This window comes from Candidatus Contendobacter odensis Run_B_J11 (genome assembly GCF_000531125.1).
In the GTDB taxonomy this organism is placed as follows: Bacteria; Pseudomonadota; Gammaproteobacteria; order Competibacterales; family Competibacteraceae; genus Contendibacter; species Contendibacter odensensis.
Genome location: NZ_CBTK010000068.1, coordinates 1 through 57,671, shown reverse-complemented (window position 1 = coordinate 57,671; position 57,671 = coordinate 1). Strand labels below are relative to the sequence as shown.

The 57,671-nt window shown below is 56.2% G+C and carries 54 protein-coding genes, 1 other RNA gene and 1 pseudogene (1 of these 56 running past the window's edge); 46 read left to right on the top strand and 10 right to left on the bottom strand.

Going from position 1 to position 57,671, the window contains the following annotated elements; genetic code table 11:
• A protein-coding gene (locus BN874_RS05840) for a DUF2505 domain-containing protein (RefSeq protein WP_034431462.1) crosses the window boundary here: on the bottom strand, window positions 1–272 show its 5' portion. It extends 220 nt beyond the left edge of the window; only the first 272 of its 492 coding nucleotides appear in the window; it begins with the start codon at window positions 270–272; its stop codon lies beyond the left edge, outside the window.
• Window positions 273–485: 213 nt separating this feature from the next.
• Here BN874_RS05840 and BN874_RS05835 point away from each other — a divergent pair, with 213 nt between their 5' ends.
• The 7 genes from BN874_RS05835 to purD all read left to right on the top strand — a co-directional run bounded on the left by BN874_RS05835 (window position 486) and on the right by purD (window position 7,665).
• Window positions 486–1,460 (top strand): SPFH domain-containing protein, encoded by a 975-nt coding sequence (locus BN874_RS05835; protein ID WP_034431461.1) that lies wholly within the window; start codon window positions 486–488, stop codon window positions 1,458–1,460.
• A gap of 62 nt (window positions 1,461–1,522) precedes the next feature.
• Window positions 1,523–2,140, top strand: a complete 618-nt coding sequence (gene trhA / locus BN874_RS05830; RefSeq protein WP_034431460.1) for a PAQR family membrane homeostasis protein TrhA — start codon at window positions 1,523–1,525, stop codon at window positions 2,138–2,140.
• Between the two features lie 120 nt (window positions 2,141–2,260).
• Window positions 2,261–2,923, top strand: coding sequence for a carbonic anhydrase (locus tag BN874_RS05825; RefSeq protein WP_051497474.1), 663 nt, complete (start codon window positions 2,261–2,263; stop codon window positions 2,921–2,923).
• A gap of 71 nt (window positions 2,924–2,994) precedes the next feature.
• Window positions 2,995–4,575, top strand: coding sequence for a bifunctional phosphoribosylaminoimidazolecarboxamide formyltransferase/IMP cyclohydrolase (purH, locus tag BN874_RS05820; protein WP_034431459.1), 1,581 nt, complete (start codon window positions 2,995–2,997; stop codon window positions 4,573–4,575).
• Between the two features lie 10 nt (window positions 4,576–4,585).
• Complete coding sequence (locus tag BN874_RS05815) at window positions 4,586–5,725, top strand: AAA family ATPase (RefSeq protein WP_034431458.1); 1,140 nt, start codon at window positions 4,586–4,588, stop codon at window positions 5,723–5,725.
• Window positions 5,726–6,370 carry a DUF3226 domain-containing protein gene (locus BN874_RS05810; protein WP_051497473.1) on the top strand — a complete coding sequence of 215 codons (645 nt, stop codon included), beginning with the start codon at window positions 5,726–5,728 and terminating at the stop codon, window positions 6,368–6,370. It begins immediately after the preceding gene.
• Window positions 6,367–7,665 (top strand): phosphoribosylamine--glycine ligase, encoded by a 1,299-nt coding sequence (purD, locus tag BN874_RS05805; RefSeq protein WP_034431457.1) that lies wholly within the window; start codon window positions 6,367–6,369, stop codon window positions 7,663–7,665. Before BN874_RS05810 ends, purD begins: the two co-directional genes overlap by 4 nt.
• A gap of 253 nt (window positions 7,666–7,918) precedes the next feature.
• On the opposite strand, the gene BN874_RS05800 is transcribed toward purD, so the two are convergent.
• Together BN874_RS05800 and BN874_RS05795 are read right to left on the bottom strand one after the other, a co-directional pair.
• Window positions 7,919–8,113 carry a hypothetical protein gene (locus BN874_RS05800; RefSeq protein ID WP_034431456.1) on the bottom strand — a complete coding sequence of 65 codons (195 nt, stop codon included), beginning with the start codon at window positions 8,111–8,113 and terminating at the stop codon, window positions 7,919–7,921.
• Window positions 8,114–8,193: 80 nt separating this feature from the next.
• Window positions 8,194–10,080, bottom strand: coding sequence for a PhoX family protein (locus BN874_RS05795; RefSeq protein WP_154724761.1), 1,887 nt, complete (start codon window positions 10,078–10,080; stop codon window positions 8,194–8,196).
• 284 nt (window positions 10,081–10,364) lie between these two features.
• Between BN874_RS05795 and pilB the strand changes: the two genes are divergently transcribed.
• From pilB to zapD, 5 genes are all read left to right on the top strand, one after another.
• A complete protein-coding gene (pilB, locus tag BN874_RS05790; protein ID WP_195912117.1) occupies window positions 10,365–12,095 on the top strand; it encodes a type IV-A pilus assembly ATPase PilB in 1,731 nt (576 codons plus the stop codon).
• 6 nt (window positions 12,096–12,101) lie between these two features.
• Complete coding sequence (locus BN874_RS05785; RefSeq protein ID WP_051497472.1) at window positions 12,102–13,343, top strand: type II secretion system F family protein; 1,242 nt, start codon at window positions 12,102–12,104, stop codon at window positions 13,341–13,343.
• Between the two features lie 15 nt (window positions 13,344–13,358).
• On the top strand, window positions 13,359–14,231 hold the full coding sequence (locus BN874_RS05780) for a prepilin peptidase (RefSeq protein ID WP_034431455.1): 873 nt from the start codon (window positions 13,359–13,361) through the stop codon (window positions 14,229–14,231).
• The gene (gene coaE, locus BN874_RS05775; protein ID WP_081756174.1) at window positions 14,228–14,839 is read left to right on the top strand and encodes a dephospho-CoA kinase; all 612 of its coding nucleotides are present in this window, start codon (window positions 14,228–14,230) and stop codon (window positions 14,837–14,839) included. Before BN874_RS05780 ends, coaE begins: the two co-directional genes overlap by 4 nt.
• 71 nt (window positions 14,840–14,910) lie before the next feature.
• On the top strand, window positions 14,911–15,687 hold the full coding sequence (zapD, locus tag BN874_RS05770) for a cell division protein ZapD (protein WP_034431454.1): 777 nt from the start codon (window positions 14,911–14,913) through the stop codon (window positions 15,685–15,687).
• An 8-nt stretch (window positions 15,688–15,695) separates the two neighbouring features.
• Here zapD and BN874_RS05765 read toward each other — a convergent pair whose 3' ends face one another.
• Both BN874_RS05765 and BN874_RS05760 read right to left on the bottom strand, forming a co-directional pair.
• The gene (locus tag BN874_RS05765) at window positions 15,696–16,031 is read right to left on the bottom strand and encodes a hypothetical protein (RefSeq protein WP_034431453.1); all 336 of its coding nucleotides are present in this window, start codon (window positions 16,029–16,031) and stop codon (window positions 15,696–15,698) included.
• Window positions 16,032–16,226: 195 nt separating this feature from the next.
• The gene (locus BN874_RS05760; protein ID WP_034431451.1) at window positions 16,227–16,454 is read right to left on the bottom strand and encodes a hypothetical protein; all 228 of its coding nucleotides are present in this window, start codon (window positions 16,452–16,454) and stop codon (window positions 16,227–16,229) included.
• A gap of 159 nt (window positions 16,455–16,613) precedes the next feature.
• Between BN874_RS05760 and BN874_RS05755 the strand changes: the two genes are divergently transcribed.
• Window positions 16,614–17,681, top strand: coding sequence for an IS4 family transposase (locus BN874_RS05755; RefSeq protein WP_051497471.1), 1,068 nt, complete (start codon window positions 16,614–16,616; stop codon window positions 17,679–17,681).
• 187 nt (window positions 17,682–17,868) lie between these two features.
• Window positions 17,869–18,238 (top strand): annotated as a pseudogene (locus BN874_RS23345) (alcohol dehydrogenase catalytic domain-containing protein); the annotation flags it as partial.
• A 147-nt stretch (window positions 18,239–18,385) separates the two neighbouring features.
• Here the strand turns inward: BN874_RS23345 and rquA are convergent.
• The 5 genes from rquA to frdA form a co-directional block, all read right to left on the bottom strand.
• Window positions 18,386–19,135, bottom strand: coding sequence for a rhodoquinone biosynthesis methyltransferase RquA (gene rquA / locus BN874_RS05745; protein WP_230314344.1), 750 nt, complete (start codon window positions 19,133–19,135; stop codon window positions 18,386–18,388).
• A gap of 104 nt (window positions 19,136–19,239) precedes the next feature.
• Window positions 19,240–19,584 carry a fumarate reductase subunit FrdD gene (gene frdD, locus BN874_RS05740; RefSeq protein WP_034431449.1) on the bottom strand — a complete coding sequence of 115 codons (345 nt, stop codon included), beginning with the start codon at window positions 19,582–19,584 and terminating at the stop codon, window positions 19,240–19,242.
• 2 nt (window positions 19,585–19,586) lie between these two features.
• Window positions 19,587–19,973 carry a succinate dehydrogenase/fumarate reductase transmembrane subunit gene (locus tag BN874_RS05735; protein WP_034431448.1) on the bottom strand — a complete coding sequence of 129 codons (387 nt, stop codon included), beginning with the start codon at window positions 19,971–19,973 and terminating at the stop codon, window positions 19,587–19,589.
• Window positions 19,970–20,713, bottom strand: coding sequence for a succinate dehydrogenase/fumarate reductase iron-sulfur subunit (locus BN874_RS05730; RefSeq protein WP_034431447.1), 744 nt, complete (start codon window positions 20,711–20,713; stop codon window positions 19,970–19,972). Before BN874_RS05730 ends, BN874_RS05735 begins: the two co-directional genes overlap by 4 nt.
• Window positions 20,710–22,470, bottom strand: coding sequence for a fumarate reductase (quinol) flavoprotein subunit (frdA, locus tag BN874_RS05725; protein WP_034431446.1), 1,761 nt, complete (start codon window positions 22,468–22,470; stop codon window positions 20,710–20,712). The genes BN874_RS05730 and frdA overlap by 4 nt, the downstream gene beginning before the upstream one ends.
• 381 nt (window positions 22,471–22,851) lie before the next feature.
• Between frdA and BN874_RS05720 the strand changes: the two genes are divergently transcribed.
• The 32 genes from BN874_RS05720 (at window position 22,852) to mutT (ending at window position 57,435) form a co-directional block, all read left to right on the top strand.
• Window positions 22,852–23,535: a Bax inhibitor-1/YccA family protein gene (locus BN874_RS05720; RefSeq protein WP_034431445.1), complete on the top strand. Its 684-nt coding sequence runs from the start codon at window positions 22,852–22,854 to the stop codon at window positions 23,533–23,535.
• A gap of 118 nt (window positions 23,536–23,653) precedes the next feature.
• Window positions 23,654–24,008: RNase P RNA component class A (gene rnpB / locus BN874_RS22240), an RNA gene on the top strand.
• A 280-nt stretch (window positions 24,009–24,288) separates the two neighbouring features.
• Window positions 24,289–24,747 carry a division/cell wall cluster transcriptional repressor MraZ gene (mraZ, locus tag BN874_RS05715; protein WP_230314343.1) on the top strand — a complete coding sequence of 153 codons (459 nt, stop codon included), beginning with the start codon at window positions 24,289–24,291 and terminating at the stop codon, window positions 24,745–24,747.
• A gap of 3 nt (window positions 24,748–24,750) precedes the next feature.
• On the top strand, window positions 24,751–25,692 hold the full coding sequence (gene rsmH / locus BN874_RS05710) for a 16S rRNA (cytosine(1402)-N(4))-methyltransferase RsmH (protein WP_034431444.1): 942 nt from the start codon (window positions 24,751–24,753) through the stop codon (window positions 25,690–25,692).
• Entirely contained in the window at window positions 25,689–25,961 is a 273-nt protein-coding gene (gene ftsL / locus BN874_RS05705; protein ID WP_034431443.1) for a cell division protein FtsL, read from the top strand. The genes rsmH and ftsL overlap by 4 nt, the downstream gene beginning before the upstream one ends.
• The gene (locus BN874_RS05700; protein ID WP_195912116.1) at window positions 25,958–27,712 is read left to right on the top strand and encodes a peptidoglycan D,D-transpeptidase FtsI family protein; all 1,755 of its coding nucleotides are present in this window, start codon (window positions 25,958–25,960) and stop codon (window positions 27,710–27,712) included. Before ftsL ends, BN874_RS05700 begins: the two co-directional genes overlap by 4 nt.
• Window positions 27,709–29,238 carry a UDP-N-acetylmuramoyl-L-alanyl-D-glutamate--2,6-diaminopimelate ligase gene (locus BN874_RS05695; RefSeq protein WP_034431442.1) on the top strand — a complete coding sequence of 510 codons (1,530 nt, stop codon included), beginning with the start codon at window positions 27,709–27,711 and terminating at the stop codon, window positions 29,236–29,238. The genes BN874_RS05700 and BN874_RS05695 overlap by 4 nt, the downstream gene beginning before the upstream one ends.
• Window positions 29,239–30,627 carry a UDP-N-acetylmuramoyl-tripeptide--D-alanyl-D-alanine ligase gene (locus BN874_RS05690; RefSeq protein ID WP_034431441.1) on the top strand — a complete coding sequence of 463 codons (1,389 nt, stop codon included), beginning with the start codon at window positions 29,239–29,241 and terminating at the stop codon, window positions 30,625–30,627.
• Window positions 30,627–31,712 carry a phospho-N-acetylmuramoyl-pentapeptide-transferase gene (mraY, locus tag BN874_RS05685; protein WP_034431440.1) on the top strand — a complete coding sequence of 362 codons (1,086 nt, stop codon included), beginning with the start codon at window positions 30,627–30,629 and terminating at the stop codon, window positions 31,710–31,712. Before BN874_RS05690 ends, mraY begins: the two co-directional genes overlap by 1 nt.
• Before the next feature lie 14 nt (window positions 31,713–31,726).
• Entirely contained in the window at window positions 31,727–33,082 is a 1,356-nt protein-coding gene (gene murD / locus BN874_RS05680; protein WP_154724759.1) for a UDP-N-acetylmuramoyl-L-alanine--D-glutamate ligase, read from the top strand.
• Entirely contained in the window at window positions 33,076–34,284 is a 1,209-nt protein-coding gene (ftsW, locus tag BN874_RS05675; RefSeq protein WP_081756172.1) for a putative lipid II flippase FtsW, read from the top strand. The genes murD and ftsW overlap by 7 nt, the downstream gene beginning before the upstream one ends.
• Window positions 34,281–35,366 carry an undecaprenyldiphospho-muramoylpentapeptide beta-N-acetylglucosaminyltransferase gene (gene murG, locus BN874_RS05670; RefSeq protein ID WP_034431439.1) on the top strand — a complete coding sequence of 362 codons (1,086 nt, stop codon included), beginning with the start codon at window positions 34,281–34,283 and terminating at the stop codon, window positions 35,364–35,366. The genes ftsW and murG overlap by 4 nt, the downstream gene beginning before the upstream one ends.
• An 83-nt stretch (window positions 35,367–35,449) precedes the next feature.
• Complete coding sequence (gene murC, locus BN874_RS05665) at window positions 35,450–36,850, top strand: UDP-N-acetylmuramate--L-alanine ligase (RefSeq protein ID WP_051497478.1); 1,401 nt, start codon at window positions 35,450–35,452, stop codon at window positions 36,848–36,850.
• Between the two features lie 27 nt (window positions 36,851–36,877).
• Entirely contained in the window at window positions 36,878–37,831 is a 954-nt protein-coding gene (locus tag BN874_RS05660) for a D-alanine--D-alanine ligase (RefSeq protein ID WP_051497470.1), read from the top strand.
• A 9-nt stretch (window positions 37,832–37,840) separates the two neighbouring features.
• Window positions 37,841–38,650, top strand: a complete 810-nt coding sequence (locus BN874_RS05655; RefSeq protein WP_081756171.1) for a cell division protein FtsQ/DivIB — start codon at window positions 37,841–37,843, stop codon at window positions 38,648–38,650.
• Between the two features lie 24 nt (window positions 38,651–38,674).
• Window positions 38,675–39,907, top strand: a complete 1,233-nt coding sequence (gene ftsA, locus BN874_RS05650; RefSeq protein WP_034431437.1) for a cell division protein FtsA — start codon at window positions 38,675–38,677, stop codon at window positions 39,905–39,907.
• A gap of 70 nt (window positions 39,908–39,977) precedes the next feature.
• Window positions 39,978–41,150 (top strand): cell division protein FtsZ, encoded by a 1,173-nt coding sequence (gene ftsZ, locus BN874_RS05645; RefSeq protein ID WP_034431436.1) that lies wholly within the window; start codon window positions 39,978–39,980, stop codon window positions 41,148–41,150.
• A 270-nt stretch (window positions 41,151–41,420) separates the two neighbouring features.
• Window positions 41,421–42,335, top strand: coding sequence for a UDP-3-O-acyl-N-acetylglucosamine deacetylase (lpxC, locus tag BN874_RS05640; RefSeq protein ID WP_034431435.1), 915 nt, complete (start codon window positions 41,421–41,423; stop codon window positions 42,333–42,335).
• Window positions 42,336–42,542: 207 nt separating this feature from the next.
• Complete coding sequence (locus tag BN874_RS05635; RefSeq protein WP_034431434.1) at window positions 42,543–45,824, top strand: helicase-related protein; 3,282 nt, start codon at window positions 42,543–42,545, stop codon at window positions 45,822–45,824.
• Window positions 45,825–45,826: 2 nt separating this feature from the next.
• On the top strand, window positions 45,827–49,813 hold the full coding sequence (locus BN874_RS22230; RefSeq protein ID WP_051497469.1) for an Eco57I restriction-modification methylase domain-containing protein: 3,987 nt from the start codon (window positions 45,827–45,829) through the stop codon (window positions 49,811–49,813).
• A gap of 32 nt (window positions 49,814–49,845) precedes the next feature.
• The gene (locus tag BN874_RS23340; protein ID WP_081756170.1) at window positions 49,846–50,124 is read left to right on the top strand and encodes a DUF4258 domain-containing protein; all 279 of its coding nucleotides are present in this window, start codon (window positions 49,846–49,848) and stop codon (window positions 50,122–50,124) included.
• Window positions 50,121–50,351 (top strand): type II toxin-antitoxin system MqsA family antitoxin, encoded by a 231-nt coding sequence (locus tag BN874_RS05620; RefSeq protein WP_034431433.1) that lies wholly within the window; start codon window positions 50,121–50,123, stop codon window positions 50,349–50,351. Before BN874_RS23340 ends, BN874_RS05620 begins: the two co-directional genes overlap by 4 nt.
• A 46-nt stretch (window positions 50,352–50,397) precedes the next feature.
• Window positions 50,398–50,646 carry a UPF0175 family protein gene (locus tag BN874_RS05615; protein ID WP_320411451.1) on the top strand — a complete coding sequence of 83 codons (249 nt, stop codon included), beginning with the start codon at window positions 50,398–50,400 and terminating at the stop codon, window positions 50,644–50,646.
• Window positions 50,639–50,866 carry a hypothetical protein gene (locus BN874_RS05610; protein WP_034431431.1) on the top strand — a complete coding sequence of 76 codons (228 nt, stop codon included), beginning with the start codon at window positions 50,639–50,641 and terminating at the stop codon, window positions 50,864–50,866. The genes BN874_RS05615 and BN874_RS05610 overlap by 8 nt, the downstream gene beginning before the upstream one ends.
• 46 nt (window positions 50,867–50,912) lie before the next feature.
• Window positions 50,913–51,572 (top strand): DUF433 domain-containing protein, encoded by a 660-nt coding sequence (locus BN874_RS05605; protein WP_034431430.1) that lies wholly within the window; start codon window positions 50,913–50,915, stop codon window positions 51,570–51,572.
• Window positions 51,573–51,577: 5 nt separating this feature from the next.
• The gene (locus tag BN874_RS05600) at window positions 51,578–52,027 is read left to right on the top strand and encodes a PIN-like domain-containing protein (RefSeq protein ID WP_230314345.1); all 450 of its coding nucleotides are present in this window, start codon (window positions 51,578–51,580) and stop codon (window positions 52,025–52,027) included.
• Window positions 52,028–52,062: 35 nt separating this feature from the next.
• Window positions 52,063–52,398, top strand: a complete 336-nt coding sequence (locus BN874_RS23335) for a DUF2281 domain-containing protein (protein ID WP_081756169.1) — start codon at window positions 52,063–52,065, stop codon at window positions 52,396–52,398.
• Window positions 52,385–52,669 carry a hypothetical protein gene (locus BN874_RS05590; RefSeq protein WP_154724758.1) on the top strand — a complete coding sequence of 95 codons (285 nt, stop codon included), beginning with the start codon at window positions 52,385–52,387 and terminating at the stop codon, window positions 52,667–52,669. Before BN874_RS23335 ends, BN874_RS05590 begins: the two co-directional genes overlap by 14 nt.
• Window positions 52,666–53,091: a type II toxin-antitoxin system VapC family toxin gene (locus BN874_RS05585; RefSeq protein WP_034431427.1), complete on the top strand. Its 426-nt coding sequence runs from the start codon at window positions 52,666–52,668 to the stop codon at window positions 53,089–53,091. The genes BN874_RS05590 and BN874_RS05585 overlap by 4 nt, the downstream gene beginning before the upstream one ends.
• Window positions 53,091–55,820, top strand: coding sequence for a preprotein translocase subunit SecA (gene secA, locus BN874_RS05580; protein ID WP_034431426.1), 2,730 nt, complete (start codon window positions 53,091–53,093; stop codon window positions 55,818–55,820). Before BN874_RS05585 ends, secA begins: the two co-directional genes overlap by 1 nt.
• A gap of 14 nt (window positions 55,821–55,834) precedes the next feature.
• Window positions 55,835–57,025 carry a bifunctional glutamate N-acetyltransferase/amino-acid acetyltransferase ArgJ gene (argJ, locus tag BN874_RS05575; RefSeq protein WP_034431425.1) on the top strand — a complete coding sequence of 397 codons (1,191 nt, stop codon included), beginning with the start codon at window positions 55,835–55,837 and terminating at the stop codon, window positions 57,023–57,025.
• Window positions 57,022–57,435, top strand: a complete 414-nt coding sequence (gene mutT, locus BN874_RS05570; RefSeq protein WP_034431424.1) for an 8-oxo-dGTP diphosphatase MutT — start codon at window positions 57,022–57,024, stop codon at window positions 57,433–57,435. The genes argJ and mutT overlap by 4 nt, the downstream gene beginning before the upstream one ends.
• Window positions 57,436–57,671 lie beyond the last annotated feature (236 nt).

Below are 57,671 nucleotides of genomic sequence, written 5' to 3'. Positions count from 1 at the left end.
CGATAGGGACCGCCGGCTTTGCCCTCCCAGGTTTCGCTCTGGACCAGGGTGTTCCAGGGACTGAGGAACTTCTTCAGCAGCGACGGCACATCAGCGGGCACTTCCCGCTTGACCTTGACAGTGTAGCGACCCTCGCTCCCGGCGCACTCCAGCACTTCAATGTTGCGAGCACCGATGCCGGCATACTTGGCCTTCATGAATGCGGGATCGTGAAACAGTCCGAAAACGGTCTCCACGGCTTGAGCATACTGATGCAATACTTTAATTTTCATTTGTTTCTCCTGGTTATCCGCTGACAGTGGCTGCGTCATGGCTTTCTGGCGGGGGATGCTACCGATAGTCTTATGGGTACGCTGGCACGTTTTAGCACTCTATACACCATAGTTGATCAAGGTAGTATCGATCCCGCCAACTCTGCGGCTCAGGCCGCCGGACTCGATATGGACCCGGATTTTGAGAATAATTACCTTAGAGAGAATAGCACCATGCCCATGCTGACTTTGCCGCGCCCTCAAGCGCCTACTTGGCTGAAGAAGCCGCTGTTCTTTGTAATCATTCTAGCCGGGCTGTTGCTCTGGCTCAGCCTGTTTGTGGTTGAACCTACCGAAATGGCCGGAGTGCGCCGCTTCGGCGAGGTGACGACCCATGAACCGTTTGGGCCGGGCCTGCATTTAAAGCTGCCGCTGATTGACCAGGTGGACCACTTGCAGGTTTCGCTCGACATCCTGCAAGTACAGAATTTGACCATGTACACCGTGGATAATCAGTGGGTGAAAATCTCGGTCGGAATGACCTACCGCATTCCCCCGGCAGCGGTGTTCCGCCTGCTCTACCAGGTCGGGCGGTCGGGCAACTTCAGCGTCCGTGAGAACGTGGAGCCAATCATCGCCGACCGAGCCATGCGGGTATTCGCCCGCCGCAACACCATCAAGATTTCCGAGGAACGCGAGGTTATCGCCAATGAAATCCGCCAGTCGGTCAGCACCCGGCTGGCGGAATTGTTCAGCCTGGAGGTCGTAGACCTGCAAATTGCCAAAATCGAATACAGCCCGACCTTTGCCGCCAGCGTAGAAGCGGCAGTGAAGGCCAAGAACGATGCGGTGGCGGCGGAGAATACGGTGAACCGCATTCGCTTCGAGGCGGAGCAGGTGCGGGTGCGCGCCCAAGGTGAAGCTGATGCAGCGGCGATTCAGGCGGAAGGGCAGAAGCGGGCGGCGGTCACTCGTGCCCAAGGCGAGGCCGACGCTGTGCGGCTGATCGGCGAGGCCCAGGCGACCAGTCTGCATGCACGGGGTGAAGCGGTTGCGACACATCCCCGGATCGTAGAATTGGTGACGGCGGATCGCTGGAATGGAGTATTGCCGTTGACAGTGCTGGGTGAGCATGGTGCTTTGCCTTTTCTCAACCTCAATCCATCATTACCGGCAGTAATAGCGCCAATAGTGGATAAAGCTCAATAATAGACACCCTGATTATTGCCGATTCAAACCGTTAATCTCAGCCCTATTCCAGCGTGGTGCGAATGTATAAAGGCGAGCTTTTTAACAGTATCAGCCATCTTATTGGTGCGGTGGCGGCACTGATTGGTCTGGTGATTATCGTAGTGGTGGCTGTGCGGCAGGGCGATCCATGGAAAATAGTGAGCTTCAGTATCTATGGATCCAGCCTGTTTTTACTTTATACCTTCTCGACGCTTTATCACAGTTTTCGGGGTAAGGCGAAGCGGATTTTCCGTAAGCTGGACCACCTGTCTATTTACTTTCTGATCGCTGGTACCTATACCCCGTTTACCTTAGTCACTCTGCGCGGCGCTTGGGGGTGGACGATTTTTGGTATTATCTGGGGACTGGTGATTGTCGGTATTGTACTGGAGTCCTTACCCCAAAAAAGAAGTCGTATCTGGTCAATTGTGGTTTATATCCTGATGGGTTGGCTGATTCTGATAGCACTCAAACCGTTGCTACAAGCCTTACCAATAGGTGGCTTTATCGGACTTCTTTTAGGAGGAATTTTTTACACCGGCGGCTTGGTTTTTTATGCGCTGGATACCAGAGTCCAGCATTTTCATGGCATCTGGCATCTGTTCGTATTAGCCGGTAGCATTAGTCATTATCTGACTATAATTTTTTATGTAGCTTGATTAACAAATCAAGGGGTTAGAGTTCACAGCCTGGATTAAATCCAGATCAACAACGGATCGAGCAGGCGCGCCGGTTCCTTATATAATGGCGTGTCAATCCAAAGCACCGAGGTTTACACCATGCCCGAAATCCGAAAATTACTGCAAGGTTTTCAACGCTTTCGCGTCAAAAGTTTCGAGCCGAACCGGGAACTGTTCAACCGGCTGGCGATGCAGGGGCAAACGCCGCGCACCCTGCTGATTGGATGCAGCGATTCCCGCGTAGACCCGGCCATCCTCACCGATTCCGATCCGGGCGAAATCTTTGTGGTGCGCAACGTCGCTAACCTGGTGCCGCCGTTCGAGACCGGTGGGCGCTATCACGGCACCAGCGCCGCTCTGGAATTCGCGGTCTGCAATCTGAAAGTGCATAGCGTCGTCATTCTCGGTCATTCCCACTGCGGCGGCATCAGCGCACTGCTGGACGGCTATGGCGAAAACGACGAAGGCGAAGGCTACATCGCGCCCTGGGTACGGATCGCGGCGGAAGCTCGCAACGAAGTGCTGGAACGCTGGCCGGACGCCAGCCGCGAGTTCAAACAGCGGGCCTGCGAGCGGGCCGGGGTTCGAGTCTCGCTCAGAAATCTGCTGACCTTCCCGTTCGTTCGCCAGCGGGTGGATGCCGGTGAACTGAACGTGTACGGCTGGTATTACGATCTCGAAAACGGCGAGCTGTTGCAGTACGACCCTGAAAAAGACCGATTCTATGATCTCTATTTTGGCCCTGCGCCAGCGGGTACCTGAGCATCCTCCAAACGGTTGCTATTGCGTTTGCACTTCTTGCCACTTCCTCTACCCGATCCACGGACTCTTGCATGAATTCGATCTCCGCTATTCCCATTCGCCGCGCTCTGCTCAGCGTTTCCGACAAAACCGGCATCGTGGATTTTGCCCGCGCCCTGGCTGATCTGGGCGTCGAAATTCTGTCCACCGGCGGCACCGCCAACCTGTTAAGCGCCAACGGCATCTCCGTGATCGAAGTCGCTGATTACACTGGCTTCCCCGAAATGATGGACGGGAGGCTCAAAACCCTGCATCCCCGGATTCACGGTGGCCTGCTCGGGCGGCGCGGCGAGGATGATACGGCCATGGTCGCGCACGACATTCCACCAATTGACCTGCTGGCAGTGAATCTCTATCCGTTCGCGGCCACCATCGCCAAGCCGAATTGCGCACTGGCCGACGCGATTGAAAATATCGACATCGGCGGACCGGCGATGCTGCGCGCAGCGGCCAAGAATCACGCAGCGGTCACAGTAGTGACTGACGCGGGCGACTATGACCGGGTACTGGCCGAAATGCGTGCGGGCAATGGCGCGGTGTGTCAGGCTACCCGCTTCGATCTGGCGATCAAGGTATTCGAGCATACCGCTCAGTACGACGGCGCGATTGCCAACTATCTCGGTTCGATCCGCGCTGAAGGCGAGCGCGATCCGTTTCCCCGTTCCTACAGCGCCCAGTTCCGCAAGGTCCAGGATATGCGCTACGGCGAGAATCCACATCAGGGCGCAGCGTTCTACGTCGAACCGAAACCAGCGGAAGCCTGCATCGCCACCGCCCGCCAGTTACAGGGCAAGGAACTGTCCTATAACAACGTCGCCGACACTGACGCCGCGCTGGAATGCGTCAAGGGTTTTGCGACGCCGGCCTGCGTCATTGTGAAACACGCAAATCCCTGCGGCGTGGCGGTCGGCACCACGATTCTGGAAGCGTACAACCGCGCTTATCAAACTGACCCGACTTCGGCTTTCGGCGGCATCATCGCTTTTAACCGGCCATTGAACGCCGCAACCGCCAAGGCGATTGTAGACCGACAGTTCGTCGAGGTGATCATCGCCCCAGAAGTGATGCCCGATGCTTTAGCCGTGACCGCCAGTAAGCAAAACGTGCGGGTGCTGGCCTGCGGTCAATGGGGTGCCGAGCGGATTGCCGGCTGGGATTACAAGCGGGTGACCGGCGGCTTGCTGGTGCAGGATCGCGATCTGGGCCAGGTGGCGCGCTCCGATTTGAAGATCGTCACCCAGCGCCAGCCGAGCGAGGCGGAACTGGCTGATTTGCTGTTTATGTGGCAGGTGGTGAAGTTCGTCAAATCGAATGCGATTGTGTTTGGCCGCGACGGCATGACCCTTGGCATCGGTGCGGGACAAATGAGCCGGGTTTATTCGGCGCGCATCGCCGCGATCAAGGCTGCTGACGAAAAGCTGGACTTGAAAGGTTCGGTTATGGCTTCCGACGCTTTTTTCCCATTCCGCGACGGCGTGGACATTGCCGCCGAATATGGCGTCATGGCCGTCATTCAACCGGGCGGCTCCATGCGTGATAGCGAAGTCATCGCCGCCGCTGACGAACACGGCATGACCATGGTGTTCACCGGCATGCGCCATTTCCGGCACTAAAGAAAAAGCTATGCTCGATTCATTGTTTGTCCACAACTTCCGGCTTTTCAAAAAGCTTGAGATCGAACAACTGAGTCGAGTAAATTTGATTGTTGGCAAGAACAACTCAGGGAAGAGTTGTTTTTTGGAAGCCGTTCGCATCTACCTAAGTGATGCTTCACCGCGTATCTTGTTGGAGTTGATCTCCCAGCGTAATGAGCTATGGGAATTTGAGCTTCAAGGCGACGGACAAAGCTTCCATGAATATGAAAACCCCTTTAGATATCTATTTTATGGCTATCACTTACCTAATGTGGGTGGTGAAGAAATACAAATAGGCTTATCAAATAACACTCAATCTCGCTTGCATGTAAAGACCCAATTTTATAAGAAAATAATTTCTTCTCAAGGTGAGTATTTTGACCAAGAGCTATCACAAAATGAAATCGACATCAATCTTGTGAACAAAATAGCTTTTGAAATGAGAAAGGGGGAGTTAAGTCGGTTAGTGCCACTGGATGATTTGCTGAATGATTTAAGTAAACAATCTCCGACAGGAATTGGTATTAGTCGTTTCTTATCCTATCCAATTTCAATCAGAAGAAATATTCAATTTATTCCTGCTGGTGGTATGGAAGAATCCCGCGCATCTTTTTTATGGGACAATATTAACTTGACTGATCTTCATGATGAAGTAATAGAGGGCCTTAGGCTAATAAACCAGAATATAAAAGGGGTCGTATTAGTAGGTGGTGAGCAAGTTGGCTCTAAATCCAGAATTCCTATTGTAAGGTTAGAACAATCTCCCGAACGCTTTCCACTTAAAAGCATGGGCGATGGCATGATTCGCCTTTTTCATCTGATACTCGCGCTTGCCAATGCCAAGGATGGTACTCTTCTGGTCGATGAATTCGAGAATGGATTACACTGGTCGGTGCTGCCAAAGGTGTGGGATGCCGTCTTTAAGTTGGCGGAAAGATTGAATGTTCAAGTATTTGCCACTACCCACAGTCGAGATTGCATACTGGGATTTAAGCAAGCCTGGGAACAGAATGAATCTTTAGGCAGTTTTCATCGTTTGGATGCAGACTCGGAAAATGGCGCAAAGTCCACTGCTTATTCTCTTGAAACTCTTTCCGACGCTTTGGATATGGATGTCGAGGTGCGTTGAGTGGAGAGGGAAAATCCTTGCAAACATGAAGGCAAACAGGTTTTGCTGGTCGAAGGGATTAATGATTGCCATGTTGTTATGGCCTTATGTAAAACTTGCCATGTGCCGGAAAATTTCGGAATTTATCAATGCGGAGGTTATGTTGAAGCTTTGAGGCGGTTGAACGCACTCATTCTTCAAGCCGATAAACCGGAAATTATTGGTGTTGTCGTTGATGCCGACTTACCGGATGTTACGGTGCGTTGGCAACAGATTAAAAATAAGCCTGAATTAAAAGCATATCCTTTTCCTGAAAATCCCATTGCTGATGGCGTTATTTTTCCCAAGCAGAAAGATCGGCCCAGACTAGGCATCTGGCTAATGCCTGATAATAAAAATCCGGGGATGCTCGAAGATTTCCTGCTTGAATTAGTGCCATCGAATGGAATAGAAACAGCTAAGAATTGTGTCGCCAACGCACAAATTCAGCAAGTGGCCTCATTCAAAGAGGTACATTTCAGCAAAGCGGTGATTCACACCTACTTGGCATGGCAAGACGAACCGGGAAAGCCATTAGGCCAAGCGGTAACCGCTCAAGCCTTGCGGCCTGACACGCAAACCGCCAATGCTTTTATTGACTGGCTAACGAGGCTATTTAATCCATGAATATTTTAATCGTCGGCGGCGGTGGCCGTGAACACGCGCTGGCCTGGAAAGTGGCTCAATCCAGCCGAATTCAGAACGTCTACGTCGCGCCGGGCAATGCCGGGACTGCCCGTGAAGCCAAGGTCACTAACATCGCCATCACTGCGGATGATCCACCGGATTTGCTCAAATTCGCCCAAGGTCATCATGTGGACTTGACGATCATCGGCCCGGAAGTGCCGCTGGTGCTGGGGATTACTGATTTGTTCGCCGCTGCCGGTCTGCGCTGTTTTGGGCCGAGCCAGGCAGCGGCGCAACTGGAAGGCTCCAAGGCGTTCGCCAAGGATTTTCTGGCCCGCCACCACATTCCGACCGCTCGCTATCAGAGCTTCACTGATGCCGATGTGGCGGAAGCCTACATCCGCGAAACGGGCGCACCAATCGTGGTCAAGGCCGATGGTTTGGCGGCGGGCAAGGGCGTCATTCTGGCGCAAAGCGCAGATGAAGCGATTGCCGCTGTGCGCGGCATGTTGAGCGGCGCGGATTTCGGGGCGGCGGGGCGGCAAGTCGTCATCGAAGAATTTTTGCATGGCGAGGAAGCCAGCTTCATCGTCATGACCGACGGCGCCCACATTCTGCCCTTCGCATCCTCGCAAGATCACAAGGCTCGCGATAACGGCGATCAGGGGCCCAACACTGGCGGTATGGGCGCCTATTCCCCTGCGCCGGTGGTGACGCCAGCACTGCATGTGCGGATTATGACTGAGATCATCGAGCCGACGGTTCGCGGCATGGCGGCGGAAGGCTGCCGTTATATCGGGTTCCTTTACGCCGGAGTGATGATTACCGCTGACGGTCCTAAAGTGCTGGAATACAACTGCCGGCTGGGCGATCCCGAAACTCAGCCACTGATCATGCGATTGCGCTCCGATCTGGTGGAATTGTGTGAGGCGGCGCTGGACGGGCGGTTGGATGCAGTTGAGGTGGATTGGGATCCGCGACCGGCACTGGGAGTGGTGATGACCGCCGCTGGTTATCCAGGCCGCTACCGCCAGGGCGATGTCATCGAAGTAGGATCCGCATCCGATGAGGTATTGGGCGATGAGGTGAAGCTGTTCCATGCCGGCACCCTGAGGACAAAGAATGGCGATGTCGTTACCCATGGTGGGCGGGTCATGTGTGCTACCGCTTTGGGAACCACGGTCGCCGAAGCGCAAAGTCGCGCTTACAACCTGGTCAAACGGGTGCGCTGGGAGGGGGCTTATTACCGCACCGACATCGGCTATCGGGCCATCGCACGGGAGCTGCGGGAATAAACCGTTGCATCGACTCCGAGCGGCAAGACCTGTTCGGCCTGTGGCGGTTATTGCGAGTCCATGCTGCTGTCCGTCCGTGAATGAACCTGCGCCCACTGTGGCGCGGAACACGACCGCGACGTGAACGCGGCTTTGAATCTCCAGCGTGTGGCGCTGGCTACCGTCAGTTGGACGGGAAGTGACGCCTGTGGAGAGGAAGGCGCTGGCGGCGGTCGCAAGACCGTCGTGAAACCGGCCTCGGTGAAGCAGGAAATCACTCATGGCATAGAATGTCATGGTTGGTGCAACGGTTGGAAAAGGTGAGCGGGCTGCGGAAATCGCCCTGGGGATAGCTGACGCTGACAGCGGCGGCAAGATTGCGGTTCGCGGCAGCGCTGGCGACCGGCGCGGTGTCTGGGTGGATCGCGGCTGCCGCACGGAATTTGCGCTCGACTGAGCCAAAGCGCATCAACGAATCGCCAACCCGCGCTTCTGCCGGTCTCTCCGGGAGCAGGGCGCGAATTGGGAATGAGAAGAGGGGAAAACCGCTTACCGCAACTGTGGAATGCCGCTGATGTAGCCCACCGATCCCTTCAGCGGATCAATCAGCGGCGTCAACCGCGCCTTCAGCGCCGGATCGATATTCGGGGAAAAATCGCCGGGGTGCTGATGGTTGCTCATGATGTAGGCAAAGCCATTCAGGTTATCTATCGCCTGCAAGCCGGTAGATTCAGCGCCAGCGGGGATGGACAGGATACGCGCCAGTTTGCCGGTATCCACGTTATACGCCCACAGGAAGTTGTTGATGTGCGCGGTGCTGCTGTCCTCGCCAATAAACAGGGTGCGCATGATCTCCGAGTATTTGAGATTGTCGGGATTGGCAATTTTGTCCACGTTGGCGGTATTGCCGACTGCATCCTTGGCGATGTCTTCGCCGACGACCAGCGCCTTCATGCTGACCGCCACATAATCGCTGTTGATCGCATTGCCCGCGCTGTCTTTCACGCTCTGGGCAGTGGTTAGTTCATACACCGCCCCGGACAGACTCTTGGGCAACTGGATGTGATCCGGCACCGTGGCGTCCTTGGCCTTTTCCATGCCGCTGGACATGCGGGTCATGGCGATATAGACCTTGCGGTCGGCGGCGTTGACAGTAACGCCTTCCATCTTCTCAAACTCGGTGGTGGCGCCCAGATAAGCCGCGTAGCGGCGGGTTTCGAGAAAGGCGGCGGGTTTCTCCATCCCCGGCTTCAGCCGCAGCCATTCGGTTTTGACTTTTTCATGGCCGGCAACCACTTTAACGAAGCCGGCTACTTCCTTATCGGATGATTCAAAAAGGTCGCTGAATTTGATGTTGTCGGTGTTGACCATCTTGTCCAGTTCAGCATCAGTGGCGCTGCCCAGTTTGATCCAGGTCAGATTGGCCGCGCCGCCGTTCTGGTCGCTGATCTGATTCCACTTGGCGGCGTACAGGGTGCCAGATGACAGGTCGTCGGCCTTGTCGGCCACAAACATCGTCAACACGGTATAAGTGCCGTCATCGCCCTGATAACCGGTACGACGGTCTGGCATCACCTGCACCAGCTCGCGAGAGATGCGGCCAGCGATGCGGTGTTTAGCCACGGTGGTAGATCCATCGGCCTTGACGGTTACCTCCGGCAACAGCCCGTAGTTATAAGGCTTGGCGGTGGTGGTGTCGCCGAAATAGGTGTTCATCGCGATCAGCGCTGCCAGGTGGCTATCTTTGCCATACACATTGGCGCAAGTATCGGTTTCCAGACAGCGCGCATCCGGTTCGTACTCCTCACTGCCCAGATGGGTGTTCCACGGCGACAGCGAACCGGCGCAGGGAATCCACAAACCGCGCACCCCGGCCATGCTGATGTTGCGCAGCTTTACTACTGACAGATCACCATTGGACTTGCTCTGATCCACAGTGGACAGTTTCATAACCATCGGGGCCTTGCCGTACAGGTCTTTAGGCGGCACTGAACTATCGCGCCAGACGTACTCGAAGTGGGTGACCAAATAGAGCGGGTTGCCGCCCTTGCCGGTGGCCGCCGCGCCGCTGACTTGCAGCAGACTGTTGGAATCCGGCGTTTCCGCGATGAAAGGATTGCCGTTGACATCCTTCAGTACATTGCCCTTCACGTCATAGACATGGCCGCCGGTTTCGCCGGTGATACTGTCAGTGCTGTAGTAAAGCGACTGATGACGTAGCGGCGAAGCCTGGGTGCTGCCATCGTCATAGGTCACTTTCACGGCGGCGGTGGTGTAGGCGCTGGCGCGTTCCTGGTCAGTGCTGGGTGCCGGCATCCCGATGAACTCCACCGACTTGACCCTGGGCAGGACGCTATCATTGCTGTCATTACTGCTATTGCAGCCGACCAGCCCCAGCGCAGCCAGCACTGCAACCGTCAATAATTTCATTGGCATCAGAATGCTCTCTATGGTGATAAAAGTAGTGCAGTATAGTTACATACTCAGATTGCTGTTCTATGACTCATTTATGACCTTGCGATGACAAAGCTACTGACAGCGATTGAAAAAACAACAGATTCCCAACGAACCTGCTGCCGGCGAACCGGTCGCAAAACGATGGCGCTGGCTCGACTCTGCCGATGCATCGCCGCCTCTTTCCAAGGTTCCCGGCATGGTCTACAGTTGGAACCATTACGCGATCAGCCACATTGACCCGCGATCCAGAGTAACTCCACGCTATGGCTACCAATCCCAGCAATGTTGTTTCCCAGCCTGTCGGCCAACTGATTGGGCTGGCTCGCCAGTTGGTCATGAATCATCTGCTCGACGAAGCCGCTGCAATCAAGGCTCTTGAGCAATCGCGCAAGGAAAATACTCCGTTCGTTGCCTACCTGGTCGAAAACAAGCTGGCGCGTGACAAGGATATCGCCCGGATCGCCTCGCGCAGTTTTAATCTGCCCTTGTTCGACCTTACCGCTTTGGAGATTGATGCTGTCGTTGTTCAGCTCGTTGATGAAAAACTGATCCGCCAGCACCATACCCTGCCGCTGTACAAACGGGCGCGGCGGTTGTTCGTGGGCGTGATTGACCCTACTAATCAGCGGGCGCTGGAAGACATCAAGTTCCAGACCCGACTTGATATCGAACCGGTCATCATCAGCGAACTCCAGATGGTCAAGGCGCTGGAAACCGCGCTGGAAAGGCCGGCGTCGAGCATGGGCGATGGCGATGTCGGCGATCTCGACTTCAGTAATGAGGTTGATGCTGCGTCGAAGGTCGAAACCCTGTCGGGGTCAGACGCCGACGACGCGCCGGTGGTGCGTTTCATCAATCAGGTCATTTTACAAGCCGTCAATCGCGGTGCGTCCGATATTCACTTTGAACCCTACGAAAAAACCTACCGGGTTCGCCTGCGTCAGGACGGGATGCTGGACGAACTCTACAAACCGCCGGTTTCCATGGCCCCGCGCTTGGCGGCTCGCCTCAAGATCATGGCACAAATGGACATTGCCGAGCGCCGGGTACCCCAGGATGGCCGCCTCAAGCTCTATCTGACCAAACAGCGAGCCATTGATTTTCGTGTCAACACCCTGCCGACCATGTGGGGTGAAAAAGTAGTGATGCGTTTGCTCGATCCGACCAGCGCCCAAATGGGCATCGAGGCGCTGGGCTACGAGGACCATCAGAAAGAGCAGTTTCTCCACGCCATTCACAAACCACAGGGCATGGTGCTGGTGACCGGCCCCACCGGTAGCGGCAAGACCGTTTCGCTGTACACGGCGCTCAATATCCTGAATACCGCTGAAGTCAATATCTCCACCGCCGAGGATCCGGTGGAAATCAATCTGGCCGGCATCAATCAGGTGAATGTCAATCCCAAGGTCGGGATGACCTTTGCCAACGCGCTGCGCGCCTTCCTGCGGCAGGACCCGGACATCATCATGGTTGGTGAGATCCGCGACCTGGAAACCGCCGAGATCGCGATCAAGGCGGCGCAAACCGGCCATATGGTACTCTCCACCTTGCATACCAACAGTGCATCGCAGACCCTCAGCCGACTGATGAATATGGGCGTAGCGCCCTACAATATCGCCTCCAGCGTGACCTTGATCATCGCGCAGCGGTTGGGGCGGCGGTTATGTCCGCATTGCAAGGAAGAGATCAAGATTCCGCCGGAGGGACTGGTTAACCTGGGCTTCCGCGAAAATGAGCTAAAAGATCTGACGATTTATAAGGCCGTCGGTTGCGACCAATGCAATAACCGCGGCTATAAGGGCCGGGTCGGCATTTATGAGGTCATGCCGATCACCGAGGAGATCGGTCGCATCATCATGGCGAGTGGCAACGCGATTCAGATCGCCGACCAGGCACGCAAGGAAGGCGTGAATGATCTGCGGCAGTCGGGCTTGAACAAGGTCCGCATGGGCCTGACCAGCCTGGAAGAAGTCAACCGAGTCACCACGGAATAAAGGGCTATGGCGAAACAACCCACGCTGGCGAAAGCCAAAAAGAGAGAAGAGGAACCCACATTCAAGTGGGAAGGCACCGATAAACGGGGTAATCGGATCAAGGGCGAATTGCGCGGCGCTAATCAGGCACTGATCAAAGCCGAGCTGCGCCGGCAAGGCATCCTGCCGCTGCGGGTCAACAAGAAATCCAAGCCGCTGTTCACCTTCGGCGACTCTATTGTCCCCAAGGATATTATGTTTTTTACCCGCCAACTCTGCACCATGCTGTCGTCCGGCATCGCCGTGGTGCAGGCGCTGGACATGGTGGGGAACAGCAACAAGAAGCCCAAGGTCAAGGAACTCATTCTTGATGTAAAAGCCGAGGTGGAAAGCGGCACGTCGTTTTCCCAAGCGCTGGCCAAGCACCATCTGTACTTCAACGATCTGTATTGCAGTCTGGTTCATGCCGGCGAGGAAGCCGGTGTACTCGAAGTGCTGCTCGACAAGATCGCAACCTATCTGGAAAAATCCGAAGCGCTGAAGGCCAAGGTCAAGAAGGCGCTGACTTACCCGGCTATCGTGCTGGTGTTCGCTTTCGTCGTGACCGCCATTTTGTTGATCTTCGTCATCCCGACCTTCGAGGATCTGTTCAAGGGCTTCGGCGCAGAGTTGCCGGCGCTCACCAAGTTTGTGATTGAGCTATCGAAAGTGTTCCAGGAGTACTGGTACCTGATCCTGGGCTTGCCGGTTGCATTGGTGGTCGGCTTTCTGGAAGCGCGCAAACGCTCGCGTGCTTTCTATCAGCTTCTGGATCGCTGGGTACTGCAAATTCCGCTGATCGGCGATCTGGTCGCCACCTCAGCCAACGCCCGCTTTGCCCGCACCCTGTCTACTTTGTTCAATGGGGGGGTGCCGCTCGTCGACGCCTTGGTCAGTGTCTCTGGGGCCACTGGCAACTACGTCTACGAAAAAGCAGTGCTGGACATGCGCGACGCGGTGTCCATTGGTCAACAACTGAATTTTGCGATGCGCCAAAGCAGCCTGTTCCCGGACATGGTAGTGCAGATGGTAGCTATCGGTGAGGAGGCCGGTTCGCTCGGCGACATGCTGGCCAAGGTGGCCGATTTCTACGAGGCGGAAGTGGATGACAAGGTGGACCGGCTAACAACCATGATCGAGCCACTGCTGATGGCGTTCCTGGCTGGCGTGGTCGGTACCTTGGTGATCGCCATGTACCTGCCGATCTTCAAGCTGGCGTCTGCAGTCTGACGGCGGCCACCCCCGATGGCCTTGCTGGAATTGCTGGCCGGCTCGCCGGTGCTGTTTATCATCCTGACGGTGCTGCTGGGCCTGATGGTCGGCAGCTTTCTGAATGTGGTCATCTACCGCTTGCCGCTGATGATGGAGCGGGAATGGCGGACGCAATGCGCGGAACTGATCAACCAGCCGGATCCGGAGGGAGACCGCCCGCCGCTGACCCTGTGGGGACCGCGCTCGCAATGCCCAAGCTGCGGTCACCTGATTCAGGCAGTGGAAAACATCCCGCTGCTGAGTTATGCCTTGCAGCGGGGGCGCTGTGCCCATTGTCGCGCCGCTATCGGGATTCAATACCCGCTGATGGAAGCCCTCAGCGGGATTCTGGCCGGCATCGTCGCCTGGAAATTGGGTTTTGGCTGGCCGGCTTTAGCCGCGCTGGTATTCACCTGGACTTTGCTGGCCGCCAGCGCCATTGATTTTCGCCATCAACTGCTGCCCGATAATCTGACCTTGCCGCTGCTGTGGCTGGGATTGGGGGTGGCACTGTTCGGGCTGTTTACCGATCTGCCTGACGCAGTGATTGGCGCCATGGCTGGTTATCTGGCGCTGTGGTCGGTGTACCAGCTGTTCCGCCTGCTGACCGGCAAGGAAGGCATGGGCCATGGTGACTTCAAACTGCTGGCGGCGCTCGGCGCCTGGACCGGCTGGCCCTACCTGGTCACGATCATCCTGCTGTCGTCGCTGGTGGGCGCGATCTTCGGACTGGTGCTGATCCTGTTTCGAGGCCGGGATCGGCAGATACCGATGCCGTTCGGGCCATTTCTGGCGGCGGCCGGCTGGATCGTGCTACTGTGGGGCGAGGCTATCAATCACGCCTATCTGAACTGGCTGGGGTTTTGACCGTGCTGATCATCGGGCTAACCGGCGGTATCGGTAGCGGCAAAACCAGGGTCAGCGACTGCTTTATCCGGTACGGAGTGCCGGTGGTGGATACCGATCAACTCGCCCGCGAACTGGTCGAGCCTGGGCAATTGGCACTGGCGGAAATCGTGGCTCATTTCGGCTTGGACTGTCTCGATGATGCCGGACGACTCCATCGCGCCCGGCTGCGGGAGCGGGTGTTCGCTGATGCGGAGGGCCGGCGGCGGCTGGAAGCGATCCTGCACCCCTGCATTCGGGCGCAGGTACGGGAGCGGGTCGCTACCCTGACCGCGCCTTATTGCGTGGTGGTGATTCCGTTGCTGGCTGAAACCGGGATGACGGATCTGGTAGAACGGGTGCTGGTAGTGGACGCGCCGGAAGCCGAGCAAATCCGCCGGGTCGTAGTGCGCGACCAGGTGGATGAAACGCAGGCCCATCGCATCCTGGCTGCGCAAGCCAGTCGCGCCCAGCGGCTCGCGCTAGCGGACGATGTTCTGGAAAATATCGGCGATCTGGAGGCGCTGGATCGCCAAGTGGCCTTGTTGCACCAACGCTATTTGACTTTAGCTGCTGCTCGGTCCGCATAACCATTGCTGGACCGGAAACCCCCGGTTTTCCCCGTTTTCTCCCCTGGTCCTCGGCCTCTGCAAGGTACTTTGTGTCCCAAACCGTTTGCTATGAACAACCGCTCAACGAACGCATCCGCGCTCTGTTGCGTCTGGAATTTCTGTTCCAGCAGATCGAACACGCCACCACCTGCGCTTCAAGCTGGAATAGCCGAATGGCGCTGCAAGGATTGTTCGATATGCTCGATCTGACGGGACGCAACGAATTCAAAGGCGAACTGCTCAAGGAACTGGAACGTCATGCGGTAACCTTGAGTCGGTTGCGGCTGACGCCCGGCGTTCATGCAGCGACTCTGGATCGCATCCTGGAGGAAATCTCGCGGGTCAGCGACCGCATCCATCACCATCTGGATACTCTGACCGTAGACGCGGTACGGCAAACCGATTTCCTCAGCGCCATTCATAAGCGCCACCATGTGCCCGGTGGCGCGTGCCAATTTGACGTACCCGCGCTACATCATTGGTTGCAGCAGGATGGGGCTATCCGCAACCGTCACTTGCAGGAATGGCTGGAGCCTTTTGCGCCGATGCGGGAGGCGGTCATACTTATCCTTCAATTAATCCGCGACAGCGCCACGCCCCAGCCGGAAATAGCCCGGCGGGGCTTCTTTCAGCGGGGACTCGATAGCACCGTATCCAACCAGTTGATCCGGGTGGTGCTATCAGCCGGCGACAGCCTCTTTTTTCCAGAAATCAGCGCGGGTCGGCATCGCTTCGCCATTCGTTTTTTGGAACAGCCCGATCCCAGCCGCCGGGCCACTCAGAGCATGGCGGATATTGACTTCGATTTGGCCTGCTGCGCTATCTGATTCTCCGTTTACCACTGGCCCGCCACCGGTAAATCACCTTGCTGCCCGAAACTGCCGACGTAGCAGCGATCCACCTCGCACCCATCCCACTTCCCATTGCCGTTGTAGTCCAGATACCAGGTGCCGTTACGGAACACCCCGACCTTGGCTTTACCGTCACCGTTCCAGTCACCCGCAGCGGGTAAATCGCCCGCTTGGCCGAAACTGCCGTAGAGGCAGAGATCCTGCCCACCGTCCTGCTGACAACCGTCCCATTTCCCGTTGCCGTTGTAATCGAGATACCAGGTACCGGCGCGGAATACGCCGACCCCGGCTTGCTGCCCTCCGTTCCAGTTTCCCGCCACCGGTAAATCACCAGTCTGGCCGAAACTCAGGCAGAAATCCGTGCCGCAGCCGTCCCATTTCCCGTTGCCGTTGGCATCCAGAAACCAGCCCTTTCAAGGTGTAAAAATACAACATTGAAAATCAATAAGTTGAATTTAACCTCGAACCCTCTTCTTAGCCAAACCCGATGTTAGGCCGAGTTGGGTAACAGAGAATCAGACGGTTACGTCAACCATCAACTGAGCACCTTGAAAGGGCTGATCCAGAAACCACTGCCCGTTACGGAACACCCCGATTTTGGCGACGCCGGTTCCGTTCCAGTCACCGGCCACCGGCAAATCACCCGCTTGGCCGAAGCCGTCATAACAGCCGTCGGCGACGCAATCGTCCCACTGGTGATTGCCGTTACGGTCGATGAACCATTGGCCGGTGCCGGAACGCAATACACCGATGGAACGCTTCTCGCCGCCGTCCCAATTTCCCGCCGCCGGGAGATCGTCGGGTTGCCCAAAGCTGTTATACCATTTCTCCTCAGTACAGGACGAAACTGGTAAGCCTATGAATAAAAATGGTTAAGCTAGGCGTTTTTTGCAGGAACTCCAATGAAGGCTACCGTCAACGACCCCGTCCGTGAACTCAAGGCTGTGCTGGCCGAGCACTTGCCTTGGCAGGGTGCCCGGATCACTTTTCTCGCGCAATTTCTACTGGCCCTGTTCAAAGTGCGCAGCGTCAACTTGGCTGAACTCGCCACCGGTTTCGGCAGCCAGGCCCAAGTGGACTCGCACTACAAGCGTTTGCAACGCTTTTTCCGCTCGTTTGAGATTGACCTAGACCACTTGGCGCGACTGTTGGTGCGCCTGGTCCCGGTCGGTGATGGCCCTTGGCGACTCACGCTGGATCGCACCCACTGGAAGTTCGGCCAAGTGGACATCCACTTCCTGGTGTTGGGTATTGCCTATCGCGGCATCGCCGTGCCGGTGTTCTGGAGCGTCTTGGGCAAAACGGGCCACTCCAACACCGCCGAGCGGATCGCCCTGATGGAACGCTTTCTGGCCGTCTTCGGCCTAGATCAGATCGCTGTCCTACTCGCTGACCGCGAATTTATTGGCGAAGCGGGGTTCCATGGGCTGCAAACGCAACGAATTCCCTTCCACCAACGGATCAAATGCGACACCCTCGTCCCCAACCCTTGGAACCGGATGATGCGTATTGACACGCTCTTGGGTTCGCTTAAACCCGGTCAAGCGCACCTGCTGCCGGGACGGCGTCCGGTCTGGGGTTGCTTCGTTCATCTCTCGGTGCTGCGCCTAGATGACGGTGAGTTCCTCGCGATAGCCACCTCTGGTGCACCCCAAGCCGAGGCTATCGACGCCTACGCTGACCGCTGGCAGATCGAAACTCTGTTTGGTTGCCTGAAGACGCGGGGTTTTAATTTCGAGGACACCCACCTCAGAGACGCGGCTCGCCTGTCCAAAATGATGGGGCTACTCGCCTTAGCCTTTGCTTGGACCCACCGCATCGGCGAACCGCTTCATGACCAAGACCGACCGATCCCCTTAAAAAAACCCTTCAGCGACCGCTCCAGTCCCTCTTCCGCCACGGCCTCGATTTCCTGCGTAACGTCGCCCTCAACCTCGCCGAGAAATTCCAGGATTTCCTGTGGGCTTTGAAAATTTTGTCCTGTACTTAGAGAGAAATGGTATTACGTCTGCTCTTCGGCCAACCCAGTCCGGCTACCACATAGCGCGATTGCCCTGACGGATGGGCACAGACAGGGAAGAATCTTGTAAAAACCGCCCCCATCGTCCGAAAATGCCGCTATCTGAAAAACACCCAACCCTCGCAGGAAACGAACCTATGAAAGCCCGTGCAGCCGTGGCCTGGGAGCCGCAAAAGCCCTTGGTGATCGAAGAAATCGACGTGGACGGAACCAAGGAAGGCGAAGTGCTGCTGAAAGTAGTCGTCACCGGCGTCTGTCATACCGACGCCTTCACCTGTCCGGCACGACCCGGAAGGCGCGTTCCCCTGTGTACCGGGTCACGAGGGCGGCTGTGAAGTGGTCGAATGCGGGTCAGGTGTCAAGAGTCTGGAGCCGGGCGATCACGTCATCCCGCGCTACATCCCCGAATGCGGCGAATGCGAATACTGCCGTTCCACCAAAAGCAACCTTTGTCGGTCCATTGCCGCTACGGTCTGGACTGGCTATATCGTTCACTTGCTGCGCAGGGAGTTGAATTACGAGGTGTTGAGCATAACAGAGAGGTCTATGATCGATATCCCCACCGAAAAAACTACCGGCGGCGATAATCAATCGACACCGGCTTGGAAATCAGTCATGAGCTGTACAAGTCCTCAGCGGTACACAGCCCCACTTTTACAATGTGACCACGACCTTCTGATAAAGCCCACCGAAAAATATTTGCTTCTCAACCTGAGCAGGACATAGATTTGTCGGCATCCAATCCGTTATTTCCTGACGCCACATATCCATGGCAAACGGTTCCAGTGTAGTCAGGATCGGTACCATGACGTAGCGAAAAGGATTGGTCAAATCTGGACGGTGGTAATCAACAAAGATCGTTTTACCGCCGGGCTTGGTGATCCGTAATGCCTCGGCGATGGTTTGCCGGCGCACAGATTCAGGCTGTTCATGCAGCAGAAAGAACACCACAACGCAATCCCGGCTGGCATCCTCAAACAACATACGAGACGAATCCTGCCGATGCAGGGCGATATTCTGCTTATCCTTGAGTTTTGCTTCAAGGTTACTCAATTGGATCGGGGCTACATCAACCACGTCAAGATAGCCATTCGGACCTAAGCGCTTGACCAGGTTCTCGGTGAAATCGCCGTAAACACAAGCCACCTGTAATACTTTACCGTCAATCACCGATCCCATTTCCTGTAGCGCCGCATCACGCAAGCGAGTGAAATTACCCCACAGGATCAAGTTAACTAACCATTGCCGCTCGAACAGACGTACCCCCATTGGATGCAGGTAAGCCCACCAATAGGTTTGCTGCAAGTAATCAGGGATGGGAGCTGGCGCCGAAAGTTCATGTTCCGCACCGGGCGTCAGTTGCTGGACATTTTCGATGACTGCCGTTGACTCTTTCAAACTCACTGGCTCACCTTACGCTGAAGACGGGAAAGAATATCCACCACTTGTACGGCCATGTATCACGGCTGCCGTACAGTGGTGGACAAGGTTGGAAATCTTCGGACGATCTAATGAATACGCAGCAGATAAACCAGCGTCATCAGCGTACCCAAGCCCGCAATTGCATAGAGAATCACGGCGGCCAGACCGTCGGCGCGGATACCGAAGTCGTACAAGGTGACTCGCATCCGATGGGCGGCGTGCCACAGCGACAGCAGGATGAAGCCGAAAATGATCAGCTTGCTGAACCAGTGGGCGGCGAAGGCATGCATACTCTCGTAGGTGAACATATCCGGCGAGAATCGCATTGCCGCGAACAGTGTCACCAGCACCAGTGCCGGGGTTACGAATGCCGTGACCGTGCCACCGGCGGCGAATAGCCCCCAAAAAATTGGCTTGTTGGATTTGGCCATGGTTACACCCCCAGGATCAGGATGATCAGCGAGACCACCGCCCAGACCGCATAGTGGGCGCCCACTATGAGGTTGCCCGGCACGAACTCTTCGCCCCGCTGGATCGGCATGGCCTGCGGCGTTACGTTGAACCATGAGGTGCTGTGATACACCGCCGCCACCAGTGCCGCCAAGTTAAACAACACGCCCAGTGGACTACCGAGCGCTTGTACGAAGGCATCAAAGGCTTCCTTGCCTTGACCCAGGCGGGCGAGAGCCACAATCAGCAGGAAGGTGTAGGCTCCAATGAAAATACAGGTCACTTCACGCCCCATGTAGCGCATGTAGCGGGGCTGTTGAAGAAACCAGGTGGTTGTGGACACTTCCCGGACGTAAGGTTTGTTGCTCATTTCTTCACCCACGGCATCAAGTGTTCTTTGTACCAGTCGATGGTGCTGGCCACCTTGACCTGCTGCAACGCGCCAGCGGGGTCGACATGCTTGGGGCAGACTTCAGAACATGCCCCGACAAACGAACATTCCCATACCCCCTCATCGGTCGCAATCACTTCCTGGCGCTGATCGCGACCACCATCGCGCGAGTCCTGGTTATAGCGATGCGCCAAGGCAATAGCCGCCGGGCCGATAAATTCGGGCACCAGCGCATATTGAGGACACGCCGCATAACACAGCATGCAGTTAATGCAGAGCGTGTATTGCTTGTACTTCATCAGTTCCGCCGGAGTTTGCTTGAACTCGCCGGCGCTAATTGGCTTATCTTCCTTGGGAATGAGATAGGGCTTGACCCGAGTCAACTTGGCGATGAAGTCTTCGACCACCGTGACCAAATCCCGCTCAATCGGGAAATTAGCCAACGGCTCAACCCGAATGTTATCGGCGTATTCACGAATGAACGCCTTACAGGATAGCTTTGGCTCGCCGTTAATCATCATGCCACAGCTTCCACAGACCGCCATGTGACACGACCACCGATAGCTTAAAGTCGTATCGAGATTCTCTTTGACATAGTTCAGAGCATCCAGCACCACCCATTCGTTCTTACAAGGAACTGTGTAAGACTGAAACCGTGGCTCGCTGTCGGTTTCCGGGTTATAGCGCAGCACCTCCAACTGAATTTGGCGTTCGCTCATTTCTTGCCTCCTGAGTAATCACGGACGCCCGGTGGTGATTTGGTGATAACCACGTCGAGATAGTCCAAGCGCGGTGGCTCCTTGGGGTGATAATAGGCCAACGAATGCTTGAGAAAGCGCTGGTCGTCGCGTTCAGTGAAATCAAGCCGCTGGTGTGCGCCACGCGATTCGGTGCGCGCCAATGCACCAACCGTAACTGCCTCTGCGCAGTCGAGCATGGATCCGAGTTCCAACGCCTGCAACAAATCGGTGTTGTAGACGCTGCTCTTATCGTGAATTTCGATCCCGGCATAACGCTGGCGGAGATCAGAAATTTTCTTGCAGGCTGTCTCCAGCTCCTCACCGAGGCGATAAATACCAACATTCTCCTCCATCGTATCCATCATCTGCTTACGCAGCCCGGCAATGGATTCGGTACCCCCCGTCTTCTCGAAGAGCGCACGGATACGGGACTCAGAGGCTTTGGCTTGGGTTGCCAGCGCTGTACTACTGCCTGCACTCGCCCCGGACTGAATATAGGTGATCGCACTCAGCGCCGCTTTCCGCCCGAATACCAGAAGCTCGGTCAACGAATTTGATCCCAGCCGATTTGCGCCATTGATGCTGACGCAAGCACATTCACCCGCCGCAAACAGACCAGGCATCGGAGTTGCCGCATTAATGTCGGTATGTATACCACCCATCATGTAATGCACCACCGGACGGATCGGAACGGGATCCTTGACTGGATCAACGCCAAGATAGCTACTGGATAGATCACGCACGAACGGCAAACGTTCGTTAATCTTCTTTTCGCCCAAATGACGCATATCCAACAGGACGCAGTCGCCCCACTGCGTCGAAATCGTATTACCTTTCTTTTGCTCATGCCAGAAGGCTTGGCTGAGACGGTCGCGTGGACCGAGTTCCATGGTTTTCAGCACCGGTTGCCCGACCGGCGTTTCTGGCCCCATGCCATAATCTTGCAGATAGCGACGACCATCCTTATTGAGAAGTATTCCACCTTCGCCTCGGCACCCCTCAGTCAGCAAAATCCCGGTATTGGGCAGACCGGTTGGATGGTACTGAACAAACTCCATGTCCTTCAACGGTGCGCCGGCGCGGTAGGCCAAAGCCATGCCGTCACCGGTCTTGATGGCACCATTGGTCGTAAATGGGAACATGCGGCTGGCGCCACCAGCAGCGATGATCACCGCCTTAGCCTGAAAGTGCCGCATCTGTCCGCTGCGGATCTCGATGGCGGTCAGTCCTTGGCAGCGGCCATCCTCAACCAGCAAGTCGGTGGTGTAGTACTCATCAAAGCGCTGGATACTCGGATACTTAAGCGAGGTTTGAAACAGAGTGTGCAGAATGTGGAAGCCGGATTTATCGGCAGCGAACCAGGTACGCTTGATTTTCATGCCGCCGAACGGGCGCACTGCAATCGAGCCGTCCGGCTCCCGACTCCACGGGCACCCCCAATGCTCCAGCTGGAGCAATTCCTTGGGCGCTTCGTTGATGAAGTATTCGACGACATCCTGATCGCACAGCCAGTCGCCACCACCCACGGTGTCGCTGAAGTGCAAATCCATGCTGTCGTCGGGCTTGATGACACCTGCTGCACCACCTTCGGCGGCGCAGGTGTGGCTACGCATTGGATAAACCTTTGAAATCAAGGCGATGCGCAACTTTGGATCGGCCTCAGCCAGGGCAATCGCGGCGCGTAGCCCCGCTCCCCCTGCACCAACAATGGCCACGTCGGTATTGATGACTTCCATCCTACTGATCTCCACCGGTTTGCTTGACGTTATTTGCTTGTCAAGTTGGATTGTAGATGGATTCAACGCTGTCTTCCAGTCTCAAACAGTTGGCTTCTGGATAACAGCGCTTGTGACATCTTTAGCAACACTGTTGTTCCTTTTGCAGATGAATCGGTTGAAGTATTTTCAATCCTTTACTGAGCATAGTTAAAAATTGTTTACTAAACAATTTATTGCTATATAACTACTTCTAGCACGGGTTTTACTATGCTCGATTGCAGTGCAATTCGTGGATCGAAAAGGTATTGTCAAAAGTATTGCGGGTTCGCGGCTGAACCGTAGATGCTTCCGTGTGGTCAATATGAACGATCCTAAACTACCGAAGAGGTCATTTCAGTTATGCTGCAGAAAGACAATTTTTTGGCCAAGACTCCGATTTCGCTGATACCTGACGGGGCGTTAACTACCAACAAGGTGCTGCGCAACACTTATACGTTGCTGTCTCTGACCCTGCTGTTCAGCGCCTTCACCGCCGGTATCGCTGTGGTCAGTCACGCGCCGCCATTACACTGGTTGATTACATTGGCCGGTTATTTTGGGCTGCTGTTCGTGGTCACCCGGCTGCGCAACAGCGGCTGGGGTCTGCTGGCGGTGTTCGCCCTGACCGGCTTCTTGGGTTACACGCTGGGACCGATCCTGAGCCTGTATCTAGCGTTACCGAATGGCCCACAACTGGTGATGACCGCGCTGGCTGGCACCGGTGCGATCTTCCTGGCGCTATCGGGCTATGCGCTGGTCAGCCGTAAGGACTTCAGCTTCATGGGAGCCTTCCTGATGGTGGGTATACTGGTCGCCTTCCTGGCCAGCATTGGTGCGGTGCTGTTTAATTTTCCGATGCTGTCCTTGGCGGTATCCGCGATGGTGATTCTGCTGATGTCAGGCATGATCTTGTGGCAAACCAGTGAAATTATCCATGGTGGTGAAACCAATTACATTATGGCGACCGTCACGCTGTACATCACCATCTTCAATCTGTTTATAAATCTCCTGCAAATTTTGGGCGTCATGTCCGGCGACGATTGACTTGATTTCACCCGATTGAGTCGAAAAACCTCGCAAAAGCGGGGTTTTTTGTCACATAGCATTCCATCCATGAAATCCAGCCTTGCCAAGGTTGGCGTGGCAAGGGACACTATTCATGGGAACCGGTTGGACGGTCGCTATATCGCCATGCGGTATGGAGGAAAGTCCGGGCTCCATAGGACAGGGTGCCAGGTAACGCCTGGGGGGCGCGAGTCTACGGCCAGTGCCACAGAAAACAAACCGCCTACGTTCTCGTTGCGAGAACCGGCAAGGGTGAAAAGGTGCGGTAAGAGCGCACCGCGTCTCTGGCAACAGCGACGGCACGGTAAACCCCACCCGGAGCAAGACCAAATAGAGGAGCACAACGTGTGGTCCGCACGGCTCCTGGGTAGGTCGCTACAGGCGTCTGGTGACAGGCGTCGCAGATGAATGATCGTCCTCGACAGAACCCGGCTTATAGACCGGTTCCCGCTTTCTCTCCCCTCAGTGCCTTGGCTGAAAACGATAGGAGTTTTCCGCTGACAGCATCCCTGTTTTCCCTATTGCATTGCCCCACAGCGAATATCCTTGCTCCACCTCGATACTCAGGCAGGACGCTGGTTTTTTTATAAATTATAAGTCTATGTATAGATTATGATTTATAAAATTTATGATTCTATGGCTTTGCTTGACAGCAGGAAGCAGCCCTACCTATAGTTAGTGGCATATAGTGGGGTAAAGTGGGGCGCGGTGGTGCCCGACACTTGAAAAGGCGTGGCATTGTTTCGAGGTATCAATTCGCTATCAGTGGATAGCAAGGGCAGGCTGGCTATGCCGGCCAAATACCGCCAGCAATTGCTGGAACTGGGTAGCGGACACATGGTGCTGACCATTGATCGCGACCGCTGTCTGCTGCTTTACCCACTGCCGGTTTGGGAAGAAATCGAGTGCAAACTCATCCAGCTCTCCAGCACCAACCCTCGCGCCCGTGCCCTGAAGCGGTTGTTGCTGGGACATGCCGAAGAGTGTGGTCTGGACGCCAGCGGTCGGATTCTGCTGCCAGCGCCGTTGCGAGAGTTCGCCAATCTGGCAAAACAGGTGGTGCTGGTGGGACAGGGCAACAAATTTGAAATCTGGAATGAACAAGCTTGGAATGCCTGGCGCGATGCGCTGTTGGCAAGCACGAATGATGGCGGCGAACCGCTGCCCGATCTGGATACGCTGGCGTTCTAGCCGATGACCGATTCGACGATGCTGCTGCACCAACCGGTGCTGCTGGCTGAAACCCTGGCGGCGCTGAAGATTCAACCGGATGGCGTTTACCTGGACGCCACCTTTGGCCGGGGGGGGCATAGCGCAGCGATCCTGGAACAACTTGGGCCGCAAGGACGAGTGCTGGCGCTGGATCGCGATCCGGCGGCGGAACGATGGGCGGCAACACGGTTTGGCGCTGATCCCCGCTTTGTCTTCGTGAGGACTGCGTTCAGCCGCTTGGCTGAGGTAGTTGCAGAACGTGGCCTAACTGGTCGGATCGCTGGGGTGCTGCTGGATTTAGGGGTGTCTTCGCCGCAGTTGGATGATCCGGAGCGTGGCTTCAGTTTCAGTCAGAACGGACCGCTGGATATGCGGATGGATCCTGATGCGGATTGTAGCGCCGCTGAATGGTTGCAACGGGTCAGTGAGAGAGAACTGGAGCGGGTGCTGACCGAATTTGGTGAAGAGCGGTTTCACCGGCGGGTCGCCCATGCTCTCATCACCGCCCGCCAGTCCGCGCCAATAACCAGCACCGCGCAGTTGGCTACCCTCGTCGCTGCTGCCGTGCCGACCCGCGAACCGGGTAAACATCCGGCGACCCGGACGTTTCAGGCGATCCGCATCGCGGTCAACGACGAATTACAGGAATTGAAAGTGGTCTTGGCGGGAACTTTAGCTGCGTTGGCGCCAGCCGGGCGGTTGGTCGTGCTGAGTTTTCATTCTCTGGAGGATCGGATGGTCAAGCAGTTCATGCGGGAACAGGCGCGAGGTCGGGAGTTACCGCTGGATCTGCCGGTGATGGGCGCCCCGGAGGGGATGACCCTGCGGCTCATCGGGCGAGCCATCCGGGCCGGTGCTGCGGAGATTGCGGTCAATCCTCGTGCGCGTAGTGCGGTATTGCGCGTGGCGGAGCGGCTGGCTTGAAAAATCAGACCCTGCTAATCGCACTGCTGGCCTGCGCCGTACTGGGCTCCGGGGTGGGAGTCGCCCATACCCAGCATAACAATCGGCAACTCTTTATTCAGTTACAGAAACTTCAGGTGGAGCGAGACGATCTCGAGGTCGAATGGGAACTGTTAAGGCTGGAACAAAGCACTCTGGTGACCGACGCCGCAGTCGAGAACGTGGCGCGGACGCGGCTGAATATGCTGACGCCGGATCCCGGTACCGTTCTGTACATCACGCCGCCATGAGCCGGAACTCGGTGGGTACCGTGTTGAATGCGCTGCGTCAAGCCGGACGACGGATCGGTGCCACGACCCGTCGTGGGCTGGTATTCACTCTGCTGTTCACTGCGGCGGGCGGGATGCTTGCTCGTGCGGCGTACTTGCAGGTGGTTCACAAAGATTTTCTGCAAGATCAAGGTGATGATCGCTATCTGCGCACAGTGGAAGTGTCTGCTCACCGGGGGATGATTCTGGATCGTAACGGCGAGCCGCTGGCGGTCAGTTCGCCGGTGGATTCGATCTGGGCCTATCCGCCGGAGTTGCTGAAACAGCGCGAGCGCTGGCCGGCGTTGGCGACCGCCTTGGATATAACCCCGGCGGAACTGGAACAGAAGTTGGCGGGACGTGAAACCCGCCAGTTTGTTTATCTGCGCCGACATTTGGCGCCGAGCGCGGCCCAGCAGATTTTGCAGCTCAAGATTGCCGGGGTGCATGCGCAGCGTGAATACCGTCGTTACTACCCCGATGCCGAGGTCGCCTCGCACCTCCTAGGCTTCACCGATATTGACGATGCCGGGCAGGAAGGGCTGGAAAAAACCTTCGACGCTCAGTTGCGCGGGATACCGGGCAGCAAGCGGGTGATTCAGGATCGGCTGGGCCGAATAGTGGAAGATGTGGAGAGCCTGCGGATTCCGCAGCCCGGCCAGGCGTTGACGCTAAGTATTGACCGGCGGCTGCAATATCTGGCCTATCGCGCCCTGAAGACCGCCGTGCTGGAAAATAAAGCCAGTGCAGGTGCAGCAGTGATTGTCGATGCCCGCAGCGGAGAAATTCTGGCGATGGTGAACCAGCCGGCCGGCAATCCCAACAACCGTAGCGAGTTGCACGGTGACCTGCTGCGTAACCGGACGATCACTGATGTGTACGAGCCGGGTTCGACTATTAAACCTTTTCCCGTCGTACTGGGCCTGGAGAGCGGCAAATGGACGCCCAGCACCCTGGTGAATACTGCGCCGATGCAGATCGGGCGCTATACGGTTCGCGACACTCACAACTACGGCACGATTGATATTACCCATGTGATCAGCAAGTCCAGCAACGTCGGCGTCACCAAGATCGCGCTGTCGATGCCCGCTGAGCGGCTGTGGCAGCTCTATCGGAATCTGGGCATCGGCGCAGTGACCGGGATAGGGCTGATCGGCGAGCAAGCGGGCGTCCTGCGCCCTTTCAGCAAATGGGCGGAAATCGGCCACGCCAACCATGCCTTCGGTTACGGATTTTCCCTCACCATCCTGCAACTGGCCCAAGCCTATAGTGTATTGGCGGCGGATGGGGTGCGGCGGCCACTGACCCTGCTCAAGCGTGAACAGCCACTCGGTCCGGATGATGAGCGGCGGGTGATGGCCGCATCGGCGGTGCGACAGGTGCGGGCGATGATGGAGGAGGTGGTGACCAAAGAAGGCACCGGCTTAAAGGCCAGTGTGCCGGGCTACCGGGTGGCCGGCAAGACCGGCACCTCGCGCAAGATCGTCGCCGGTCACTACACCAACCGCTACTTCGCCCTATTCGCTGGCATGGCCCCGGCCAGTGCCCCTCGCCTGGTGATGGCGATCATCATTGATGAACCCAAGGGCGGCGCCTACTACGGCGGCACGGTCGCGGCGCCGGTATTCAGCCAGACTATGGGCAGCGCGCTGCGCATTCTCAATATCACCCCGGACGACATGCCGACCATGAAAATCGCCGGGGCGGTGCCCGCTATCGGAGCCAAGCCGTGAGTCGGGCCACGCCGCTGACGCTGGCTGAATTACTGGCCGGTTTTGCCGAGGTGCCGGCAGAACTGGCGGATCGGCCAGTGATCGGGCTGGCGGCGGATAGCCGCAGGGTCCGTCCGGGCGATGTGTTTTTCGCGGTGCGCGGCGGCAACCGGCATGGACTGGAGTTTCTGGAGGCGGTGCAAGCGGCGGGGGCGATAGCTGTGGTGTGGGAGCCTCCCTACGCCGGACCTTTACCTGCTGCCGGATCGGGGTCGCCGTTACTGGCGATGCCGGATCTGCGGCGCAATCTGGGATTGATCGCCAGTCGTTTTTACGCTGAACCCTCCCGGCACATGGCGGTAGTAGGTATCACCGGTACCGATGGCAAAACCTCTTGCGCTCATTTCATCGCCCAAGCCTTGAGCGATACCGAGGCCGGGCCGTGCGGCCTGCTGGGGACGTTGGGGCTGGGGGTGTATGGCGCGGTCGAGCCAACCCTGCACACCACGCCGGATGTGCTGGCGGTACAGCGCTGGCTGGCCAAACTGGCGGCGGATGGGCGACGTTATGCAGTGATGGAGGCGTCTTCACATGCCCTGGATCAGGGCCGGGTGGAGGGCGTGGAGTTCACGGTAGCGGTATTGACGCACCTGAGCCGCGATCATCTGGATTATCACGGCACTCTGGAAGCCTACGCCGCCGCCAAGCGGCGCTTGTTCCTGAGTCATCGGCCCCGTTGGGCGGTACTGAATCTGGATGATGCCTTTGGCCGAGGCATCGCCGCTGACCTTCGCGGTGCGATACCCACAACAGTTATCGGCTATGGCCTCGGCGAGTGGCCAGCGCGCCTGGAACGATTTGTCTGGGGCGAAACACTGGAGCTATCGCCGACGGGTTTGCGACTGGGGATTCGCTCCTCGTGGGGCGATGGCGAACTGCAAGTCGGGGTGCTGGGCCGGTTCAACGCCAGCAACCTACTGGCCGCCCTGGCGACGCTGCTGGCGCTGGATCGGCCATTGAGCGAGGCGCTGACGCGGCTGGCGCGGACGGTTCCAGTGCCGGGGCGGATGGAACGGCTAGGCGGCGAGTTGAATCAGCTGCTGGCGGTAATTGACTACGCCCACACCCCGCACGCTCTGGAGCAGGTATTGATCGCTCTGCGCGAACATGGCGGACCACGGCTGTGGTGCATCTTCGGCTGCGGCGGCGACCGGGATCCGGGCAAACGCCCATTGATGGGGGCGATGGCCGAGCGCTGGGCGGATCGAGTCATCGTGACCGATGACAACCCGCGTACCGAAGACCCGAATCGGATCGTCAGCGCCATTCTGGCCGGGATGCAACAGCCAGAGAGGGCTGAAGTCATCCGCGACCGCCAGACTGCCATCGTTCAAGTCCTGGCTGAAGCAACGGTGGGCGACATCGTGTTGATCGCCGGCAAGGGGCATGAGGACTATCAAATCATCGGCGTCGAACGACGGCCGTTCAGTGACCGGGCGGTGGTGCAGCACTACCTGTCTTCGCAGCGTTCAGAGGAATCCGCTTAAATGAATGATGTTTTTTCATCCCTGCATTTGCGCGAAGCCGCCCGACTGCTCGATGGTGAAAGGGTTGGCGGGGATGCCGCTTTCTCCACGGTTGGCATTGATAGCCGCACCCTGCCCACTGGGGCGCTGTTCGTGGCGCTGACCGGGCCAAATTTCGACGGCCACAATTTTGTCGCTGCCGCTCGCCAGCGCGGTGCGGTCGCTGCGCTGGTCAGCCGGGAAGTGGCGGATCCCTTGCCGCAACTGCGCGTAGCGGATACCCGGCTGGCGCTGGGCCAGTTGGCGGCGGCATGGCGCTCCCACTTCACCGGGCCGCTGATTGCGCTGACCGGCAGCAATGGCAAAACCACCCTCAAGGAAATGATCGCCACCATTTTGCGGGTGCGCGGCGCTACGCTGGCGACCGAAGGCAATCTCAACAACGATCTGGGCGTGCCGCTGACTTTGCTGCGCCTGGGCGCGGAACATCGTTATGCGGTGATCGAAATGGGCGCCAATCATCACGGTGAGATCGCCTATCTGACCGGGCTGACGCAGCCGGATGTGGCGATTATCAACAATGCTGGCCCCTGTCATCTTGACGGCTTCGGCGATGTGCCCGGCGTAGCGCGGGGCAAGGGTGAAATTTTCCGGGGTTTGGGGTCAGGCGGCGTGGCAATTATCAACCATGACGACGGGTACGCCGATTACTGGACCGGGCTGAATCCGGGGCGGCGGATTGTCAGCTTCGGGCTGGATCAACCAGCGACGGTCAGCGGCCAACTGCTCGATCCGGCCAGCAACCGGTTTCGCTTGATCGCGCCCGGAGGCGAGATCGACATCACGCTGCCGCTACCCGGTCGGCACAATGTCCGCAACGCGCTGGCAGCGGCGGCAGCGGCGCTGACGGTAGGGGCAACGCTGGCCGATATTCGGCAGGGATTGGAGACTTTGCGCGACGTTGGTGGCCGGATGCAGCGCTTGCACGGAAGGTACGGCGGCGCAGTAATCCACGATGCCTACAATGCCAATCCGGCTTCGCTGGCAGCGGCATTGGCGACTGTGGGGGCGGAACCGGGTCGTAAATGGCTGGTGTTGGGCGATATGCTGGAACTGGGGCCGACTGCGGATGATCTCCATGCTCAGGCGGGGCGGGAGGCGCAGATAGCGGGATTCGAGCGGTTGTATGCGCTGGGTGAACACAGTCGGGCAGCCGCAGCGGCATTTGCCGAGGGTGGCGATCATTATGCAGACGTGGATCGTTTGATCACCGCTTTAAGCCACGATGTCCAGAGTACTTACCCAAGCGTTGTTCTGATCAAAGGTTCTCGTGGGTCGCGAATGGAGCGGGTGGTAGCCGCGTTGGTGGGCACCGCAGATCCCGTCGTGCAATCAAGGGAGCATGGCTGATGCTTGTTCTGCTGGCTGAATGGCTCACCAACAATTTTTACACGGGTTTCAATGTGTTTCAGTACCTGACCCTGCGGGGGATTCTGGGGGTTCTCACCGCGTTGTCGATTTCACTGATAGTCGGGCCGGCGCTGATTCGGCGGTTGAGCCACCATCAGATTGGCCAGCACATCCGCGAGGACGGCCCCAAAAGCCATCTCGCCAAGGCCGGCACCCCGACCATGGGCGGGGCGCTGATTCTGGTCGCCATCGCGGTGGCTACCCTGTTATGGGCGGATCCGCGCAACCGCTATATCTGGATCGTACTGGGGGTAACACTGGCGTTCGGTGCGATTGGCTGGATGGACGATTACAAAAAATTGATCCTGCGCAACTCCAAAGGATTGTCAGCGCGGGCCAAGTATTCCTTGCAGTCCTGCGCCGGATTGACGGCGGCATTGCTGCTGTACTTCACCGTCCAGACCCCGGCTGAGACGCAACTGATCGTGCCGTTTTTCAAGAGTGTCGCGCTGAATCTGGGCTGGCTGTTCATCCCGTTGACCTACTTTGTCATCGTCGGCTCCAGCAATGCGGTCAATCTTACCGATGGGCTGGACGGGCTGGCGATTGTGCCCACTGTCATGGTTTCAGCCGCGCTGGCCGTCTTTTGCTATGCCTCCGGCAACCGGATTTTCGCCGACTATCTCGGCATCCCGCATGTACCCGGGGTGGGCGAACTGCTGGTGTTTTGCGCCGCGATGGTCGGGGCCGGCTTAGGTTTCCTCTGGTTCAACGCTTATCCGGCCCAAGTGTTTATGGGTGATGTGGGCGCATTGGCGCTGGGCGCGGCACTGGGCGCGGTCGCGGTTGCAGTGCGGCAGGAGCTGGTGCTGTTCGTGATGGGCGGCGTCTTCGTGATGGAAACCGTGTCGGTGATCCTGCAAGTGGCTTCGTTCAAGCTCACCGGTCGGCGCATCTTCCGTATGGCTCCGTTGCACCACCACTTTGAGCTCAAAGGCTGGCCGGAGCCAAAGGTGATCGTCAGGTTCTGGATCATCACCATCATGCTGGTGCTGATTGGCCTGGCGACCTTGAAAATCCGCTGAGGGGAGTCTTGCAGATGATGCAACTGGAGGGAACCACGGCGGTGGTCGGTCTGGGTCAGAGCGGCCTGTCTACCGTGCGAACGCTGATGGCATTGGGCGCGACAGTGACCGTGAGCGATAGTCGTACCGATCCGCCGGGGTTAGCGATGTTGCGGACGGAGTTCCCGGACCTGCCCTGCCAGTTGGGCGGTTTCAATCCGATGCTGTTCAGAGATGCCACGCGCTTGATCGTCAGTCCAGGGGTGGCGGTGAAGACGCCGGCCATTACTGAAGCGGCGGCGGCGGGTGTGCCAGTGTGGGGGGATATTGAACTGCTGGCCCGGTTGACCCAGGCGCCGGTTGCCGCCATTACCGGCACTAATGGCAAGAGCACCGTGACGACTTTGCTGGGGGCGATGGCCGAACACGCTGGAGTGCGGGTGGTGGTGGGCGGCAATCTGGGTCCTCCGGCGCTGGAGTTATGGCTACGCCATGAGCGCAGCGCCGGCGTCGCGCCCGACATCTATGTGCTGGAACTGTCCAGCTTCCAGTTGGAGACCACCCATAGCCTGAATGCCCGGGTATCCACCGTGTTGAACATCAGCCCTGATCACCTGGATCGCTACGATAGTCTGGAGGAGTACATCGCTGCCAAGCAGCGGATATTTCGAGGCAACGGAACGAAGGTGATCAATGCCGATGATCCGGCGGTGATGGCGATGGTTGAGCCGGGACGGAACGTGCTGCATTTCACTCTGGATACGCCGGGCGAAGGCGATTTTGGCCTGCGCCGGGATGGCAGCGATACCTGGTTAACACGAGGATCTGAACGCTGGATCACAGCGGCGGATTTGCAAATCAGCGGCGATCACAATCTCGCTAACGCGCTGGCGGCGCTGGCCATGGGTCATGCGCTTGGTTGGCGGCGGGAAGGAATGCTGGCGGCGCTACGGGAATTTACCGGGCTGGCGCATCGCACCACGCCGGTCATGGAACACGCGGGAGTGCGCTGGTTTGACGATTCCAAGGGCACCAACGTCGGCGCAACGGCAGCGGCAGTGCGTGGCCTGCCCGGACCGGTGGTGCTCATCGCCGGTGGCGATGGCAAAGGCCAGGATTTTGGCCCGCTGCGGGAGGCGCTGGCCCACACGACGCGGGCGGTGGTGCTCATCGGCCGCGATGCGCCGCTGATCGCCAGTGCGCTCGGCAACAGCATCCCGCTGCATCCAGCGGTGGATATGGACCAAGCAGTGGCTATCGCGGCACAGTTGGCTCAGCCGGGCGACAGCGTGTTGCTATCACCGGCCTGTGCCAGCTTTGACATGTTCAGCGGTTACGAAGAGCGCGGCGCCGTCTTCACAGCGGCAGCGCGGAGGTTGGTCGGATGTTGAACGCGGCTGCCACGACGGCAATCCCTGCCAAGCACGACAAGCTGCCACGCGCCGGCGAAGGTCGATCCACGCTGCCGTTTCCTGATCCGTGGGTCCTGATTCCGGCCTTGTTGCTCCTGACCTTGGGCCTGCTGATGGTGGCCTCGGCCTCGATGCCCACCGCCGATGCCAAAACCGGTCAGCCGTTCTATTTCCTGTTCCGTCAGGGTGCGTATGTGGGGGTCGGCCTGCTGGCAGCCAGCATGGTCTTTCAAGTTCCACTGGCGCGCTGGCGACGAGCCAGCCCGCTGCTGCTGCTGGCGGCGTTCATCTTACTGACACTGGTGCTGATTCCCGGCATCGGCAAGGAAGTGAATGGCAGTATGCGCTGGATCAATGTGGGTCCGGTTAACGTCCAGGTGTCGGAAATCGCCAAGCTGTTCGCGCTGATCTACGTCGCCGGTTATCTCAAACGGCACGGCGCGGAGTTGCAAACCGCCGACTTCCGTACTTCGGCGCTGGCGCTGTTCCGGCCGATGGTGGTGCTGGCGGTGCTGGCGGTGTTGTTGTTGCTGGAGCCGGATTTCGGCAGTGTGGTGGTGCTAATGGCAGCCGCACTGGGCATGATCTTTCTGGCCGGCGTCAATCTCTGGCAGTTCGGCGCCCTGCAAATTGGAACCGTCTCGGCGATGGCGGTGTTGCTCTGGTCCTCACCTTATCGGCGGGCGCGGTTGATCAGCTTTCTCGATCCGTGGGCCGACCCGCAAGCCAGCGGTTATCAGCTCACCCAGTCGCTGATCGCCATCGGCCGCGGCGAACTGTTCGGGGTCGGGCTGGGTGAAAGCGTGCAAAAGCTGTTCTATCTGCCTGAGGCATATACCGATTTTCTGTTTGCGGTGCTGGCTGAGGAACTGGGGCTGGCCGGTATCCTGACCGTCATTGCGCTGTTCATGACCCTGGTGTGGCGGGCGTTTCTAATCGGGCAACGGGCAGAGCGGCTGGACCTGAAATTTTCGGCGTGGCTGGCCTATGGCATCGGCTTATGGTTCGGCATCCAGGCGCTGTTTAACATGGGCGTCAACATGGGCGCACTGCCGACCAAAGGGTTGACCTTGCCGCTGATGAGCTACGGCGGTAGCAGCGTGGTGGTGATGTGCATGACGCTGGCGGTGTTGCTGCGGATTGATGTGGAAACCCGCGCCGGTGGAGTCCACGACGAATGAGCGCCGCACGACCGGCGTTGATTATGGCGGGCGGGACCGGCGGCCATGTATTTCCGGCGCTGGCGGTAGCCGAACGACTGCAAGCGCAGGGAGTGCCGGTGGTATGGATGGGCACCCGGCACGGTCTGGAGGCGACCCTGGTGCCGAAGGCTGGAATTCCGATGGAATGGATCGGCGTCGCCGGTTTGCGCGGTAAAGGGCTGGGCCAGAAATTGGCGATGCCATTGATGATCGGGCGGGCGCTATGGCAGGCACGGGTGATTCTGCAACGGCTGCAACCGCGAGTGGTGTTGGGAATGGGTGGTTTCGCCAGCGGCCCCGGTGGGTTGATGACCTGGTGGCTTGGCATTCCGCTGGTGGTGCATGAGCAAAACGCGATTGCCGGTTTGACCAATCGCATTCTGGCGCGGATCGCCAGTCAGGTTTTGGAGGCGTTTCCGCAGACTTTTCCAGCCGCGCGACGAGCGCTGACGGTGGGCAACCCGGTACGTGAGCCGATAGCGACGCTGCCGCCGCCTGCGCAACGCTTCGCCGGACGCGAAGGCCGGTTACGGCTGCTGGTGCTGGGCGGCAGTCAGGGCGCGCTGGCGCTCAATCAACTTGTGCCGCAAGCCTTGGCGTTGCTCAGCGATGACCAGCGCCCGGAGGTCTGGCATCAGGCCGGCGGCCAGTTGCACCAGGCGGCGGAAGCTGCCTATCGGAAGGCCGGAATAACCGCTCGCCTGACCCCGTTTATTGAAGATATGGCTGAAGCCTATAGCTGGGCCGATCTGGTGATGTGCCGGGCCGGGGCGTTGACTATCGCCGAACTGGCTGCGGCAGGCGTGGGCGCGGTGCTGGTGCCGTTTCCGTTTGCGGTGGACGACCACCAGACCGCTAATGCCCACTTTCTGGCGCAAGGCGGCGCGGCGCTGCTGGTCCAGCAGGCGGAGTTAACGGCTGAACGGCTGGCCGCAATTCTGAGCGATTTACTGGGCGACCGTACCCAACTATTGCGGATGGCCGAGGCGGCGCGAAGTCTGGCGAAAATTGAGGCTGCCGAACAGGTGGCGCGAGTGTGCCTACAACAGGCGCGTTCCTGAATCATGCAAAGAAATATTGAGGGTGGAGAGTCGAGGACGTGGATAAACCGGCATTAGCAACGATCCCGGAAGCGTGGCGCGACATGCGCCGGATTCGGCAGATTCATTTCATCGGCATCGGCGGCTCCGGGATGAGTGGCATCGCCGAGGTGTTGCTGAATCTGGGCTACGGCGTGTCTGGCTCGGATCTGCGCGCCAGCGCGGTGACGGCGCGGCTGAGTCAATTGGGTGCGATCCTTCATCTGGGACATGCTGCTGGACACATCGCGGGTTGTGACGCCGTGGTGATTTCCAGCGCGGTAGCCGAGGACAATCCCGAAGTGATCGCGGCGCGCGCGGCGCGGATTCCGGTGGTGCCACGCGCCGAGATGCTGGCCGAACTGATGCGGTTCCGTTACGGCGTCGCGGTAGCCGGCACCCACGGCAAAACCACCACGACCAGCCTGATCGCCAGCCTGCTGGCCGAGGGCGGACTGGACCCGACTTTTGTCATCGGCGGACGGTTGAACAGTGCCGGGGCTAATGCCAAGTTAGGCGCGGGCCGCTATCTGGTGGCTGAGGCCGACGAGAGCGATGCTTCATTCCTGTTTTTGCAACCGATGCTGGCAGTAGTGACCAACATTGATGCCGATCACCTTTCGACTTATGGCGGTGATTTCGAGCGGCTGCGCGACACCTTCGTCGAGTTTCTGCACCACCTGCCGTTTTACGGGTTGGCGGTGTTGTGCGCCGATGATCCACAAGTGCGAGCGATTTTGCCGCGCCTGACTCGACCGATGCTGACCTATGGCACCAGCGGGGATTGCGATGCCCGCGCCACTGACATCGTGGCGGAAGGCTTGCGCACCCGCTTTGTGGCTCATTTGCCCCATCTGAAAATGCCACTGCCGATTCTGCTTAATCTGCCAGGCCAGCATAGCGTGTTGAACGCGCTGGCGGCGATTGCGGTGGCGTTGGAGTTGGGGGTGTCGGAAACCGCAATTTGTCGCGCCTTGCGGAATTTTCAGGGTATCGGGCGGCGTTTCCAGCCCCACGGCGAATTGACCTTGCCCGGCGGCGGCCACGCCACGGTGATGGACGATTACGGCCACCATCCGCGTGAAATTCAGGCGGTATTGGCGGCCTTGCGCGGCGCCTGGCCGGAGCGACGCCTGGTGCTGGCCTTTCAGCCGCATCGCTTTAGCCGTACCCGTGACCTGTTCGACGACTTTGCTCAGGTGCTTTCCGAAGTGGATGCGCTGATCCTGCTGGAGGTGTATCCCGCCGGTGAGAAGCCCATTACCGGAGCCGATGGTCGCAGCCTGAGCCGGGCGATTCGGACTCGTGGCAAAGTGGACCCGGTTTTCGTCGAGCAAACGGCTGATCTGCCAGCGGCCTTGCCGGGACTGTTGCGCGATGGTGATTTGTTGCTGTTGATGGGCGCGGGCGACATCGGCGCGATGGCGGTGCAATTGGAACGCGACGGTTTGCCGGGCGTGAATTGAGTGAGCGGGATCAGGGGGAATCAGCAGATGCAACAACACCTACAGCAGCGGTTAATCAGCGATCCGGCAGCGTTCGGCAAAGTGGCCGTGCTGATGGGCGGCTGGTCGGCGGAACGAGCGGTGTCGCTGAAAAGCGGTCAGGCGGTGCTGGCGGCGCTCTGCGCAAGCGGCGTAGACGCGCATGGCCTTGATGCCACCCGTGAGATTTTGCCGATGCTGGCTAACGGCGGTTTTGATCGGGCGTTCATTGTCCTGCACGGGCGGGGCGGTGAAGATGGCGTAATTCAGGGGGCGCTGGAACTGCTGGGCCTGCCCTATACCGGCAGTGGAGTGCTGGCCTCGGCGCTGGGCATGGACAAGCTGCGCACCAAACAGCTCTGGCTGGGGATGGGTCTGCCGACGCCCGCCTATCGTATCGTGGAAACCGCAGCGGAACTGGCTGATGCCGCGACTGCGCTGGGCTTGCCGCTGGCGGTTAAGCCGGCCTGCGAAGGCTCCAGCATCGGCATTAGCCGGGTCAGCGATCCCGCGCAAGTCGAGAGCGCCTGGGCGCGGGCCTCCGCTTGCGATTCGCCGGTGCTGGTGGAATCGTGGATTCAGGGTCAGGAATACACCGGTGGCGTATTGCAGGGCGAGGCACTGCCGCTGATCCGGTTGGAAACGCCGCGCGAATTTTACGACTACGAGGCCAAGTACCACGCGGACGATACCCGCTATCTCTGTCCCTGCGGCTTGCCGCCAGAGCGCGAGGCGGAATTGCGGGAGCTGGTCGGTCAGGCGTTCGCCGCTGTGGGCGGCTCTGGTTGGGGTCGGGTGGATGTGATGGTGGATGCGCAAGACCGGCCGTGGCTGCTGGAAGTCAATACCGTGCCCGGGATGACTGACCACAGTTTGGTGCCGATGGCAGCGCGAGTGGCCGGGCTGAGTTTTGAGGATCTGGTCTGGCGGATTTTGGAAACCAGCCTGGCGCAGTCGGATTGAGCGCGGACGATGACGCGGATCGGACGTGGACGCCGCCGGGGAGCAACGGCGATCAAGCATGAAGCGGTCGGTTCACCGGGGCGGTGGAGAGCCGTTGTGGGGCCATGGTTGCGTGGACTGGGGGTGGTGCTGGCACTGGCCGCAGTCGGCTTCGGGGTACACATCGGCAGCCAGAAGCTACGGGATCCGGGGGCGTTTCCATTGCGAAACGTGCGGGTCGAGGGTGAGTTGCGCAATTTAACCGAGGCCGACTTACAACCCTTGGCGCAAGAGTATCTGGGTCTGAACTTCTTCATTGCCAATCTGGATGATTTGCACACCGCGCTGGCGGCTAATTCCTGGGTCGATGATGTGGCAGTGCGGCGCTGGTGGCCGGATACCGTGGACATCCGCTTACGCGAACGAATTGCCTTTGGCTACTGGGGCGAACAGCAGGATATGGTGGATGTGAACGGTCGTCGGTTCCACCCGACCACCCTCCGCCAACCGGGACCATGGCCACGACTGAGCGGTCCCGATGGCCGCGAAAAGGCGCTGATCAAGACTTGGCAAGAGGTGCAGACGCTGTTTGATCCGATTGGGTTGAAGCTGGAGAAACTGGTACAGGATGAACGCCGGGCCTGGTGGTTGACGTTTAACAACGGGCTGGAAGTGTATGTAGGGCGCGAGCGGTTCGAGGAACGGTTGCGACGGCTGGCGCTGGTCTATCCGAAGGTGCTGGCTGCTCAGGCCGACCGGATCGCAGTGGTGGATTTACGCTATGTCAACGGCTTTGCCGTGCGCTGGAAAGCAGTACCGCCAGTTCCAACAGCGGGCTAGACGGTTACGGGAAAGGGAGATTTTATGCCTAAAAAAGAAGACAAGAATTTAATCGTCGGACTCGATATCGGCACCTCGAAAGTGGTGGTTATCATCGGTGAGGTCGGCTCCGACGGGACGGTTGATGTGGTTGGCATCGGCTCGCACCCCTCGCGGGGATTGAAAAAAGGGGTGGTGGTCAACATCGAATCCACCGTCCAGTCGATCCAGCGGGCAGTGGACGAAGCAGAACGGATGGCGGGCTGCAAGATTCATTCGGTGTACACCGGCATCTCCGGCAGCCACATTCGCGGGCTGAATTCCCACGGCGTCACCGCGATCAAGAACCGGGAGGTGACCCAGGAAGACGTGGAGCGGGTGATTGAAGCGGCGCGGGTAGTGGCGATTCCGGCAGACCAGAAGATCCTGCACATTCTGCCTCGCGAATTCATCATTGACGGTCAGGAAGGCATTCAGGAGCCGATTGGCATGGCCGGGGTGCGGCTGGAAGTGCGGGTTCATATTGTCACCTGCGCGGTCAGCGCCGAGCAGAACATCGTCAAATGCGTGCAACGCTGCGAACTGGAAGTGGACGAGGTTATCTTGCAGCAACTCGCGTCCAGTCGGGCGGTATTGACTTCGGATGAGAAAGAACTGGGGGTCTGCCTGCTGGACATTGGCGGCGGCACCACCGATCTGGCGGTGTTCACCAATAGTGCGATCAGCCATACCGAGGTAATCCCGGTCGCCGGCAACCAGGTGACCAACGACATCGCCGTCGCTTTCCATACCCCGACCGCTTCGGCGGAGGATCTTAAGATCAAGCATGCCTGTTGCCTCAAGCAACTGACCCGCGCCGACGAGCGGATTGAGGTCGCTGAAGTTGGCGACCGGGCCGCTCGTAGCCTGTCCCGGCTGGAATTGGCCGGGGTGGTGGAGCCGCGCTACGACGAGCTGTTTGAAATCGCCTTGGGGAAATTGCAACGCAGCGGCTTCGAGAACCTGGTTGCGGCGGGGGTAGTGCTGACCGGGGGTAGTTCTCAAATGGAGGGCGTGGTGGAACTGGCCGAGGAGGTGTTTCACATGCCGGCGCGACTGGGATTACCGCGTGATGTGACTGGATTACAGGATGTGGTGTGCAATCCCATCTATTCCACGGCGGTGGGTTTGCTGCTGTTTGGTAACGAGAATCGGCCCGGACGGTCGGGTCCGGTGGCGCGGACGGGTCGCAAAGGACTGTGGGCTTGGATAACGAGCTGGTTGCAGGGGAATTTTTAGCGGACTGTAGAAAATAAGGCGCAGGTCGGGGAATCTCGGGTTGAAAACCATTGAGCGAGGAAAGGCCGTTATGTTTGAGTTAATGAATGTCAAGACGGAAGAAAGCGCTGTCATTAAGGTCATTGGAGTTGGTGGCGGCGGCAGCAATGCTGTTCAACACATGCTGGGCGCTAATATTGAGGGCGTGGATTTCATCTGCGCCAACACCGACGCCCAGGCGCTAAAGACTTGCGCTGTGCCGATCACCTTGCAGATGGGGGTGAATATCACCAAGGGGCTGGGGGCTGGAGCCAACCCTGAGGTCGGACGGCAGGCCGCCCAGGAAGATCATGAACGCATCCGCGAAGCACTACAGGGCGCGGATATGGTGTTTATCACCGCCGGTATGGGCGGGGGCACCGGCACCGGTGCGGCGCCAGTGGTGGCGCAACTGGCCCGGGAGATGGGGATTTTGACCGTAGCCGTGGTGACTAAGCCGTTTCCGTTCGAGGGCAAAAAGCGGATGGAAGTCGCTATGCGCGGTATCCGTGAATTGAGCGAAACCGTGGATTCACTGATCACCATCCCCAATGAGAAACTGCTCACGGTGCTGGGCAAAAATGCCAGCCTGCTGGATGCCTTCAAGGCGGCCAATGACGTGCTGTTGGGCGCGGTACAGGGCATCGCTGAATTGATCACCCGTCCGGGCATGATCAATGTGGATTTTGCGGATGTGCGCACCGTGATGTCGGAGATGGGCATGGCTATGATGGGTACCGGTCGTGCGGTTGGTGATGGGCGCGCCCGCGAGGCCGCCGAAGCGGCGATTTCCAGTCCGCTGCTGGAGAACTTTAACCTGGCTGGCGCCAAGGGCCTGCTGGTCAATATCACCTCAGGTATGGATGTGACCATCGGCGAATTCGAGGAAGTCGGCAACACCATTAAGGAGTTGGCGTCCGAAGATGCCAACGTGGTGGTCGGGATGTCGGTGGATCCCGAAATGCATAATGAACTGCGGGTTACCATCGTCGCGACCGGTATCGGCCAAGGCGTTCCGGCCAAGCCGGCTCACTCACGCGAACGGGAAGTAGCCATCCCGCATGTCAAGCTGGTACAGCAGCGGGCAGGCGGTGACGGGGAAGCACATTCTCGCTACGACCGGACCAGCAGCCGCCAGAAGACGGTTGATAGCTTGAGCGAGCGGGTCGATCCCGAACTGGATTATCTGGACATTCCCGCGTTCTTGCGCCGCCAAGCCGAGTAAAGTTCAGTGCAATGTGGAATCACCCCTGACTCATGCTATCCCACCGTCAGCGTCTGCTGAAGTGAAGTTCGATGACTGGAGCGTAAGCTTTTGCAACTTAACAACAATGGTGGTTGCGAAAGAGAAACAAGTTGCAACATTGCTACGAATTACGGTATCTTTGTCGCAACGCATGATGACGCAGCGGCAACCGGCGGGTTCTCAATCCAAGCCCGCAGGGTCTATCGAGGCGCTACGCTCCAGTTCAATCGACGTGTTGGGGAACCTAACATGATTAGGCAACGAACCTTAAAAAATGCTATTCGGGCGACCGGCGTTGGTTTGCACACCGGCGAGAAAGTCTATTTGACACTGCGACCGGCGGCGCCTGATGCCGGTATCGTATTCCGACGGGTCGATTTGCCTGATCCCGTCGAGATCAAGGCTTGTCCGCGCAATGTCGGTGATACCCAACTCTCCACCTCGCTGGTTAAGGGCAAAGCCCGTATTTCCACCGTTGAGCATCTGTTATCCGCGTTTGCGGGGTTGGGCATTGATAATGCCTATGTGGACGTGAGCGCCGCCGAAGTGCCCATCATGGACGGCAGCGCTGGTCCGTTCGTCTTTCTGATCCAGTCGGCGGGCATTCAGGAACAGAATGCTCCCAAGCGTTTCATCCGTATCAAGCAACCGCTGTTGGTCGAAGAGGGTGACAAATGGGCGCGGTTTGATCCTTTTGTCGGCTTTAAGGTTGAGTTTTCCATTGCTTTTGATCATCCGTTATTCAAGGGTCGCAACCAGCATGCGGTAGTGGATTTTTCCACCACCTCCTTCGTCAAGGAGGTGAGTCGGGCGCGCACTTTTGGTTTCATGCGCGATCTCGAATATCTGCGGGAACAGCGGCTGGCATTAGGGGGTACGCTGGATAATGCCATTGTCGTGGACGATTACCGCATCCTGAACGAGGACGGCTTGCGCTACGAGGATGAGTTCGTCAAGCATAAAATTCTGGATGCCATCGGCGATCTGTATCTGTTGGGCCGCAGCCTGATCGGTGCCTTCACCGGCTATAAATCCGGCCATGCGCTGAATAACCGCTTACTGCGCAAACTGCTGGACAATGAAGCTGCCTGGGAAGAAATTACCTTCAGCGATGAAAGGCAAGCACCCATTTCCTATCTGCAACCAGCCCAAGCCACCCGCTGAATATCTTGCCTCTCGCTCGCTATCCCTGATTCTCCTCCAACACGGCTTCCCGGCGATCCTGGGAAGCCGTTTTTCGTTGTCATTCGGGGAAAGACCACCAGCATTGGGGTATCATTGCCCGTTATTTTGAAGCCCTCATTTTGCAGCCCTCACCCTAACCGTCACTGCCGTTCATTGAAGCTATCCGGTAACCACACCCGCCTATCCATGCCGACATCTGCCCCGGTTACGCCGAAAAAGTTTCTGACCAATCAGGGTGAAAATACTCTGAGCAAGCGCTTGGAAACGATTCTACCCAAGACGCAGGACTTTGCTTGTCTGGTCGGTTATTTTTTCATCAGTGGGTTTTTCCAGCTCTATCCAGCGCTTGAGCCGGTCAAGAATATCCGCATTCTGATTGGCTTGAAAAACGAGCAGGTGGTTTATGGCCTGCTCCAGATTGCTAATGACGGTAGTGAGGAAAGCGTTCCATCCACGCTGGAAATCAGAAAAACCTTGGGTGGGATGCTGTTGAGTGAGTTAATTCAGTCGCAAGATTCACTTGCCATTGAAATCGGCATTCGTAAATTTATTGAGTGGATTCGTTCTGGCAAGCTGGAAGTAAAGCTGTATCGAGAGCAGAACATCCATGCCAAGATTTACATTATGACCCCGGAGCAGCCGACGCTTAATGTATGCCACGGCTATGTCATTACTGGGTCGAGCAATTTATCGCATAGCGGTTTGCAAGGCAATCTGGAATTCAATGTATTACTCAATGAACCGGAAGATCACGATTACGCGCTGCATCGCTTTAATGAACTTTGGGCCAATGCGGTAGATGTGAAGGACATTCATGAGACCATTATTAACGTCGTGGAAAAGGAATCACCGTTTGCCTTCTTCACCCCTTATCAACTCTATCTGAAGTTTCTCGCTGATTATTTCCGCGATTATTTGGGCGACCGTTCCAGGCTGAATATCGAGAATCTGCCGCAGAATTTCAAAAAGCTGCAATACCAGGAGGATGCGGTTTTTACCGCGCAGCAGATGTTGAAAAGTTATGGTGGGGTGTTTATTTCCGATGTGGTGGGTTTGGGTAAAACCTTTATGTCAGCATTGCTGGCGCTGCAACTGGATGGCCGTTGTCTGGTGATTGCGCCGCCGAGTCTGCTGGATGAAAACAGTCCCGGTTCATGGACGCGGGTGTTTCGGGATTTCTGTATTCCCGGCCATAAGTGCATCTCTATCGGTAAACTGGACGAGGCGCTCAAGCAAGGGGTTGGTTTTTACAAATATGTTTTTATTGATGAATCGCATCGTTTCAAGGGCGATTTGACGCAGCGTTATGAATTACTGACGCGGATTTGCCAAAACAAGGGCGTGATTCTGGTTTCCGCCACGCCCTATAATAATACGCTGGATGACATTTACAGTCAGTTGAAATTATTCCAGCCGCCCCGCAATAGCACTCTGCCCGGCCTGCGTAATCTGGAGGCGTTCTTCGACAGCTTGCGAAAGCGGATTAAAGGCTTGCATCGGTTGGATGATGCCGAAAAATATGTGGCCGCAGTTGAGCAGAATGCCCAAGAGTTTCGGAATAGCGTCCTTAAATATATCATGGTGCGTCGCACTCGCCGCGAGATTGAGCAGTTTTATGGCGAAGACCTGAAAAAGCAGAAGATGGGATTTCCACAAGTAAACGATCCTGTTCCACTGCTGTATCAGCTTAATGCCACTGAAAGCGCTATCTTTAGCAGCACGTTGCAGCGCATTACCAGTGCCGATTTTCACTATGCCCGCTATCAACCGCTTAATCCCCTCTATTACACTGCGGCGATTGAAGACCGGGTGGTGCAGGGTCAGCGCAACTTGGCTACGTTTATGAAAATCCTGCTGGTGAAGCGGCTGGAAAGCAGCTTTTATGCCTTTCAGCAGACACTTAGCCGCTTTATTAAATCCCATGAACTGGTGCTGCACGCCTTTGATGACGGCTTTGTTTATACCAGTAAGAAGCACAGCCGCAAGGTGCTGGAATTTCTGGAGGAAGGCGATGATGATGCCATTGATGATCTAATCCAGCAGGAGAAAGCGGAGAAGTTTTCCGCCGTAAACTTCACTCCCTTTTTCCGCCAGCATGTGGCGTCGGATTTGGCAATCTTGCGGGATATCCAACAGTTGTGGACCGGGATTCAGCGCGATCCGAAGTGGCTGGAATTCAAGCGCGAACTCACCACCCAAGCGAATTTTAAGAATAGCAAGCTGATTATTTTCAGTGAGTTTGCCGATACTGCCCGCTATCTCGCCGAGTGCATTAAAGCGGAAGTGGAGGCCAAGACGCTGCATTTTAGTTCTGCATCCAGTCCTGAACAACGCCTCGCGGTCATTGCCAATTTTGACGCTAACAGCAGTGAGGAGCGCGATGATTATCGGATCCTGGTCACAACCGACGTATTAGCCGAAGGGGTGAATTTGCATCGTTCCGCTACCGTGATCAATTATGACATCCCGTGGAATCCAAGCCGGATGATGCAACGAGTGGGGCGAGTCAATCGGGTGGGCACTAAATTCAAAACCATCTTCACTTATAATTTCTTCCCAACCGATGAGGGCAATGACCAAATTGCGTTGACTGAAGCCGCCAAGTCCAAGATTCATGCCTTTATTACGCTATTGGGCAACGATGCACGCCTGCTAACCGGCGATGAGGAAATTACTTCACATAATCTGTTCGACCGGATCAATTCCAGGCAAGCGGCTGAAGGCGATCCGGCGGAACCTAAAAGCGAATTGAAATATCTGCGCCAGATTCTTGATGTAAAGGAGCAGCAACCGGAATTGTTCCAGCGGATTTTAGCTTTACCGCGCAAAGCACGTTCGAGTCGAATCGTAGCACCGGCATCCTGCCGCTGTGCTTTAGAAAACGGGCAGGATGTCCGTACTTCTTTACCTGCTGTCATTACTTATTTTCGGCAGGGTCGGTTGGATAAGTTTTTTCGCGCTGACGGCAGTAACATTTACGCTGAAGAACTCGATTTTTTTACCACCGCTGAGATTCTTGAAACCACCGCTAATGAGTCTCGGCAGGACATTCCACCCGAACAGTTTTATCCATTACTGGATAAAAACAAGAACAGTTTTCTATCGGCGACTACGCCTGGCGTGGATACTTTATCGTCTGGTATTGTGGCTGGCGGCAGCCATGAGGCCAATATCCTGAAGCGGCTGCGCGCCAAGGAGTTCCGTAATTCCAATGCGCTTAAACCAGAGGATCGGAAATTCGCTGCTGAGATTGACAAGATTATTGCAGAGGGTCGGGTGGGCAAAGCCACGATTCGTAAGGTGAAGGAAGCCTTGGATCAAACTGCCGATCCGGTGGAGATGATCGCTATTCTGCGTAAAGACATTGCCAGCTACTATCTATTGGGGGCCACGTCCAAGTTGGATCCGAATGCACCACCGGCTCCGCGTGAAGTCATTCTTTCCTCTTATTTGCTGGGCGCGAATTAAACATGGACAAAGCTACTGCTCAACGCATCGTCTGCGATACCTTCAAAGCACCGTTTGATCGGGAACGCTACCGCCGTTTTATCAGTGAACTCTGCAATGGCTTTGATGGCTCCAAAGCGCATAATATGAAAGTACCTGATGCGTTCGCGGCTCATATCAAAAGCTGCTGGCGGCTTGGTACCTTTACATCGCCTGACGCTGAATTGGCTGATGTGCTGATTGTTCATTTGACCGAATCCTATAAGCTGGAACGTACCCGTACTGCGCTGCGTGATTTTGTTGCGCACAAGCTCAAGCGTGGCGAGGGCCATGATAATGCCTATAAGGAAGCAGGCTTTATCGCTTTTGTCGCCCCCGATTCGCAGTCTTGGCGCTTTTCCTATGTCCGCATGGACTATGAAACCAGGCGCGATCCTAAAACTGGAAAAATCAAGACCGAGGAACGGCTGACTCCGGCACGGCGCTATTCCTATTTGGTGGGCGTGGATGAAGAATGCCATACCGCACAAACCCGCTTTATGGCATTGCTGCAAAATACCACTGATCAACCGACACTGGCACAGATTGAGGAGGCATTTAGCGTTGAGTCGGTCACTAAGGAGTTTTTTAATGAATACGCCCGTTTATTCAAAATTACCGATGAGGCATTGACCCAGGAATTAAATCATCATCCTAAAATTGGTGCTGACTTTGAAGCAAAGGGTATTAGTACGGTTGATTTTGCCAAGAAATTGCTGGGGCAAATTGTCTTTCTTTATTTCATCCAAAAGAAAGGCTGGTTGGGTGTTCCTGAAAGCGGTAATTGGGGCGAGGGGCCGTGTAATTTTCTCCGCTTGCTGGCCAATAAAGCGGTTGAGAACGGGCAATGTCTGTTCAATACGGTATTGGAACCGCTGTTTTATGACACGCTGGCTACGGATCGCGGTCATGCGGCGTGGTGCGATCATTTTCAATGCCGCATTCCATTTTTGAATGGCGGTTTATTTGAGCCGCTGGCCGGTTATGATTGGGGAAATTCTGCGATCACGCTGCCAAATACAATTCTGACCAATGGTGAAGGTACTGGCATTCTCGATGTGTTTGACCGTTATAACTTCACAGTGAATGAAGCGGAACCGTTAGAGAAAGAAGTTGCAATTGATCCCGAAATGCTCGGCAAGGTATTTGAGAATCTGATTGAGGATAATCGGCGCAAAGGACTGGGCGCGTTTTATACGCCGCGTGAAATTGTGCATTATATGTGTCAGGAAAGCCTGATTAACTATCTGGATACCGGCTTAGTAGAACGGGCTTCCAGCCCGTTGCCTGAACATGGACAGGATATTGATGCTGCGTTTTTAGCTGAGTTTGATCCGTTCAGAGACATGCGAATTCATCAAAAAAACCTGCCACACTGGGAACAAAAAAACGCAACTTATTTTGTCACATTTCGATTGGCTGATTCGTTGCCTCAAAATAAGCTCGATCAACTAAAAGCGCATCGGGATGAATGGCTGGCTTGTCATAAGACACCACTCTGTGAAGCAGATAAAATTGAATATAATCGTCTTTTTTCAGGCAAAGTTGATGAATGGCTTGATTCGGGAATGGGTTCTTGTCTGCTTCAAGATGAACGATGCGCTGAAGTAGTGGCGAATGCGCTCAAATATTTCGATGGAGATCGCTATCACTTGGGTAACTGGGTAGTAATGCCTAATCATGTGCATGTGATTTTTACACCGCTTGCTGGAAATCAGCTCTCTGAGATTCTTCATTCTTGGAAATCGTATTCAGCGAATAAAATAAATCAATTAGTTCAGAAAACGGGATGCGTCTGGCAACAAGAATACTACGACCATATTGTTCGTGATAAAAGTGAATTACCACGTATTGCGCAATATATTGATGCTAATCCAGAAAAGGCTGGAATTAAACTTTCGCCAGTAGCCTGTAGTGATGTAAAACGGGCTTCCAGCCCGTTGCCCAAACACGGGCAAGATGCCCGTGCTACTCCCCCTCGTAACGATTTGGCTGCATGGATTCGGCAAAGTGATCAGTTTGCTCATTATGCCGCTGCCATGACGGCAGGGACTAAAGGCGCTCATTATCCCAAGTTGCCTGAATCGATCCGTCAATATGCCAGTGAGATTGATGCACTATTGCGGGATATTACGGTGTGTGATCCGGCGATTGGTTCTGGCGCTTTTCCGGTGGGAATGATGACCGAAATTGTTCGTGCCCGTGCCGCATTGACGCCCTACCTTAATGATAACAAAGCTCCCTCCCCCCTTGTGGGGGAGGGTTGGGGTGGGGGGAGCGAGCCACGCACCGCCTACCATTTCAAGCGCCATGCGATTCAGAATTCGCTTTATGGTGTAGATATTGATAGTGGCGCAGTCGAGATTGCCAAGTTGCGACTGTGGTTGTCGCTGGTGGTGGATGAAGAGGACGTGCAGCAGATTAAGCCGTTGCCCAATCTGGATTATAAAGTGGTCGTAGGCAATTCATTGCTAGGCGTGGAAAAGAATCTGTTTAATGACGAACAGTTTAAGCAACTGGAAGCGTTAAAGCCGAAATTCTTCGATGAATCGGATCGGACAAAAAAAGCGCACTTCAAGCAGCAAATTGAGGCGTTAATTCATGATTTGACTAAAGGCCGTGAAGTTTTCGACTTTGAGATTTATTTCTCCGAGGTGTTTCATACTAAAAGCGGATTTGATGTCGTAATTGGCAATCCGCCTTATGTACGGCAGGAGGAAATTAAAGCGCTCAAGCCATTGCTGAAACACTATGAATGCGGTACTGGCACGGCGGATTTATTTGTTTATTTCTACGAGCGCGGCGTCAAACTGCTTCGCAATGGCGGCCAATTTGCATTTATTACTTCAAACAAATGGTATCGCTCCGGTTATGGGGAAAAGCTGCGCGGCTGGCTGGCCCGGAATACTCGCATCCATGAATTGATTGACTTTGGCGATGCGCCAGTTTTTGAAGCGATTGCTTATCCGACTATTGTCCGCTTGGAACGAGTGGCGCAAAGCGAACACAACCCTGAAACCTCATTCCGTGCGCTCACTTGGCAACCTGGCCCGCCACTGGCTGATTTTGTTGCCATTGTTCGCCAGCAGAGTTTTGAAATTCCGCAACGCAGTCTTGATCAATCCGGCTGGCGTTTGGAAGGCGCGGCCAAGCGTAAGCTGCTGGAAAAGCTCCGTGCTGCCGGTACGCCGCTGGGTGAATACTGCAAGGGTCGGTTCTACTACGGCATCAAAACCGGCCTGAATGATGCCTTTGTGGTGGATCGCGTTACCCGCGACCGGCTGATTGCTGAACATCCGTCTTCGGCGGAAGTCTTAAAGCCGTTCCTGCGCGGGCGCGATGTGAAACGCTGGCGAGCAGAATTTGCCGAACAGTATTTAGTAAAAATTGAATCATCGGAAAATAAGACGCATCCGTGGAGCGGTAAATCCGCTAAAGATGCAGAGAATTTATATGCCGTCACTTATCCGGCGATTCATTCCTTTCACCAACAATTCAGGGCTGGTCTTATCAAACGTGCTGATCAGGGAAAGTATTTTTGGGAACTGCGATCCTGCGCCTATTGGCAAGAGTTTGAGCAGCCAAAGATCATTTATCCAGACATTTCACTGTCTCCGCAGTTTGCATGGGATAATAACCAACAGTATTTAGCAAATACAGCATATATAATTCCGCGTGTTCAACAATGGTTGCTTTCTGTTTTGAATAGCTCTATTTGTGCATGGTTTTATGGGCAAATAAGTCCACAAATACAAAACGGCTACTACCGTTTTATTGCTCAGTATTGTCAGCAAATTCCCATTCCTACCACTACACCCACCGATCAAGCAGAATTGGAAACACTCGTCCAGTGTATCCTTGAAAACCCCAACACTGGAGATGTTGCTGCTAAAGAAGCTGAAATCAATGAGCGGGTGTATCGGCTGTTTGGCTTGACCAGTGAAGAAATCAAGCTGATTGAAGCGGATTAAACCGTTTAGCACCTTATAAAAGGTGAGTAATAATGATTAATAAATACAGACAACATGCAATTAAACGGATGTTTGAGCGTGGAATTACTGAATTCGATATAGATTTGGCGCTATCGAATGGACGAGTTATTGAAGACTACCCAAACGACTATCCATTACCTAGTTGCTTATGGCTTGGCTATATTGGTAGTCGGCCCATTCATATTGTGTTTTCCGATAATCATTCATTCGGCGAGCGAATCATTATCACAGTCTACGAACCCAACCCAACGCAATGGTCGGAAGGCTTCACCACGAGGGTAACATCATGAAATGCATCATCTGCAAGCACGGCGAAACCCAGCCCGGAACCGCCAGTATCCTGTTGGAGCGCGGAGGTACTACGATCATGATTCGTGATGTGCCTGGTGAAATCTGTGAAACCTGCGGTGAGGTTTACCACAGTGAGGAAGTCACATCGGTCCTGCTCAAGCAAGCCGAACAGGCTTATCGTGAGGGAATCGATGTTGAAGTTCGGCGTTATCGAAAAGCGGCTTAACCCGATAGGGTACGCACTGTGTACCTTTATTACGGAGAATTTGATCATGCAACTGATTGTTGAATATCCAGATGTGTTGCCTGATGCGCTGCGAGTCAGCCGTAATGAGTTTGAACAGGAAGCCCGGATGGCAATGGCGGTGAAACTGTTTGAACTAGGTCGCTTGACAAGTGGACAAGCAGCGCAACTCGCCCAGTTGGAGCGCGTCGAATTCATTATAAATTTATATCGGTATAGTGTCTCGCCCATCCAGATCACGCCGGAAGAATTAGCAGAAGATATTGCCAATGCCTGATTTGGATTGCCAGATCGTCATTGATACTTCACCGCTGCTGGCACTATGTGCAGCCTGTGGTGACTTTATGGCTCTGCGGCAGGTGACTTTTTTACAGCCGGAACCTTTCGCTACGGATTTGCCGCAAAAATACGCGCAACTCATGCGTGGGCTATCTTATGTTCAAGCAGGGAAGTCTTTCAGCAGGGATGAATTAAATGAACGGCAGGTATTTTATTGACATATTTTTATTTACTCTTATCTGAATTTTTTAGGAGGATACACCTATGCTCGACACTCCGACTTACACTATTACTGAGGCAGCGCACTACTTAAAGCTGGCTCCGGCAACCCTCCGATCCTGGTTTATGGGTAGAAGCTATCCTAAACGGGATGGCCCCGGATACTTTGAGCCACTGATACAGTTTGCTGATAAAGATCAGCGGCTTCTGTCATTTACTAATTTAGTTGAAGCCTATGTTCTGCGCGCTTTGCGCCAAAATCACAATGTCTCTATAAGCGCATTGCGTAATGCGCTGGACTATGCAGAGCAAGAATTGAAAATTTCCAGATTGCTTATGAAACATGATTTATTGACGGCAACCGGAGATTTATTTCTGCAATACTATGGCGAGTTGATCAACCTTTCTCAATCCGGGCAACTTGCAATGCGTAAGATCCTTGAAGCGTATTTGGCGCGAATTGAGTGGAATATGGAATTGCCTAGTCGTATTTATCCCTATGTGACAAGTATCGACAATCAAAAGATAATTGCCATTGATCCTTGTATTGGCTTTGGACGCCCAATATTGATACACAAGGGAATATCCACAGCGGTCATCGTTGACCGGATTGATGCTGGCGAATCAGTGGAGACGTTGGCTGAAGATTACGACCTCAAACCTGATGAAATTGAAATGGCGATTGTGTACGAGCGTGCCGCTTGAGCATCGTGTTCTTCACGGATCGAGACCTAGGTAAACAGTTCCCTGAACTACTGTTTCAAGCAGGTCTTACTGTTGAAAAACATGCTGATCACTTTGCAGACATCACCAAGGATGAAGAATGGCTCACAGAAGTTGGCCGTCGGGGTTGGTATGTGATCACCCATGATCAAAGAATACGCTATAAACCAAATGAAAAAGCGGCTGTCCTACAGGCTGAAGTGGGCTTGTTTGTTCTCATTGGAACAGCGCCTTTCCCTGAACTTGCAAAAAACTTCATTGTAACTTTTCCAAAGATAGAACAATTTATAAAAAAGCATTCTCGTCCCTTTATCGCGAAGATTTATCGCCCTAGTGAGAAAGTTAAGATGACTAAATCCGATCATCCAGGACGAGTGGAAATGTGGCTTTCGGATGCTGAGTGGAGAGAGGAAAATAAACGTGATTCTTTGGAATGAATAATTTGATCTTAAGCTGCATTAGGAGAAACCACATGACCTTAGCTGAAACTATTTATCACCACAGTCTCCATTTGCCCGAACAAGCGGCACAGGAAGCATTGGACTTTATCGAATTCCTTGAACAGCGCTATGGCACAGTTCAAACAGCGTCTAAATCGGCAGGCGATACTGAGGCGTTTCTTGCAGCAGTAGCGGGAACTTTGGGAGATGATTTCCCGGATGACATCGAAGATCATGATGATGAGGAAATCCACGCTAAAGATGGTGAGCTTTCGAGGCAGGAAGCGCTGGCACGGCTTGCCGAAATTCGTATCGACTTTGGCGGCAAGCCAATCACGGATAGAGAAGAAGCCAATGCCCGCCGGTGAATTAGAATCATATACAGGAGAAAAGACTATGTACGCACACCGCGTTATCCAATCTTTGAACGGTTTACATGTCCAGTTTGACCTGCCCCCTGAATTTGCCGATTGCCAGGAGGCGGAAATCATTGTATTGCCGGTGAAATCAACCAAATCTAACTCGCAAAGCTGGGAGCAGTGGGTACGCAGTGTAGCAGGTACACTGAGCGATGATTTTCCCGACGATATTACTGACGATGATTTAGGTGTCGATGCACCGCGAGAAAGTTTGGAATGAGTCGTTATTTGCTAGATACCAATGCCTGTATCGCTTGGCTGAGAAACGACGAGCCAATTACTCAGCACGTTGTATTAGCTGGAAAAGGTCATATTTGGCTTTGTGCGCCAGTCAAAGCGGAATTATGGTTTGGCGCCTGCAAAAGCCAGCGAGTAGCAGAGAATCAAGCGCGATTGCAACGATTCTTTGCCAATCTTCCCAGCCTGCCTTTTGACGATGACGCCGCCGAACATTTCGGCGACATCCGCGCCACCCTTGCCCACCAAGGCAAACCCATCGGCCCCTACGACCTGCAAATCGCCGCCATTGCCCGCGCTCACGGCCTGATCGTCGTCACCCACAACACCCGCGAATTTGCTCGCGTCCCCGGTTTAATGCTGGAAGATTGGCAACTTGAACGACCCATTGGTGAGAAAAATTGATGAATATTCTGAAAACGATTTTTGGCAGCCGCAATGACCGCGTGATCCGAGGGATGCGCAAGACTGCGGATAAAATTACCGCGCTGGAACCGGGGATCGCCGCATTAAGCGACGCCGATTTGTGCGCCAAAACCGAGGAATTCAAAAGCCGCCTGGCTAAAGGCGAAACGCTGGACGCGCTGCTCCCGGAAGCCTTTGCGGTGGTGCGTGAAGCGAGTAAGCGCACCCTGGAAATGCGTGATTTCGACGTGCAGTTAATCGGCGGCATTGTGCTGCACGAAGGCAAAATCGCCGAAATGCGCACCGGTGAAGGTAAAACCCTGGTCGCAACCTTGGCGGTCTATCTCAACGCCCTGACCGGCAAGGGCGTTCATGTAGTCACGGTTAACGATTATCTCGCCCAACGTGACGCCGACTGGATGGGCCAGATTTACCGCTTTCTGGGGATGACGGTTGGCGTGGTCATCGCCGGGATGAATCCCGATGACAAGCGCGCCGCCTACGCCGCTGACATTACCTACGGCACTAACAATGAATACGGCTTCGATTACCTGCGCGACAACATGGCCTTCGGCCTCGATCAGAAGGTGCAACGACCGCTGCATTACGCGCTGGTGGACGAGGTGGACTCGATCCTGATTGACGAAGCGCGCACCCCGTTGATCATTTCCGGTCCCGCTGAGGAAAGTTCCGAGCAGTATCGCCGGGTCAACGCGATTGTGCCGAAACTGACCCGCCAGAAGGAAGAAGAGGGGCCGGGCGATTACTGGGTGGACGAGAAGGTCAAGCAGGCGTATTTGACCGAAAATGGACATCAGCGGGTTGAAGAACTGCTGCTGGAGGCAGAACTGCTGCACGGCGGCGAGAGCCTGTACGACGCCGCCAACCTCGGCGTGTTCCATCACCTGAACGCCTGCCTGCGGGCGCACGCGCTGTTTCACCGCGACGTGGAATACATCGTCCGCAATGGCGAAGTCATCATCGTGGACGAATTCACCGGTCGCACCATGCCGGGCCGGCGCTGGTCGGACGGCCTGCATCAAGCGATTGAAGCCAAGGAAGGGGTGCCGATTCAAGCCGAGAACCAGACCCTGGCCTCGATCACTTTCCAGAACTACTTTCGCCTGTACCAGAAACTGGCCGGGATGACCGGCACCGCCGATACCGAAGCCTTCGAGTTCCAGCAGATTTACGGCCTCGAAGTAATCGTGGTGCCTACCCACCTGAAAATGGTCCGTAAGGACATGGGCGATCTGGTGTTCCTCACCCCGCCGGAGAAATTCGAGGCGGTGCTGGAAGACATCCGCGACTGCCGCAAGCGCGGCCAGCCGACCCTGGTCGGCACCACCTCGATTGAAGTCTCGGAATTGCTGGCCAACCTGCTCAAGAAAGATAAGGTGCCGCATGAAGTCCTCAACGCCAAACAGCACGAACGGGAAGCGGAAATCATCGCCCAGGCCGGACGACCGGGCGCGGTGACCATTGCCACCAACATGGCCGGGCGCGGCACCGACATCGTGCTGGGCGGCAACCTGCAAGCCGAATTGAAGGCGTTGCCTCCCGAAACCAGCGATGCCGACCGCGAGGCGGTGCGCTGGGCGTGGGATGTGCGGCACAAGCAGGTAGTGGCCGCCGGCGGTTTACACGTTATCGGCACCGAACGCCACGAATCGCGCCGGATCGACAACCAGTTGCGCGGACGTTCCGGGCGGCAGGGCGATCCCGGTTCCAGTCGCTTCTACCTGTCGCTGGAAGATAACCTGTTGCGAATTTTCGCCTCCGAACGGGTCGCGGGGTTGATGCAAAAACTGGGGATGGAGAAAGGCGAGGCGATTGAGCATCCCTGGGTGACCAAGGCGATTGAAAACGCCCAGCGCAAGGTCGAGGCTCATAACTTCGACATTCGCAAGAATCTGCTCGAATTCGACGACGTGGCTAATGACCAGCGCAAGGTGATGTACGGCTGGCGTAACGAGTTGATGGAAACCGAGGACGTATCGGCAACGCTCAAGGACATGCGCGCCGATGCGCTGACCCAGGTGATCGATGCCCACATTCCGCCGCGAACGCTGGAGGAACAATGGAATGTGGCCGGGCTGGAGGAAGCGCTGGAGCGGGAATTCGGGCTGCAACTGCCGTTACGAGCCTGGCTGGATGCCGACCATCAGTTGCATGAAGAGCCGCTGCGGGAACGGATTCACGCGGAACTGGAACAAGCCTACGCCCAGAAAGAAGCCTTGGCGGGTGCGGCATGGATGCGCCAATTCGAGAAAGCGGTGCTGTTGCAGGTGCTGGATTCCCACTGGCGCGAGCATCTGGCAGCGATGGATTATCTGCGCCAGGGGATTCATCTGCGCGGCTACGCCCAGAAGAATCCCAAACAGGAGTACAAGCGCGAAGCCTTCGAGATGTTTAAGGCGCTGGTGCAGCGCATCCATCACGAAGCCGTCGGCTTTCTGGTGCGGGCGCAGCTCCAAACCGAGCCGGAACCGATTCCCGAACCGCGCCGACCCTCACCTGCTGCCCTGCACTTTGAACACGCCGCCCCATCGGCGCTGGCGGAAGGGGAAGCGGAGGCGGACGGTTCCGGGATCGAAATTCGCCACCGGCAGCCCGATGAGGCCCCGCACCTCCCCTTCGTGCGCGACGGCCGCAAGATCGGTCGCAATGAACCTTGCCCCTGTGGTTCGGGCAAAAAGTACAAACAATGCCACGGCCAGTTGGATTGAACCGGGAGAGACCCATGGAACCACTGGCTATCGCTGGAATCCGCCTGGGCACCACCTGCGCCGGGATCAAATATCCTGACCGGCGCGATCTGGTGGTGATCGAAGTCGTAGCGGGAACTCGCGCCGCTGCGGTCTTTACCCGCAATGCCTTTTGCGCCGCGCCGGTCACGGTGGCGCGAGTGCATTTGAGCGCCGCTCAACCGCGCTATCTGGTGATCAACACTGGTAACGCCAACGCCGGCACCGGTCGGCAAGGGCTGCTGGACGCCGATACCACCTGTCGGGAACTGGCGGCGCTGGTCGGTGCTTCGCCGGACGCGGTGTTGCCCTTTTCCACTGGTGTGATCGGCGAGCCGTTGCCACTGGATCGGCTGGTGGCCGGATTGCCCGCAGCGCTGGCGGCATTGCGGGCGGACGGCTGGAGCGATGCCGCCCACGGCATTATGACCACCGACACCCGCCCTAAATGGGCATCGCGGCAACTAACGCTGGCGGAAACGACGGTGACGATCACCGGCATCGCCAAAGGCGCGGGGATGATTTGCCCGGACATGGCGACCCTGCTGGTTTTTGTCGCCACCGACGCCACTGCGGACGAGGCGCTGTTACAGCAAATTCTGGCCGCAGCGGTCGCCGACTCCTTCAACGCCATCACCGTGGATGGCGATACCTCCACCAATGACTGCTGCGTGTTGCTGGCGACCGGACAGGCTGGCGCAAAGGTGCCAACAACCGGCGCGGATTACGAAGGTTTCGCTACCGCAGTGCGTGAAATCTGTACCGACCTGGCGCAAGCCATCATCCGCGATGGCGAAGGCGCCACCAAGTTCATCACAGTGCAGGTTGAGGGGGGTCGGGATCAGGCTGAATGCCGCCAGGTCGCCTATACCATTGCCCATTCCCCGCTGGTCAAGACCGCTTTTTTCGCCTCCGATCCCAACTGGGGCCGAATTCTGGCGGCGGTGGGCCGGGCCGGGCTGGTGGATTTGGAGCTGGAACGGGTGGCGATCCATCTCGATGAAGCCTGCATTGTCCGCCATGGCGAGCGTGCCCCGGACTACACCGAGGCGCAGGGGCAACAGGTGATGCAACGATCCGCCATCACTGTGCGGGTCGAACTCGGGCGGGGCGAGGCCACGGCGCGGGTCTGGACCACTGATCTATCCTTCGACTATGTGCGGATCAATGCCGAGTATCGGACGTGAACGCTGCATCGCGAGTGGTCCATGTCGCAGTCGGGATCCTCGCGGATGCTACTGGAGCCATTTTGATCGCCCGCCGGCCTGACCATGTGCATCAGGGCGGGCTGTGGGAATTCCCCGGTGGCAAGGTCGAAGTGGATGAAACGGTGGAGAGGGCGCTAGTGCGCGAGTTGCGCGAGGAACTGGGCATCACGGTGCAAGCCGCTGCACCGCTGATGCAGGTTCATCACGCTTATTCCGACCAAACCGTGCTGCTGGACGTGTGGCGAGTGACCGTCTATCACGGCGAGCCACAGGGTCGGGAAAATCAACCGCTGGCGTGGGTGTTACCTGCAAAGTTGGCCGATTTCGCCTTTCCTGCCGCCGACGCGCCGATCATCCAGTGTGTCGTAAAACCCCATCCTTTAGGGTAGGGCGGGGATAAAGGCGCGACGCTCGAAGATCGCCTGCTTTTCGGTTAAAATGTATAGCAATCATTTACAGGTTGTGGAATTTTTCAACACACCCTTCTGAAAAATTTATATTATAGTTATTAATAATTATTTTTATAGGAGAATTGAGTCATGTTAAATTTAGATGATATTATTAATTCACTAGAGGGGCTTGAAATAAAAAGAGCACTGGCAGTAAAAATGCTCGTTCATAATTT

What these genes read in the sequence shown, in the direction of transcription:
- BN874_RS05835 (WP_034431461.1), top strand. Translation starts at nt 486, where the DNA reads ATGCCCATGCTGACTTTGCCGCGCCCTCAAGCGCCTACTTGGCTGAAG.
- trhA (WP_034431460.1), top strand. Translation starts at nt 1,523, where the DNA reads ATGTATAAAGGCGAGCTTTTTAACAGTATCAGCCATCTTATTGGTGCG.
- BN874_RS05825 (WP_051497474.1), top strand. Translation starts at nt 2,261, where the DNA reads ATGCCCGAAATCCGAAAATTACTGCAAGGTTTTCAACGCTTTCGCGTC.
- purH (WP_034431459.1), top strand. Translation starts at nt 2,995, where the DNA reads ATGAATTCGATCTCCGCTATTCCCATTCGCCGCGCTCTGCTCAGCGTT.
- BN874_RS05815 (WP_034431458.1), top strand. Translation starts at nt 4,586, where the DNA reads ATGCTCGATTCATTGTTTGTCCACAACTTCCGGCTTTTCAAAAAGCTT.
- purD (WP_034431457.1), top strand. Translation starts at nt 6,367, where the DNA reads ATGAATATTTTAATCGTCGGCGGCGGTGGCCGTGAACACGCGCTGGCC.
- BN874_RS05800 (WP_034431456.1), bottom strand. Translation starts at nt 8,113, where the DNA reads ATGCGCTTTGGCTCAGTCGAGCGCAAATTCCGTGCGGCAGCCGCGATC.
- BN874_RS05795 (WP_154724761.1), bottom strand. Translation starts at nt 10,080, where the DNA reads ATGCCAATGAAATTATTGACGGTTGCAGTGCTGGCTGCGCTGGGGCTG.
- pilB (WP_195912117.1), top strand. Translation starts at nt 10,365, where the DNA reads ATGGCTACCAATCCCAGCAATGTTGTTTCCCAGCCTGTCGGCCAACTG.
- BN874_RS05785 (WP_051497472.1), top strand. Translation starts at nt 12,102, where the DNA reads ATGGCGAAACAACCCACGCTGGCGAAAGCCAAAAAGAGAGAAGAGGAA.
- BN874_RS05780 (WP_034431455.1), top strand. Translation starts at nt 13,359, where the DNA reads ATGGCCTTGCTGGAATTGCTGGCCGGCTCGCCGGTGCTGTTTATCATC.
- BN874_RS05755 (WP_051497471.1), top strand. Translation starts at nt 16,614, where the DNA reads ATGAAGGCTACCGTCAACGACCCCGTCCGTGAACTCAAGGCTGTGCTG.
- frdD (WP_034431449.1), bottom strand. Translation starts at nt 19,584, where the DNA reads ATGGCCAAATCCAACAAGCCAATTTTTTGGGGGCTATTCGCCGCCGGT.
- BN874_RS05735 (WP_034431448.1), bottom strand. Translation starts at nt 19,973, where the DNA reads ATGAGCAACAAACCTTACGTCCGGGAAGTGTCCACAACCACCTGGTTT.
- BN874_RS05730 (WP_034431447.1), bottom strand. Translation starts at nt 20,713, where the DNA reads ATGAGCGAACGCCAAATTCAGTTGGAGGTGCTGCGCTATAACCCGGAA.
- frdA (WP_034431446.1), bottom strand. Translation starts at nt 22,470, where the DNA reads ATGGAAGTCATCAATACCGACGTGGCCATTGTTGGTGCAGGGGGAGCG.
- BN874_RS05720 (WP_034431445.1), top strand. Translation starts at nt 22,852, where the DNA reads ATGCTGCAGAAAGACAATTTTTTGGCCAAGACTCCGATTTCGCTGATA.
- rsmH (WP_034431444.1), top strand. Translation starts at nt 24,751, where the DNA reads ATGACCGATTCGACGATGCTGCTGCACCAACCGGTGCTGCTGGCTGAA.
- BN874_RS05700 (WP_195912116.1), top strand. Translation starts at nt 25,958, where the DNA reads ATGAGCCGGAACTCGGTGGGTACCGTGTTGAATGCGCTGCGTCAAGCC.
- BN874_RS05690 (WP_034431441.1), top strand. Translation starts at nt 29,239, where the DNA reads ATGAATGATGTTTTTTCATCCCTGCATTTGCGCGAAGCCGCCCGACTG.
- mraY (WP_034431440.1), top strand. Translation starts at nt 30,627, where the DNA reads ATGCTTGTTCTGCTGGCTGAATGGCTCACCAACAATTTTTACACGGGT.
- murD (WP_154724759.1), top strand. Translation starts at nt 31,727, where the DNA reads ATGATGCAACTGGAGGGAACCACGGCGGTGGTCGGTCTGGGTCAGAGC.
- ftsW (WP_081756172.1), top strand. Translation starts at nt 33,076, where the DNA reads ATGTTGAACGCGGCTGCCACGACGGCAATCCCTGCCAAGCACGACAAG.
- murG (WP_034431439.1), top strand. Translation starts at nt 34,281, where the DNA reads ATGAGCGCCGCACGACCGGCGTTGATTATGGCGGGCGGGACCGGCGGC.
- murC (WP_051497478.1), top strand. Translation starts at nt 35,450, where the DNA reads ATGCGCCGGATTCGGCAGATTCATTTCATCGGCATCGGCGGCTCCGGG.
- BN874_RS05660 (WP_051497470.1), top strand. Translation starts at nt 36,878, where the DNA reads ATGCAACAACACCTACAGCAGCGGTTAATCAGCGATCCGGCAGCGTTC.
- BN874_RS05655 (WP_081756171.1), top strand. Translation starts at nt 37,841, where the DNA reads ATGACGCGGATCGGACGTGGACGCCGCCGGGGAGCAACGGCGATCAAG.
- ftsA (WP_034431437.1), top strand. Translation starts at nt 38,675, where the DNA reads ATGCCTAAAAAAGAAGACAAGAATTTAATCGTCGGACTCGATATCGGC.
- ftsZ (WP_034431436.1), top strand. Translation starts at nt 39,978, where the DNA reads ATGTTTGAGTTAATGAATGTCAAGACGGAAGAAAGCGCTGTCATTAAG.
- lpxC (WP_034431435.1), top strand. Translation starts at nt 41,421, where the DNA reads ATGATTAGGCAACGAACCTTAAAAAATGCTATTCGGGCGACCGGCGTT.
- BN874_RS05635 (WP_034431434.1), top strand. Translation starts at nt 42,543, where the DNA reads ATGCCGACATCTGCCCCGGTTACGCCGAAAAAGTTTCTGACCAATCAG.
- BN874_RS22230 (WP_051497469.1), top strand. Translation starts at nt 45,827, where the DNA reads ATGGACAAAGCTACTGCTCAACGCATCGTCTGCGATACCTTCAAAGCA.
- BN874_RS23340 (WP_081756170.1), top strand. Translation starts at nt 49,846, where the DNA reads ATGATTAATAAATACAGACAACATGCAATTAAACGGATGTTTGAGCGT.
- BN874_RS05620 (WP_034431433.1), top strand. Translation starts at nt 50,121, where the DNA reads ATGAAATGCATCATCTGCAAGCACGGCGAAACCCAGCCCGGAACCGCC.
- BN874_RS05615 (WP_320411451.1), top strand. Translation starts at nt 50,398, where the DNA reads ATGCAACTGATTGTTGAATATCCAGATGTGTTGCCTGATGCGCTGCGA.
- BN874_RS05610 (WP_034431431.1), top strand. Translation starts at nt 50,639, where the DNA reads ATGCCTGATTTGGATTGCCAGATCGTCATTGATACTTCACCGCTGCTG.
- BN874_RS05605 (WP_034431430.1), top strand. Translation starts at nt 50,913, where the DNA reads ATGCTCGACACTCCGACTTACACTATTACTGAGGCAGCGCACTACTTA.
- BN874_RS23335 (WP_081756169.1), top strand. Translation starts at nt 52,063, where the DNA reads ATGACCTTAGCTGAAACTATTTATCACCACAGTCTCCATTTGCCCGAA.
- BN874_RS05590 (WP_154724758.1), top strand. Translation starts at nt 52,385, where the DNA reads ATGCCCGCCGGTGAATTAGAATCATATACAGGAGAAAAGACTATGTAC.
- BN874_RS05585 (WP_034431427.1), top strand. Translation starts at nt 52,666, where the DNA reads ATGAGTCGTTATTTGCTAGATACCAATGCCTGTATCGCTTGGCTGAGA.
- secA (WP_034431426.1), top strand. Translation starts at nt 53,091, where the DNA reads ATGAATATTCTGAAAACGATTTTTGGCAGCCGCAATGACCGCGTGATC.
- argJ (WP_034431425.1), top strand. Translation starts at nt 55,835, where the DNA reads ATGGAACCACTGGCTATCGCTGGAATCCGCCTGGGCACCACCTGCGCC.